Origin of the sequence: Pseudomonas sp. MIL9 (assembly GCF_016887925.1) — a bacterium.
In the GTDB taxonomy this organism is placed as follows: Bacteria; Pseudomonadota; Gammaproteobacteria; order Pseudomonadales; family Pseudomonadaceae; genus Aquipseudomonas; species Aquipseudomonas mohnii.
In genome coordinates this window covers 1-57,671 of sequence record NZ_JAFEHE010000038.1, presented here as the reverse complement: position 1 = coordinate 57,671, position 57,671 = coordinate 1, and the positions used below count along the sequence as shown (strand labels likewise).

Below are 57,671 nucleotides of genomic sequence, written 5' to 3'. Positions count from 1 at the left end.
CCTCTTTCGCCGCCCAGATGCCGGAGCAGTCGGTCGTTCTCTTCGGTGGTTTCGGTGTCGCACCAGAGTTTGGCCGGGCGCAGTACCCGGCCCTGATCGTCGAGGAGTACCAAGCCATGCTGCTGGCCGGAAACACCCATGCCGAGGATGGCCTGGCCATCGACATCGGCTGCCAGCAACGCGCGTCGGGTGGCGAGGGTCAACGCGTCCAGCCACTGCGCCGGGTCCTGTTCACGGCGGCCATTGGCGCCACTGATCAGCTTGTGCGCAGCGGCACCCTGGCCAAGCACCTGACCACTGACGGCGTCCAGGACAATGGCTTTGGTGCCCTGGGTGCCGCAGTCGATGCCGAGGAAGAGTTGTGGGTTTGTCATGGCAGTTCCTGTGTGTCAGGTCGATCTTGGTGAAGTCATTCGCGAGCAAGCTCGCTCCTACACTGGATAGGCATGGAACACAAAATCTGTGTTCTCTGAAGATTTCCTGTGGGAGCGAGCCTGCTCGCGATGACTGCAGTCATTTCACTGCCGCGCTCAAGCCAGAACCCTCTCCAGCGTCCGCGTCACCCCAACATCGCGCAAACTGTTGCAGCACCACTCGAATGCCGCGACAAACTCCGCCGAGCGCGGTATCGCCGTGCCAAAGATCTCCTCGACCCCCAGCATCCGCTGGGTGATCAACGCATCATCGGCCACCAGCGCCTGACAGAACGCCGCCCTTGGGTCCGGGATGGCGTAGGTATCGCCGTTCTCGTCCACACCCTTCAAGTACAAGGCCCAGGCGGCCACGACCAGCGCTGCCCGTTTGGTATCCCGGCCGTCGGCGATCAGGCGATTGACCGTCGGTACGGTGAATTTCGGAAACTTCGACGATCCGTCCGAGCAAACCCGCTCCAGTTGGTCGGCAATCGCCTGATTGGAAAAACGTGCCACCAGCGTGTGTTTGTACTCGGTCAGGTCAATGCCCGGTACCGGTGACAGTTGCGGGGTCACGTCCAGGTCCATGTAGGCACGCATGTAGCGCACGAACAACGGATCGTTCATGGTTTCGTGGACAAAGCGGTAACCCTTCAAAAAACCCAGATAAGTCAGGGCCAGGTGACTGCCATTGAGCAGTTTGATCTTCATTTCTTCATAGGGCGTGACGTCGTCGGTGAACTGCACACCGACCCTTTCCCAGGCCGGGCGACCATTGACGAATTTGTCTTCCAGCACCCACTGCACAAAGGGTTCGCAGACCACCGGCCAGGCGTCGTCCACCCCATGCTTGTCGGCCAGTTGCAGGCGATGCGCGGTGCTGGTCATCGGCGTGATGCGGTCGACCATGGCATTGGGGAAGCTCACGTTGCGCTCGATCCAGTCGCACAAATCGGCGTCGCGCAACGCGGCGAAGGCCAGCAACGCCTTGCGGGTGACGGCCCCGTTGTGCGGCAGGTTATCGCAGGACATCAAGGTGAACGCCGGCGTGCCCGCCGCCCGGCGTTTGGCCAGTGCGGCACAGAGGAAACCGAACACGGTTTTCGGTGTGTCGGGGTTTGCCAGGTCATGCTGGATCTGCGGCAGCCCGGCCATGAACTCGCCATTGCTGTCGTCGATGCAGTAGCCGCCTTCGGTGATGGTCAACGAGACGATGCGGATCTCGGGGCTGGCCAGTTTATCGATCAGCGCCTGGGCACCGTCTTCGGCCAGCAGCATGTCGCGAATGGCGCCGATGACCCGCACCTCGGTGTCGTCGCGATCGCCCAGTTCGAACAGGGTGAACAGGTAATCCTGTTCTTTCAGATCGTCCCGGGCACGACGGTCTTCGGCGCGCAGGCCGACGCCGCAGATCGCCCAGTCCAGGCCTTCGCCGGTATTCATCAGGGCGTCGGTGTAATACGCCTGATGGGCGCGGTGGAAACCACCGACGCCGATGTGGGCGATGCCCTGGCGAGTGTCACTCAAGGCGTAGGCGGGCAGGACCACCTCGGGGGCGAGGCGGTTGAGGTTCTGTCTATTGAGTTTCATCACAGGATCTCTGAAGTCAGGCGGCAACGCGCAGTGGTCGGGTCAGCGCCACGCCGTTGGCATCGAATAAATGGCAGTGCCCGGCGTCCAGGTGCAGGCTCAAGGACTCACCGTAACGGCTGGCCAGATCACCGCGTACACGCATCGTCAGGGCCTCGCCGGAAGCGGTCACGACATGGCAGAAAGTGTCGCTGCCCAGGCGTTCGCTGACGTCGGCAGTGACTTGCAGTGTGCAGTCGCCAGGCTTGGCCAGCTCCAGGTGTTCCGGACGAATGCCCAGGGTCACCGCGCCACCCACGCTCAGGTTGGCACCGCTGAGCGGCAGGGTGATGCGGGTGCCGGCGTCCAGCTGTACTTCGCAACCCTGGCTGTCGATACGGCTGACGTTGCCCTTGAGAAAACCCATTTTTGGCGTGCCGAGAAAACCGGCGACAAACAGGTTGGCCGGTTGGTGATAGAGGTCCAGGGGCGAGCCGACTTGCTCGATCTTGCCGCCGTTGAGCACCACCACCTTGTCGGCCATGGTCATGGCTTCGACCTGGTCGTGGGTTACGTAAATCATCGTGGCTTGCAGGTCTTTGTGCAGGCGCAACAGTTCCAGACGCATCTGCACCCGCAGTGCCGCGTCGAGGTTGGACAGTGGTTCGTCGAACAGGAAAATCTTCGGGTTACGCACGATGGCCCGGCCGATGGCTACACGCTGACGCTGACCACCGGACAACTGCTTCGGCTTGCGCTCCAGCATCGGCCCCAGCTCGAGGATGCGCGCCGCTTCGCCGACTTTCTTCTCCACTTCCGCCTTGGGCACGCCCGCCAGATCGAGGGCGAACGACATGTTCTTGCGCACGCTCATGTGCGGATAAAGGGCGTAGGTCTGGAACACCATCGCCAGGTCGCGCTTGGCCGGGCTGACTTCAGTGATGTCGCGGCCATCGAGCTCGATGGTGCCGCCGCTGACTTCTTCCAGCCCGGCGATCAGGCGCAACAGGGTGGATTTGCCGCAACCCGACGGGCCGACGAACACCACGAATTCCTTGTCGTTCACTTCCAGGTCGATGCCTTTGATGATGGAAAAGCCTTCGAAGCCTTTCTGCAGATTCTTGATTTTCAGGTTGGCCATGGTGGTGGGCCTCCACTGTTGGTTATTTGGTTGAACCCGTAGGAGCGAGCCTGCTCGCGATGAACGTAAACGATAACGCGTTCTTCCAGAAGGAACGCGTCGCATGGTGGTGGGCCTCCACTGTTGGTTATTTGGTTGAACCCGTAGGAGCGAGCCTGCTCGCGATGGGCTCACAGGCGACGCGTTCCTTCTGGAAGAACGCGTTATCGTTTACGTTCATCGCGAGCAGGCTCGCCCCCACAATGGGGCATTCATTTCACGGCGCCGAACGACAGGCCGCGCACCAGTTGTTTCTGGCTGATCCAGCCGAAAATCAGGATCGGCGCGCAGGCCAGGGTCGACACCGCCGACAACTTGGCCCAGAACAACCCTTCGGGGCTGGAGTACGAGGCGATCAATGCGGTCAGTGGCGCGGCTTTCGATGAGGTGAGGTTCAGCGACCAGAACGCTTCGTTCCAGCACAGGATCAGCGAAAGCAGCACGGTAGAGGCCAGCCCGCCCTTGGCGATCGGCAGCAGCACGCGGAGCATCTCCTGCCACAGGGTCGCGCCGTCCAGTCGCGCGGCTTCGAGGATGTCTTTCGGGATGTCCTTGAAATAGGTGTAAATCATCCAGACCACGATCGGCAGGTTGATCAGGGTGTAGATCACGATCAGCGCGATGCGCGTATCCAGCAGGCCGAAGCTCTTGGCCAGCAGGTAGATCGGCATCAAGACCCCCACCGGCGGCAGCATCTTGGTCGAGAGCATCCACAGCAGCGTGCCTTTGGTGCGTTGGGTTTCGTAGAACGCCATCGAGTAGGCCGCCGGCACCGCGATCAGCAGGCACAGTGCGGTGGCACTGAACGAAATCACCACCGAGTTCCAGGCGAAGCTGAAGTAATCACTGCGCTCGTTGATGTGCAGGTAGTTCTCCAGGGTCGGGGTGAAGATGAACTGCGGCGGCGTGGCGAAGGCGTCGATTTCGGTTTTGAAACTGGTCAGCACCATCCAGAAAATCGGGAAGAAGATCAGGATCGCGATGGCCCAGGCCAGGGTGCCGAGCAGCAGGCTTTGCAGGCGGCGGGATTGTTGAAGGGTCATGGCGCGGGCCTCAGGCTTTGTCTGTCAGGTTTTTGCCGATCATCCGCACCAGCACGATGGCCGCGATGTTGGCGATCACCACCGCGATCAGGCCGCCAGCGGAGGCCATGCCGACGTCGAACTGCACCAGCGCCTGGTTGTAGATCAGGTAGGCGAGGTTGGTCGAGGCGTAGCCGGGGCCGCCGTTGGTGGTGGTGAAGATTTCGGCGAACACCGAGAGCAGGAAGATGGTTTCGATCATCACCACCACGGCAATCGGGCGGGCCAGGTGCGGCAGGGTCAGGTGCCAGAAAATCGCGACGGGGCCGGCACCGTCCAGGCGCGCGGCTTCCTTCTGTTCCTGATCGAGGGACTGCATGGCGGTCATCAGGATCAGGATCGCGAAGGGCAGCCATTGCCACGAGACAATGATGATGATCGACAGCAGCGGGTAATGCGCCAGCCAGTCCACCGGTTGCGCGCCGAACAGTTTCCAGACGTAGGCAAGCATCCCGGACACCGGATGGAAGATCAGGTTTTTCCAGATCAGCGCGCCGACCGTGGGCATGATGAAGAACGGCGAGATCAACATGACTCGCACGATGCCGCGACCGAGAAATTCGCTGGCCTCCAGCAAGGCGCTGATCAGCACACCGAACACCACGCTGATCAGCAGCACGCTGCCCACCAATAACAGGGTGTTGGTGGCACCGGGCAGGAAACCCGAGTCCGTCAGGAAGTAGGTGAAGTTTTCCAGCCCGACGAACTCGTTTTCACCCGGGTTGAGCAGGTTGTAGCGAATCATCGAGAAGTACAGCGTCATGCCCAGCGGCACGATCATCCACAGCAGCAACAACGCCACCGAGGGGCTGACCAGAAACCAGCCGGGGTTGCTCAACCGGCTTTTACGCAGCGGTTGAGGGACTTCCATGTGAGCTTTGGCAGTTGAGGTATTCATGGCGGTAACCGATTGACTACAGACAAATGAGATCAACGGTGGGAGCGAGCCTGCTCGCGAAGAGGCCGGGCACCCGACACATCTTCTGCGGCTGGAATACCGCTTTCGCGAGCAGGCTCGCTCCCACAGATGGAATTTGCAGGGGTTACTTGGGATAACCGGCGCGCTTCATCTCTCGCTCTGTGGTTTGCTGCGCCGCCGCCAGCGCCTGGTCGACCGTCATCTGACCGATCAGCGCCGCCGAGAACGACTTGCCGACCTGGGTGCCGATGCCCTGGAACTCAGGGATGGTCACCAACTGAATGCCGATATAGGGCACCGGTTTCAGCGTCGGCTTGCTCGGGTCCGCAGCCTTCAGTGACTCGAGCGTCACCTTGGCAAACGGCGCGGCACTCATGTACGCCTCGCTGTAGGTCGAGGACCGGGTGCCTGGCGGCACGTTGGCGATGCCGTCTTTTTCTGCAACCAGCGCACTGTATTCCCTGGAGGTCGCCCAGGCGCTGAAGGTTTTCGCTGCGTCCTTGGCCTTGGAACTGGTCGGGATCGCCAGTGCCCAGGAGTAGAGCCATGCCGAACCTTTGTCAGTGACCTGATGCGGCGCGTAGGTGAAGCCGACGTGATCGGCCACTTTGCTTTGGGTCTTGTCGGTGACGAACGAGCCGGCGACGCTGGCATCGACCCAGATCGCGCATTTGCCGCTGTTGAACAGTGCCAGGTTTTCGTTGAAACCATTGCTCGAAGCGCCCGGCGGGCCGGACTTCTTCATGGTGTCGACGTAGAAGTTCAGGGCGTTTTTCCATTCGGGGCCGGTGAATTCCGGCTGCCATTTCTCATCGAACCAGCGCGCGCCATAGGCGTTGGCGACGGTGGTGATCAACGCCATGTTCTCGCCCCAACCGGCCTTGCCGCGCAGGCAGATGCCGTACTGCTCTTTATCCTTGTTGGTGAGTTTGCCGGCGAACTCGGCGATCTGTTCCCAGGTCGGGCGCTCGGGCATGGTCAGGCCGGCGTCCTTGAACAGGTCGGTGCGGTAATAGGTGATCGAGCTTTCGGCATAGAACGGCAGCGCATACAACGAACCCTTCACCGACAAGCCTTCACGCACCGACGGGAACACATCGTCCAGGGCGTAGCTTGCAGGCAGGTCCTTCATCGGCTCCAGCCAACCCTTGGCGCCCCACAGTGCCGCTTCGTACATGCCGATGGTCAACACATCGAACTGCCCGCCCTGGGTAGCGATGTCGGTGGTCAGGCGCTGACGCAGGACGTTTTCTTCCAGCACCACCCAATTGAGCTTGATCTCCGGATGCTCGGCCTCGAAGGTTTTCGAGAGCTTCTGCATACGAATCATGTCGCTGTTGTTGACGGTGGCGATGGTCAGGGTCTGGGCGCCAAGGCTGACGCTGCTGAGGGTCATGCAGGTGAGGGCAAGCAGAGCTTTTACAGACGGTTGCATCGTGCACTCCTTTTCTGCACCCGAGGGGGACAGAAGGACGGTTATTGTTTTTGTGTCTTCCGCTTGTAGGAAGAATCTGCACTGATTACAGCCTTCAATTCACGGCGAAACAAATCATCCGTCGCACTTGAATCGATACTTTTTTGCACTCGGGTTTAGAGCGGTAGACGCAGGGAAGGGCTTTTTGGCGGAGAGGTGATGTCGAATCCGTACAGGTTTTCGACACCCGGCAGGTCAAACCCTGTGGGAGCTGGCTTGCCAGCGATGGCGGTGGATCAGTCGATAGAGATGTTGGTTGCGCGGGCCTCATCGCTGGCAAGCCAGCTCCCACAGGGACGGGTGATGTCAGCCGTGGTTTTGCTCGGTCAGACGCTGCACCACCAACCGCCGGTAATGGGACGGCGTCATGCCCTTGAGCTGTTGGAAGCGCCGATTGAAATTGGAAATATTGTTGAAACCCGATTCGAAACAGACGTCGGTCACCGGTTTGTCGCCGTCGGCCAGCAGTTCACAGGATTTACTGATGCGCAGGCGATTGACGAACTCGATGAAATTGCGCCCGGTGGCCTGTTTGAACACTCGACTGAAATAGGTCGGTTTCATGCCCAGGTGCTCGGCGACTTCTTCCAGAGGCAACTCCCGCGCATAGTGGGCGAAGATGTAGTCCACCGCCCGGTTGGTGCGATCGATGTTGTGTTCGTCAGCCAGTTGCGGCGTCGTGGCGCCGGACAACAACTGATAGTCGTCAGTGGCAGCGAGCAACTCCAGCAGGATGAAAAAGTGCCCCAGCCGCGTCACGCCCTGGGTATCGGCAATGCGCTGCATCAGGTCCATCGCCTGGCGGATGGTGTGCTTGCAGCGAAATTCGATGCCGTACTGTGCCCGCTCCAGCAGCGGGGCGAGGGTCTTGAGTTCGGCGAACACCTGATAGCCGCTGTCGAACAACTCATCGGTGAAGTTGACCAGCATGTCGCGCTTGGGCACCACTTCGTCTTCGGCCACCTGGCTGATCCAGTTGTGCGGCAGGTTGGGGCCGGTGAGGAACAGGCTTTCGGGGTAGAAATTGCCGATGTAGTCGCCGATGAATACCTTGCCGGAGCTGGCGACGATCAGGTGCAACTCGTATTCCTTGTGGAAATGCCACCGTACCAGCGGGCAGGGAAAACCGTGCTGGCGGTAGATGATGGACAACCCATTGTGGTCGTCCATCAGTTCGTAGGACGGGTCGGTCACTCTGGCGGTACGAGTCATGGCGGCACACTTTTCTTGTTATCGCGCTGTGATCATGCCCTGTGCACAGTGGGGAATGCCAGTTTCCGGCAGTACGACACTATCGAGAACCGGTCGGCTCATGCAAGGAATGGCCATAGACGGCCTTCATACTGCTGGCGCTCCAGCAATAACGGACGATGTCGGACTCTTCGAAGAAATCGGTGTTGATGATGCTGCAGCGCGTGACCCAGCTTCGTGTGGTGCTGAACCAGTCGTTGATCTGGTGCTTTATGTCCTGAGGTCCGCCCAGCAACGAGTAGCAAGTCGCCGACAGCGCCCACAAAAAACCATCGTAGGGCGCATCTGCCAGCGTGGTGGCGATGTGGAGGTGCAGTTGCGTGGTCGAGGTAAAGGCCTGGCCATGCCACTTGTGCGTTATTCGCCACCAGAAGTATTGACCGTCCATGTCCGGGTGAGCAGGGGCCGCCATCACGATCCGGCGATAGGGGCTGGAGCGCTTGAGTTGCGCAACGGTGTTGTAACCGTCGACAGGGAGGATGGTCCGCGGTCCGAGTCGGCGCACCAAGTGCTCACTCAGTTTTTTGAAATCAAAGCTTTTGTCGCCGTCGGCCAGTTGGTGAAAGTCCAGCACGATGAACTCATCCGGATTCCGCTCAAGGAATGACAGCAGCGCCTCGATCAGTTCATCCAGCACCCGACCTGAACGATAGCCGTTGTGGTGAAAGTAAAACACCGGCTGATCGGCGTCGGTGTCATGGCCCAGGCGAATATCGAAAGCCCGTGCGCCATTGGCAAGCTGGAAGGCAAAGGTATCGTTCTGGCAGTTTGTCCAGTGGCCTACAAGCGCTGAATCATTGGGGGCCTGTTTATCCATGCCCGCGTTATGGGCGCCGGGCCAGACAATGTCGGTCAGTTTAAGTTTGTCGATATCCAGGACATTGCTCATCCATGTTTGCCTGTCGAGCCATCCTGTTGTGTTATCCGTCATGATCATTCCTTCGGCTCAATAAGCCCGCTCCCTGGAAAAAAGTGGCTTCACGTTTATAGGAAGCCAGACATTAGTCCAGGGAAAAAAGGAAGGGTGTTATCTATGTATTGTGTTGTTACGCCCTGGTTATGTTAGAGACCCTTTTTCTGGCGCGCGATTCTTTGCCTCGATCCATTGCGCCATGTACTGAGTGCTCTTGTGATGATGGTGACGCAACATGCTGCCGGTAAAGTTGTCCCGGCGGATCTGCGCCAACTGCCGTTGGCAATGAACCAGTCTTTCAATCAGGGCGGGCCCGTGAATGGATTGCTGGTAACGGCTGGCTAGCAGAGCCTGCGCTTGAACCTGCGCACGCTGCCACAGAGCCTTGTCGGTATACAGCCGCACAGCGTTGTCGGCGAAGTCGCGAGCGGACCGGGTCACGGCGCCGGGCCACGCTTGCTCGCCGTGCATGGCTTCCGCCCCCATCGGGGTGGTGACATTGGGCGTGCCGCAGAGCATCGCATCGATGATTTTGCCTTTGATTCCCGCACCAAAACGCAGCGGCGCCAGGCACACCCGTGCCGCTGACATGACTTGCAATGCGTCTTCCGCCCAGTTCATCACGTGAAAGCCCTGGGCGGCATTGTGCAGCGCGCTCGCCTTGGGCGGCGTGTAAGCGCCATAGATGTGCAACTGCGCGCCAGGTAATTGCTCGCGGATCATTGGCCAGATGACGGTTTTCAGCCAGAGCACCGCATCCCAGTTGGGCGCATGCCGGAAGTTGCCAATGTGCAGGAAATGCGCGCGATCTTCGAACGGTGCCGGCGGTTGGTTTGGCAGATCAACCATCAGCGGACACCAGTGCAGCAGGCTTGGCGGAAGATTGAATTGCTCGACCAGCAACTCGATTTCCATCTCGGAAATCATCAGGTTCAAGTCACAACGATAAATCGCTGCGATTTCCCGTTTGGCCAGATCGGTATCGGCCATGAACTCGAACTCTTCACGCAATGCAGGCGCGAACAGATCACTGAAGTCGTTGCTGTCGTCACTGGCCTTCAAGCGCTCCTTGAGTCGTTGCTGGCGGGCATCACGCAGGCTTTGCAGATCGGACGTTTCAAGTACGCGCACGGCATCGGGGCAGTGTTTTTCCACGCGCCAGCCGAACTGTTCTTCCATCATGAAGCGATCGAACAACACCACATCCGGTGCCAGTTCGTGGATGAACGTGTCAAAACTGCTGTTGTTCAACTCGATCGGCACTTCGCGAATGCCCAGCGCCGTGAGGTCGGCCCGGTGCTCACCGCTGCCGGCCGGGCTGCTGAAAGTGATGTCCCAGCCTTGCTGCAGGAAAGTCTCGAGGATTTGCATCATGTGCCCACCGGCCGCGGAGGAGCGGGGCTCGGGCCAGACGTAACCAATGACCAGGACTTTGGTTGCGCGAGGTTGACTCATGTACGGGGTTTCCTTGAAGCGTGCAGGGGGCAGACAAGTATAAGAGAGGGCGGTATTAGATCATGGCGGGTAGCAGGTTCATTCGAGAATGCTCTTGACCTTGTCCCGCAACTGATCAATGGAGAAGGGTTTGCCAATCACATGCATGCCTTCGGGCACTTCGATGCTTTCGGCATAACCGCTGGCGAACAGCACCGGCAATTCGCGGCGCAGCATTCGCGCTTGAGCGGCCAACTCCCGGCCATCCATCTGCGGCAGGCCGACATCGGTCATCATCAAGTCGATGTGCTGCTCTGCATCCTTGAGAAACGCCAGCGCCTGATCGCAGCCGTCGGCCTCCAGCACCTTGAATTCCAGCTCCTCCAGCACATCGACAATGAGCATGCGCACGATGTCATCGTCTTCGACGACCAGGATGATGGAAATGTTGGCGGACATGGCGGACTTCTCGAAAAGTGATAGGGGGGGGGCGGGCGATCGAATCTCCGGCCTCCTGCATGAGTAAATGGCGACTCCCGACAAGTTCCCGACGGGCTATAAAAAGAGTAGCGGCATGGAGAGAAAGGATAACCGCTCCTTTGGCGCCAAAGCAGCTGTATGCAGGATTTTGCGTAGATATGCATCAGAAAATTGGATCAATGCGCCGGTTTTGGGGCAGACTCCTTGGTTTCACACGTTCGACAAGGCTTGACTATGACCTCTGCGTCTTCGGTTGATGAGCAACGATTCCGTAAACTCCTGAGCCGCAACATCAGCCTGCCGCTGGGTGTCGGCGTCATCAGTGCAGTGTTTTTTGTTTCGTTGATCATGTACCTGCTGTCGACGATCCAGTGGGTCGAGCACACGGACCGGGTGATCAATAACGCCAATGAAGCGCTCAAGCTGACGGTCGATCTGGAAACCGGCATGCGCGGCTTCCTGCTCAGCAGTGACGAAAAATTTCTCGAACCCTATGAAACGGCGAAGCCGAGAATCGAGGTCGTCCTCAAAACCTTGCTCGAATTGACAGGCGACAACCCGGCCCAGACCGACCGTCTGCACCGGCTGCAGGCGTTGCAACAGGAATGGGCCGATTATGCGCAAACCATGATCGATCTGCAGCGATCCAGCGGCGATTATCGCAGCGCGGTGAGGGCTGGAAAAGGCAAACGCTTGACCGATGAGATCCGCAAGCAGTTCGAAGACGTGATCGACATGGAGCAGCAACTGCGCACCACCCGCAACGATGAGGTGCGGCGCACGACGGTCTGGAGCATCGGTCTCTACCTGTTGTTCATCGCTGGCATCAGTGGCTTGCTGGCTTACATCGGCCGTCGCGACCTGCTCAATCTGTCCAACAGTTACAGCGCCAACCTTGCCGCGCAGCAGGCCAGCGCCCATCGCCTGGAGCAGCAAGCCTGGTTACGCAATGGCCAGACCGAACTGGCCGAACAAGTGCTGGGGCAACTGAGCCTCAATCTGCTGGGGCGCAACATCCTGCAGTTCTGTGCGCAGTACCTGGGCAGTGCCGTGGCTGCGCTGTATGTCCGCGAAGAGCACGGCGGCCTCAGGCGCGTGGCGTCCTACGGCTTTTCCCGTGAGCAGGAAGCCATCGATCAGCAGATCTACAGTGACGAAGGCATTGTCGGCCAAGTGGCGCAACAGGCACGCCTGATCCGCCTGGACAACGTGCCGAGCGACTATTTCAAGGTCAGTTCCGGCCTCGGCCAGGGCTTGCCGCACAGTGTGCTGGTGGTGCCGACCAGCGACGACGATCGGGTCAATGGCGTCATCGAACTGGGTTTCCTGCGTCCACTGAACGACCGCGACGTCGAACTGCTTGAGCTGATAGCGGCCAACATCGGCACCTCCATCGAGGCCGCGCGTTATCGTCAGCGCCTGCAGGAAGTGCTGGCCGAAACCCAGCAACTCAACGAAGAGCTGCAGGTGCAGCAAGAAGAGCTCAAGACCGCCAACGAGGAGCTCGAAGAACAGTCGCGAATCCTCAAGGAGTCCCAGGCACACCTGGAAACCCAGCAGGTGGAGCTGGAGCAGACCAACGAGCAACTCGCCGAACAAGCAACGATTCTGGCCGAGCAGCGCGACGCCATGGACCTGAAGAACACCGAGCTCAATCAGGCCCAGCGTCAACTCGAAGAGCGCGCCGAAGAGCTGCAGCGTTCCAGCAAGTACAAGTCGGAATTTCTCGCCAACATGTCCCACGAACTGCGCACGCCACTGAACAGTTCGTTGATCCTGGCCAAGTTGCTGGCGGAAAACCCTCAGGAGAACCTCAGCGCCGAACAGGTCAAGTTTGCCGAATCGATCTATAGCGCCGGTAATGACTTGCTCAACCTGATCAACGACATTCTCGATATTTCCAAGGTTGAGGCCGGCAAACTCGAGATCCGCCCGGAAAACACCAGCGTCGCGCGTCTGGTGGATGGCTTGCGCGGGATGTTCCAGGCATTGGCCACGGACAAGCAGCTGGCATTCCACGCCACGCTGGAAGACAGCGCTCCCGCGTTGATCTTTACCGACCGCCAGCGCCTGGAGCAGGTCATCAAGAACCTGCTGTCCAACGCGGTGAAGTTCACCGAAAAGGGCAGCGTCAGCCTCAGCGTTGCCTCGGCGCCCAACCACGCCATTGCCTTTACTGTGCGCGACACAGGGATCGGCATTGCCGTGGATCAGCAGGAAAGCATTTTCGAAGCCTTTCGCCAGGCCGATGGCACCACCAATCGCCGTTACGGCGGCACCGGGCTGGGCTTGTCGATCTCCCGCGACCTGGCCGCTTTGCTGGGCGGTTCCATCAGCGTCAGTAGCACACCGGGAGAGGGCAGCGTGTTCACCCTGGTGTTGCCGCAACAATACGTCGAACCGGGGGACGACCCTGTCGAACCGATGCGTCCAGTGGCGGTAGCGGCAGCCCCGCCCGTGGCGCCAGCCACCCCGGCTCCGCTGATCGTCGAAGACATTCCGCGCTTCGACGATGACCGCAACCGGGCGCCGTTCGCTACCCGCTGCATTCTGGTGGTGGAGGACGAGCCGAACTTTGCGCACATCCTCTACGATCTCGCCCATGAGCTGGGTTATCAGTGCCTGGTGGCCCACGGTGCCGATGAAGGCTACGACCTGGCCCGCGAGTTCAGCCCCGACGCGATCCTGCTGGACATGCGCCTGCCCGATCATTCCGGGTTGACCGTCCTGCAACGCCTCAAGGAGCACGCGAAAACCCGACACATACCGGTGCACGTGATTTCCGTCGAAGACCGGGTCGAGGCGGCGATGCACATGGGCGCCATCGGTTATGCGTTCAAGCCGACCACTCGCGAAGAGCTCAAGGACGTCTTTGCGCGCCTGGAAGCCAAGCTGACCCAGAAAGTCAAACGCGTGCTGCTGGTGGAAGACGATGACCTGCAGCGCGACAGCATTTCCCGCCTGATCGGTGACGATGACATCGAAATCACCGCCGTCGGCCTGGCCCAGGACGCACTGGAGCTGCTGCGCACCACGATCTTCGATTGCATGATCATCGACCTCAAACTGCCGGACATGCTCGGCAATGACCTGCTCAAGCACATGTCGACCGAGGACATCTGTTCGTTTCCGCCGGTGATCGTCTACACCGGGCGCAATCTGACCCGGGACGAAGAAACCGAACTGCGCAAGTATTCGCGCTCCATCATCATCAAGGGCGCGCGTTCGCCCGAGCGCTTGCTGGATGAGGTCACACTTTTTCTGCACAAAGTCGAATCCCGGCTGTCCCATGAACGACAGACAATGCTCAAGACCGCCCGCAGCCGCGACAAGGTGTTCGAGGGGCGCAAAGTGCTGCTGGTGGACGACGACGTACGCAACATCTTCGCCCTCACCAGCGCACTGGAGCAAAAGGGCGCAGTCGTGATCATCGGGCGTAATGGCCTTGAGGCGATTGATCGATTGAATGAAGTCGAGGACATCGATCTGGTGTTGATGGACGTGATGATGCCGGAAATGGATGGCTTCGAAGCCACCACCGAAATCCGCAAGGACCCGCGCTGGCGCAAACTGCCGATCATTGCGGTAACGGCCAAGGCCATGAAGGACGACCAGGAGCGCTGCCTGCAGGCGGGCGCCAACGATTACCTGGCCAAACCCATCGACCTGGATCGCCTGTTTTCGCTGATCCGGGTGTGGTTGCCGAAGATGGAACGTATCTAGTGGAGCGCCATTATTCAGTGGAGCGAAACAGTGAAATCGAGCTGCGCTTGTTGATCGAGGCGATCTACCTCAAGTACAGCTACGATTTTCGCGATTATTCCGGCGCTTCGATCAAGCGCCGGGTGACACACGCGCTGAGCCAGTTCGAGTGCGGCACCATTTCGGCCCTGCAGGAAAAGGTCCTGCACGATCCGAAGGCATTCATGCAATTGCTGCAGCTGCTGACGATTCCAGTCAGTGAAATGTTCCGTGATCCCTCGCACTTTCTGGCCATACGCAAGGAAGTGGTGCCGCTGCTCAAGACTTACCCGTCGATCAAGATCTGGATCGCCGGCTGCAGCACGGGCGAAGAGGTCTATTCGATGGCGATTTTGCTGCGCGAAGAAGGCCTGCTCGATCGCACCATCATCTATGCCACCGACATCAACCCGCGCTCCCTGGAAAAAGCCAAGCAAGGCATTTTTTCGATGGAGAATGTCCGGGCCTATACGTCTAACTACCAGCACGCGGGAGGCCAGCGCTCCTTCGCCGATTACTACACGGCTGCCTATGGCTACGCGATTTTCGACAAGTCGCTGTGCGAGAACGTGACGTTCGCCGATCACAGCCTGGCGACCGACAGTGTGTTTTCAGAGACTCAGTTAATTTCTTGTCGTAACGTATTGATTTATTTCAATAAAAAATTACAGGATCGCGCGTTCGGTTTGTTTCACGAGTCACTGTGCCACCGTGGATTTCTGGTGCTGGGGAGCAAGGAAACCCCGGATTTTTCGGCCTATGGCAATCAGTTCGAGCCCTTGGCCAAACAGGAACGGATCTACCGTAAATCATGAACGACACCATGGGCTTGCCTTCTATAGAAGCAATCGTGATCGGCGCGTCGGCAGGCGGGGTAGAAGCGCTGCTCAATATCCTCACCCCGCTGCGCGAAGGCTTTGGGTTGCCGATCGTTGTGGTGCTGCACCTGCCGGATGAGCGGCGCAGCCACCTGGCGGAGGTCTTTGCCCGACGGGTGGCCCTGCCGGTACTGGAGGCCAGCGACAAATGCCGCATCGAAGCCGGAACCCTGTATTTCGCCACGCCCGGTTATCACTTGTCCGTGGAGCAGGACCGCAGCTTTTCCTTGAGCCTTGAAGACCGCGTGCATTACTCGCGACCCGCCATCGACTACCTGTTCGAATCGGCGGCCGATGCCTATGGACCGAAACTGGCCGCCGTGCTGCTGACCGGCGCCAACCGCGACGGCGCCCACGGCCTGGCGCAGGTCAAGCGACGTGGCGGGCTGACGGTCGTGCAGGACCCGGACGAGGCGCAGGTCGCGACCATGCCCCTGGCGGCGCTGGATATTCACCAGCCTGACCACATTCTCACTATCCGCGGCATTGGCCGTTTGCTTGTCGAGCTGGAACAAATCGCATGCTAAGTAATATCCAGGCCAAACTGCTGATTGTCGACGATCTGCCGGAAAACCTGCTGGCGCTCGAAGCGCTGATCAAGCGCGAGGATCGCATCGTCTACAAGGCGCTTTGCGCCGACGAAGCCTTGTCGCTGTTGTTGCAGCACGAATTCGCCATGGCCATTCTCGATGTGCAGATGCCCGGCATGAATGGGTTTGAACTGGCCGAGTTGATGCGTGGCACGGAAAAGACCAAAAACATTCCGATCGTGTTCGTCAGTGCCGCCGGTCGCGAGCTGAATTACGCGTTCAAGGGCTATGAAAGCGGGGCCGTGGACTTCCTGCACAAACCGCTGGACATTCATGCGGTCAAGAGCAAGGTCAATGTGTTCGTCGAACTGTTTCGTCAGAGCAAGGCGATGAAGCAGCAGGTCGAAGAGCTGGAGCAGAGTCGGCGCGAGCAGGAAGTGTTGCTCAAGCGCTTGCAGAGTACCCAGCTGGAGTTGGAGCAGGCCGTGCGGATGCGCGATGACTTCATGTCCATCGTCGCCCACGAAGTGCGCACGCCGCTCAATGGCCTGATCCTCGAAACCCAGTTGCGCAAGATGCACCTTGCCCGGGATAACGCTGCGGCGTTTACCCTCGACAAGATGCAGGCCATGGTCGATCGCGATGAGCGGCAGATCAAAAGCCTGATCCGCCTGATCGAAGACATGCTCGATGTGTCGCGTATTCGCACCGGCAAGCTGTCGATTCGACCGACACGCTTCGATCTGTCGGAACGGGTTCGCAGCCTGTTGCAGAACTTCGCCGCACAGATCGAGGCCGCCGAGTCGTCGGTGACCCTGGTGGCCGAGCAACCGGTGGTCGGCAACTGGGATGAGTTTCGTATCGAGCAGGTCATTTCCAATCTGCTGACCAACGCCCTGCGTTACGGGGCCAAGAGCCCGATCACCGTGAAGGTGTACAGTGAGCGTGGTGAAGCACGGGTGGAAGTGCGTGACTTCGGGATCGGCATCAGTGAAGAGAACCAGCACAGGATTTTCCAGCAGTTCGAGCGCGTCACGGCCAAACACGCCGTCGCCGGGCTCGGGTTGGGATTGTTTATTTCTGAACAGATAGTGACCGCCCATGGCGGTACCATTACCGTCGAAAGCCGGATTGGCGAAGGCGCCCTGTTTCGCGTTTGTCTACCGCTGTAGGAAAACAGTCCGATAAACGCAACCTCTGATCGACCCCATGGTCGTATCAGCAGCTATTGACCGAACAAAGGCTTCCCATGAGTGAAGATGCACAAGACGTCGTATTGATCGTCGAAGATGACCCCTCGATTCTGATGGTGCTGACGGCCTATCTGTCGGGGGAGGGCTACCGGGTTCTGCAGGCCGAAAACGGTGAGCAGGCTTTCGAAATCCTTGCCAGCAAGCCGCACCTGGACATGATGATCACCGACTTCCGCCTGCCGGGCGGAATCTCCGGCGTGCAGATCGCCGAGCCCGCGATCAAGCTGCGACCGGAGCTGAAGGTGATATTCATCAGCGGCTATCCGCAGGAAATCCGTGAAACCGACAGCCCGATCACGCGCACGGCGCCTATCCTCGCCAAGCCATTCGACCTGGATGTGCTGCAGGAAATAATGCAGGACATGCTGTCCTGAGGGCTGCAGGCGCTGCCTTGGGCAACGCCTGAGGAGGGTGGGTGCTTCAGACGCTGATCATCTCCCGCACCTTCGCCGTCAACAAGTCGAAGGTGAACGGCTTGGTGATCATCTGCATGCCAGGGTCGAGGAAACCCCCGCGCACCGCCGCGTGCTCGGCATAGCCGGTGATGAACAAGACCTTGAGCCCCGGCCGGTGCTGCCGGCCGATTTCCGCCAGTTGCCGGCCGTTCATGCCGGGCAGGCCGACATCGCTGATCATCAGGTCGATACGCTGCCCCGAATCGAGAACCGGCAACGCAGCGGCCGCATCGCCAGCCTCGACGAAGGCATAGCCCAGCTCGCTCAGCACGGTACTCACCAACACCCGGACCGCCGGGTCATCCTCGACGATCAGTACCGTTTCGCCATTCTGCGCGAAGAGCGGATGCTGGCGATCGACCGGATTGTCCCGGGGCAGGTCGCCACCGAAGCGCGGCAGGAACAGGCTCACCGTCGTGCCTTGGCCCACTTCGCTTTGAATGGCGACATGGCCCCGGGATTGTTTGCTGAAGCCATAGATCATCGACAACCCCAGGCCGGTGCCCTGACCGATAGGCTTGGTGGTGAAGAACGGATCGAAAGCGCGGCTGATGGTGCTTTGCTGCATGCCGCAGCCATTGTCGGTGACACTGAGTACCACGTAGTCACCCGGCTTGAGGTTGCTGTGGGCTTCGGTGAAGCGGGCGTCCAGCTGCTGGTTCGCGGTCCCCACCACCAGTTTGCCGCCATCGGGCATGGCATCGCGGGCGTTGATGACCAGGTTGAGCAGGGCACTTTCCAGTTGATTGGGGTCAGCCTCGGCCACCCACAGGTGCTCGCTCAGCTGCATTTCCAGACAGATGCTTTCGTTGATGCTGCGTTGCAGCAATTCGCCCATGGAGATCACCAGGTTGTTCATCTCCACGGGTTTGGAGTCCAGCGACTGGCGACGGGAGAACGCCAACAGCCGGTGAGTCAGGCCCGCCGCGCGATTGGCCGAGGTCACGCCAAGGTCGATCAGGCTGTCCAGATCCTCGGTGCGGCCACGGGCCAGACGCCGGCGCAGCAATTCCAGGCTACCGATGATGCCGGTCAGCATGTTGTTGAAGTCGTGGGCGATACCGCCGGTGAGTTGGCCGACTGCCTCCATTTTCTGCGACTGGCGCAACACTTCTTCGTTGTGACGAAGCTGTGCGGTGCGTTCTTCGACTTGCTGCTCAAGGGTTTCGAGGGTGTTCTGCAGGCGCAGTTCGCTCTGGCTCAAGTCGATTAGCCGGTCCCGGGCCTCGTACTGTCGTCGACGTCCGCGCAGGGCCGTGGTCACCAGGCTGATCAAAGTCTCCGGATGAAAGGGCCGCTCGAGGAAGGTGACGTTGCCCAGTTGCGGGCCAAAACGTGAGGCGGGGTTTTGTTCCGGGCCGCCATGATGGGTCAACAATACGATCGGCAGGTCCGACCAGGCCGGCTGCTGCTCGATCAGGCCCAGTAACGGGTCCAGATCAATGCCCAACAAGGCCTCGGCGGATATCAGCAGCAACCCCGCACCTTGTTCCAGTTCCCGGCAGAGCTCGATCAGGCCTGCACTGACAACCCCGTCGAAACCCGCTTCACGGAGCAGCATCAAGGCAATCTGGCCGTCGCGCCCCAGCGGCGCGAGGATGATCGCGCGCTCGGAAGTGGCTTCGACCGCCGTCATGGGGTTTCTTCCCCGAGCAGCGGGTTGCTGGCGCCCAGATAAGTGGGAACGCCGCGCAAAACACCCTGGAAGGTTTCCAGCGGCTCACCGATGGTCATGCCCTCGCTGCTGATGCGGTACTCGCGAATGGTGGATTCATGGCTGCCGGTGCGTTTCTTGATCACCGAAATCGCCCGGCGCACCTTGCCCACGGCTTCGAAGTAGCGCAGCAGAATCACCGTGTCCGCCAGATAAGTGATGTCCACCGGGGCCTGCATATCGCCGACCAGTCCATGCTGGGCGACGGTCATGAAGGTCGCGGCGCCCTGACGGTTGAGGTACAGCAACAGCTCGTGCATGTGCAAGACCAGGGCGTTCTCTTCGGGCATGGCCGCCTGGTAGCCGTTGATGCTGTCGATGACCACGGTCTTGATGTTGCGCTCGTCGACGCAGCGACGAACCCGGTGGGAGAACTCGCCGGGGGACAGTTCAGCGGCATCCACCTGTTCGATCAGCAAATTGCCGCCGTGTTGCAATCCCTGCAAATCGATACCGATGTTTTTCATGCGCTCGAACAGCAGGCCCAGTTCCTCGTCGAAAATGAACAAGGCGGCTTTTTCACCCCTGGCCACGGCGGCGGCCGCGAAGATCATGGAAATGAGGGATTTGCCGGTACCGGCCGGACCGAGAATCAAGGTGCTGGAGCCGGTTTCAATACCGCCGCCGAGCAGGGCGTCCATTTGCGCGATGCCGCTGGTCAATTGCTGGCGCAGGTAGCGCCCGCGATGTTCGGCGGCCACCAGGCGTGGAAACACATGCACGCCATCGCCCATGATGGTGAAGTCGTGAAAGCCGCCACGGTATTTCTGGCCCCGGTACTTCACCACCCGGATACGCCGCCGTTCGGCGCCGTAGTTGGGGGTCAGTTCCTCCAGGCGGATCACGCCGTGGGCCACGCTGTGCACGGTTTTGTCGAGGGACTCGGTGGTCAGGTCGTCGAGCAGCAACACGGTCGCGTCGTAACGCACGAAGTAATGCTTGATCGCGAGGATCTGCCGGCGGTAGCGCAATGAGCTTTGTGCCAGCAGACGGATCTCGGACAGGCTGTCGAGCACCACGCGGGTTGGCTTGAAGCGTTCGACCACTTCGAAGATCTGCTTGGTGGCCTCGCCCAATTCCAGGTCAGAGGAGTACAGCAGCGACTGCTGGTGCTCGGCATTGAGCAGGCTTTCCGGCGGCGTCAGTTCGAAAATATGCACGTTTTCGCCCAGTTCCCAACCGTGGGACCGGGCGCCCTGGCGCAGTTCGCGCTCGGTTTCGGACAGGGTGATGTACAACGAGCGTTCGCCGGCCCGGGCGCCAGCCAACAGAAAGTGCAGGGCAACGGTGGTCTTGCCGGTGCCCGGTTCGCCCTCCAGTAGAAACACGTGGCCGCGAGAGAGTCCGCCATCGAGGATGTCATCCAGCCCTTCGATACCGGTGGCGGCTTTTACACTGATCAACTCGTTGGATATAGACAAAAAATGCCCTCTCTTGACTAGGGGAACGAGGCAGTGGGCGCTGAGTGCCACAAGGGTCTGCCTGTTCACTTGACCTTTGGTCGAGACGAGCGTTCAACAAAATTTACGGCGGGATATCAGAGACCTTGCTGCAGGGCCGGGTCGTCCGGATTCATTTGTTCGAGTTGTGCCAGCAGGATCTGCACATTCTGCAGTTGTCCGCTTTCCTTCCAGTAATTGATCAACAGCACTCGCGCCCTGCGATCGTTCGGGTGGCGCTGGACGATCTCCTGCAATTGCTTCTGCGCCGCTTCCAGCTCCTGTTCACCGTGCAGGGTGGTGGCCAGGTCATAGCGATAGTCCTTGTTGTCCGGCTCAAGCTCCACGGCTTTGGACAGGCCCAACAGCGCGAACTCACTCTGGCCATGATTGAGCAGCCACAGCCCCAGGGCATGCTGCAAATAGGCGGAGTCGGGCTGTGCTTTCAATTGCCTGGCCAATAACTGCCGGGCGGCATCGCTTTGTCCCAGCTTATCCAGCACCTCAATCTGCATGACCAGCGCCGGCAGGTTGTCGGGGGCCAGGCGCAGGGTGTTTTCAAGCGCCTGCTGGGCCTCCTTGAATTCGGCGTTGTGCAAATGCAGTCGAGCCAGCTGATAGTGATTCTCGGCGCTCTCCGGCGCGCTTTTGAGTACCTGCTCCCAGGCATCGATGGCTTGTTCCAGTGGCCCGAAATACAAGCCGAGGTCGTCCGGTGACAAGCCCAGCAAGGCGTTGACGGCGGCCAACCGCACATTCTGGTCTTTGTCATCGAGCAACGGCCCGAGCAATAAGCTGCGCTGGCCGTTGGGCACCAGCCCGCTGATGCTCTTGATCGCCGCGATACGCACCTCGGGCGACTCATGTTGCAAGTCGGCGTCCGCCAGTTTCAGGGCCACCGAACTCGGGTAGTTGGGCAGTTCGGCGTGCAGCCAGATGCGCCGTTTGGGCGATAGATCGGGGCGGCCCAATTGCTGGTACAGCACCCGCGCGGCGCCGGGCTGGCCGGCGCGGGCCTGGGCCAGCGCCTCACTGTAGCCGCGCTTGATCGCTTCGGGCACCACTGGCGTCGTGCTGCGCAGGTACACCCAGGCGAGGCCGATGACAAGCAAGGCGCAGAGACTGATAAGCAGATAACGGCGGGACTGGGGCATGCGAATCCGGAAGCTGGCAAGCTTTTGCAAAGTCAGCAGCTTCGGTCAGGCGGAGCGCTGAGTCAAACCCTGACTCATCTGAATGCCCACTGAGGGGGAGGGGATCGACGGCTTTACCTCCATGTTGCGTCGACGCGCTGTCGAGACCCGGAAGCTGTGACTACGCTTGCTGGATAAGCGCCAACGAGCACACCCATGCAAGCACTGTTGCAGTACTTCAAGGCGATTGTCCACCCCGGGCCCGGGGTGTTGCTGTTTGCCTTGAGAACCATTGCGGCCGGGCTGTTGACGCTTTACCTGGCCTTCCTGTTCGACCTCGACCAGCCCAAGTGGTCGATCATGGCCGTGGTCATCATCAGTCAGCCACTGGGCGGCATGGTGCTGGCCCGCAGTTTCGGCCAGGTCATCGGCACCACCATGGGCGCGGTCGTGGCGGTGGCCACCATGGCGATCTTTCCCCAGGCGCCCCTGCCTTTCATTACCACCCTGGCCTTGTGGCTCGCGCTGTGTACGGCCGGTGGCACCTTGTTGCGCTACACCAGTTCCCAGGCGTTCGTCCTCAGTGGCTACACCGCCGTGGTCATTGCGCTACTGGCGATTCCCGACCCGGAGGGCACATTCCTGCTGGCAGTCACCCGAGTCACCGAGACTTTGTTAGCCGTCGCCTGTGTGTGCGTGGTCAGCCTGCTCACCGCGCGCCCCGAAGCCGTAGCCCGGGACTATTTCGCCAAAATCGATCAGATCACCAAACTGCTGGCGACCCATGCCAGTGCCGTCCTGCGCACCGAGGAAAGCGAGGCGGATTTTCAACGCCGGCAAATGCAACTGCTGGGTCAGATCAGCGCCCTGGAGGGCGTACGTCGGCATTTGTACTTCGATGCACCTCGCTTGCGCAGCGCCAACGGGCTGGTGCAACTGTTGGGCAATCAGCTGGTGCTGCTGACCGCGAGGCTCACCGCCCTGCGTCACCAGCGGCTACTGCTGACGGAGCGCTGGGAAGGGGCGTTGCCCGAGGAAATACAGCGTCTGCGCGCCGAAGAGCTGGCCTTTCTCGATGAACTGGCGCAACAGGGCCGTTCGCTGTCGAGCGAAAAGCGCCACCCTTTCACCTCGTTGCGCCAACGCTTCGACGAGCTGGCCTACAGGGCCGAGCAATTGACCGAGGCCATGCCGGCCACCTTGCGCTCGCTGGCCTGGTCGCTGCGCTGGGAACAGGCGCGCCTGCTGCAACAACTCGAGCAGATACTGGAACTGAGCGACGCCATCCAGAGCGGGCGGCCCGCCAGCAGTGTCTTTCGCGGCCAGGAAAACCCGCTGCACCTGGATTTCACCCTGGCGACCATGAACGCCATCCGCGCATTCTCCGCGATATTGGTGGCTGGCCTGATCTGGATCGAAACCGGCTGGGACGGGGCGCGGGGCGGCATGGTGCTGCTGGGGATTCTTTGTTCGCTGATGTCGACGTTTCCACGGCCGCTGCTGGTGGTTCAAAGCTATGCCAGAGGGTTTGGCCTGGCGTTGCTGGCGTCGGCACTGCTGCAGTTCATGTTTGTCCCGATGATCAGTAACTTCGAAATGCTCGCGATGTTGCTGGCACCCTTGCTTTATGCCGTCGCCGTGGGGCTGTCCAGTCCGCCCACCACCGGCACCGGTATGGGGCTGGGGCTGACGACATTTCTGCTGCTGGGCCCGTTGAATGTGGGGCTTGGACAAAATACCGCCATCCAGTGGTTCGAGTTTGCTGGCGCCTACACGTGCGCGACGGTGCTGGGGTTGAGTGTCTACGCGCTGATCTTTCCGTTCCGGCCGGTATTGCGGATGCGCCGGTTGTTCAAGGAGAACTGCGAGCAGGTGTACGCCTTGCTCAAAGTCCCGGCCACCGATGAAAACCAGTTTGCCTTCGAGAGCCGCATGGTCGATCGCCTGACCATGATGCTGGGTTTGCTGCCGGCGACCCAGGACCAGGGATCGCGGGATGTGTTTGAAGTCAGTCTCGGTTGCATGGCCCTGGGTATCGCCTTGAACCAGCTGCGGCAACAGGGGCAGGGCAACGCGTTGTTGACGCCCGCTGTGCAAAGCCAGGTGTTCGCCACGGTCCGTGAAACCGGGCGGCTGGTCGCTGGCCGCCCCGGCATTCAGGCGGATCACGTGATCAACAGCCTGCATGCCTTGGGCGATGAACTGGACACCCTGCATTCCAGTGTTCATGAACATCTGTGGTCGGTGTTTCGCATGCGCGTGGCGCTGTTGATCGTGGTGTCATTCCTGGAGCGCCATCGCCATCACTTTGAACCGCTCGCCCCACAAGGAGTACCTGCGCTTGCCCATTGATCTGGAAATAGGCGGTGTCTACCTCCCGCCCATCGCCCAGGCGCTGCTGCTGGGCCTGCCGATTTTCCTGGCGCTGGACTGGGTGCTGCGGCGCCTGGGCGTGCTGCGCTTCGTCTGGCATGAAGCGTTGTTCGAGGGCGCGTTGTACGCCTGTGTGTGTGCGACCCTGATTCTGCTGATGGGAGCCTGATGCCTTGAAGAAGATCCTTTCACACCTGACGACACTGGCCGTGGTCGTGCTGGCGTTCGTCCTCGGCTGGTTTGCCTGGGAGCATTACACCCGCGCGCCCTGGACCCGGGACGCCCGGGTGCGTGCCGACGTGGTGACCCTGTCCGCCGATGTTTCGGGGCGCATCGTCAGGCTCGGCGTGCAGGACAACCAGCATGTGGATAAGGGCCAGTTGTTGCTGGAGATCGATCCGGCGCGCTATGCCCTGGCGGTTGAACATGCCAGACGCTCCGTCGAGGTGGCGAAAGCGTCGCTGGGGCAGTCTGAAGCGACCATCGTCTCCAGCCAGGCGCTGTTACGCCAGCGCCAGAGCGAAGAGCGGCGCCGTCGAACCCTCAAGGAGCGCTCGGCGATTTCCGGCGAGGAATGGGAAAAGTCCAACACCGAAGTCTCGGTGGCACAGGCTGACTTGTTGCGTAACCAGGCCAACCTGGGGCTGGCGCAGGCCACCGTGCAACTGGCGATTGCGGCATTGACCCAGGCCGAACTGGATCTGCAGCGCACCCGCGTGGAATCGCCAGTCAGTGGCTACGTCACCAACCTGCTGACCCGCCAGGGAGACTATGCAACGGTGGGTGGTCCGTTGTTGGCGCTGGTGGACAGCGACAGCTTTTATGTCAGCGGCTACTTCGAAGAAACCAAGTTGCCGCGAATCGGCGAGGGCGACCGGGTCGACATTGAATTGATGAGCGGTGAAAAATTCGGCGGCACCGTACAAAGCATTGCCTTCGCCATCGCCGACCGGGAAAACCTGCCCGGTGGCCGGCTACTGGCCAACATCAACCCCAGCTACACCTGGGTCAAGCTGGCGCAGAGGGTGCCAGTGCGGATCAGGATTGACGAGGGTTACGCCGGTAAAGACAAACTGCGAGCGGGAACCACGGCCACCGTCACCGTCGAGGAAAACCACAAATCTGAAGATGAGCGCTAACTTCGCGGACACATTCGGACCCTGTGGGAGCGAGCTTGCTCGCGACAGCGGTCGGTCACCGTTGATGTTGGATTTGCTGACGTCATCGCTGCGATGCGGCGACCCGACAAGCGCGCTCCCACATGGGTCGCGTGGCAGGCGCTTGCAGGGGGCTGCCATCCGTGTTTCCCGGGATTGCCTGAAAAGCAAAAAAAAGCCCCGCGACCGAATGAGACGCAGGGCAAAGGAATTGGTTGGTTGCGGCCAACCAAAGGAGCGCTTGAAAAAGGTTACTTGCTGGCGACCGTTTCCGGCTGCCAGCCACCGCCGAGTGCCTTGTAGATCGCGACGATGCCGCGATACAGATCGACTTCGGCCTGGGCCTGGGTGTCTTCCGCCGCCAGACGCTCACGCTGGGCATCGAGCAACACCAGGAAATCGGCGGTGCCTTCGCGGTAGCGGATCTCGGCGAGGTCGGCAGCCGAGCGGCTCGATTCGCTCTGGCGAATCAGCGAAATCAACCGTTGTTGGCGTTTGCCGTAATCGCTGAAGGCGTTCTCCGATTCCTCCAGAGCCAGCAAGACTTGTTGCTCGTAGCTCGCCAGGGCGCCTTCAGCGTCGGCGTCGGCACCGCGCAAGCGGGCCTTGACGCTGCCCAGATCGAATGCCGCCCAGGTGATGCTCGGGCCAAGCGCCCAGGCGTTGGCCGCCGAGGAGCCGATCTGCGAACCCCGCCCGGCGGTGAAGCCAAGGAAGCCGCTGAGGCTGACCCGAGGGAACAAATCAGCCTTGGCCACGCCGATGCGCGCCGTGGCCGAGGCGAGTTTGCGTTCGGCGCTGAGAATGTCCGGGCGACGTTGCAGCAGTTCCCCCGGATCACCAATGGGCAATGCCTTGGCAATGGCCGGCAAATCCTTGGGGCTCAGGTCCACGGTCAACTTGTCCGGGCGTTGACCGAGCAGGGTGGCGATGCGGTTTTTCTGCCGAACCTGTTCGGCCTGCAATTGCGGCACGCTGGCCTCGACCGCCGCAAGACGCGCATCGGCGCGCTCCACGTCGAGCTGATCGCCGACGCCGGCATCACGCAGGCTGATGGTGATCTTGCGCGACTCCTGCTGGTTCTCCAGGTTGGCCAGGGCGATTTTCTCCCGCAGTTGGGCTCCGCGCAGCTGGCCGTAGGAATCCACCAGTTCGGCAATCATGGTGACTTGCAGTTGATACAGATCGGCCTCGACCGCTTGTTGCTCGGCGTTGGCCGATTCCAGGTTGCGCTGGATGCGGCCAAACAGGTCGATCTCCCAGGCCATGTCCAGGCCCAGGTCATAGCGTTCGCTGTTGACCCGGTCGGTGGTCTGGCCGGGAATCTGCCCCTTGGCCAGGTCACTGCTGATCCGGCTGGTGATGGTCGGCATGGCGTCATTGCTGACGTCATCGCGTATCGCCCGCGCCGCTTTCCAGCGGGCGAAGGCGACGCGCAAGTCGCGGTTGCCCTTCAGGGACTCGGTCACCAACTGGTTGAGGGTCGGGTCCTCGAACTGCTGCCACCAGATGCCTTCGAAACGGGAGCGGTCAAAGTTCTTCTGACCGGCCGCGCCATCGGTGGCGGTGGTGATATGGGCCGCCTCGGTGGCCGGGGTCTTGTAGTCCGGGCCCACGGCACAGGCGCTCAGCGCCAGTACCAGGAGACTCGGCAGGAAGGCTTTCAAACTCATGAATGCGACTCCAGCGGCTTTTGCAGTTTCAGCGCCTTGGCGGCTTTTCGTGCCTCACCGCGCTCGACAAAGTTGCGAATCAGTACGTAGAACACCGGTGTCAGCAACAGACCGAAGAAGGTCACCCCGAGCATCCCGGAGAACACCGCCACACCCATGGCATGACGCATTTCAGCACCGGCACCGCTGGAGAACACCAGTGGCACCACACCCATGATGAACGCGAAGGAGGTCATCAGGATCGGCCGCAGACGCAGGCGGCAGGCTTCCAGTACCGCAGCCAGCGGGTTGAGACCTTCGAGCTGTTTATCCTTGGCAAACTCGACGATCAGAATCGCGTTTTTGCACGCCAGGCCCACCAGTACGATCAAGCCGATCTGGGTAAAAATGTTGTTGTCGCCACCGGACACAATCACCCCGGTGATGGCCGACAGCAGGGTCATCGGCACGATCAGGATCACCGCCAGTGGCAGGCTCCAGCTTTCGTATTGCGCCGCGAGCACCAGGAACGCCAGCAGAACGCAGAGCGGGAACACGAACAGCGCGGTGTTGCCGGACAGAATCTGCTGGTAGGTCAGGTCGGTCCATTCGTAGGTCATGCCGTTCGGAAGTTCTTCCTTGAGCAGTTTCTCGATGGCTTTTTCGGCCTGGCCGGAGCTGTAGCCGGGGGCTGCCGCACCGTTGATTTCAGCGGTGATGAAGCCGTTGTAGTGCATCACGCGGTCCGGGCCCGAGGTGTCGCTGACCTTGATGAAGGTCGCCAGCGGGATCATCTCGCCCTTGTTGTTGCGTACTTTCAGCTGGCCGATCTGGTCCGGTTCAAGACGGAACTGCTGCTCGGCCTGAACGTTGACCTGATAGGTACGACCAAAGCGGTTGAAGTCGTTGGCATACAGCGAGCCCAGGTAGATTTGCAGGGTGTCGAAGATGTCGCTGACGGCCACGCCGTGGGTCTTGGCTTTTTCCCGGTCGATGGCAGCATCGACCTGCGGCACGTTCACGGTGTAGCTGGTGAACAGATTGGCCAGTTCCGGCACGCTGTGGCTCTTGGCAATGATGTTCATGGTTTGCTTGTACAGCTCGTCGTAGCCCAGGTTGCCCCGGTCTTCGATTTGCAGGCGGAAACCACCGATCGTGCCCAGGCCCTGTACCGGCGGCGGCGGGAAGATCGCAATGTAGGCACCCTGGATGTCGGCGAACTTGGCGTTCAGCGCGGCCGCAATGGCACCCGCCGATTCGCTTGGGTCCTTGCGCTCGTCAAACGGCTTGAGCGGGGTGAACACGATGCCGGCGTTGGGGCTGTTGGTGAAGCCGTTGATCGACAGGCCAGGGAAGGCCACCGAGTTGGCCACGCCAGGTTGCTTGAGGGCAATCTCGGACATCTGCTGGATTACCGCATCGGTGCGATCCAGGCTGGCGGCGTCCGGCAACTGGGCAAACGCCACCAGGTATTGCTTGTCCTGCGCCGGGACGAAACCGGTCGGGGTGCTGGAGAAACCGAAGAACGTCAGGACCATCAGGCCCGCGTACAGCAGCAGGGCGATGCCGCTGCTGCGGATCACGCGGCCAACGGTGCCGACATAACCATGGCTGGCCTTTTCAAAGAAACGGTTGAAGGGACGGAACAGCCAGCCGCCGAACACCTTGTCCAGGAGTTTGGAGAAGCGGTCTTTCGGCGCGTCATGGCCCTTGAGCAGCACCGCTGCCAGTGCCGGCGAGAGGGTCAGGGAGTTGAACGCCGAGATCACCGTGGAAATCGCAATGGTCAGGGCGAACTGCTTGTAGAACTGGCCAGTCAACCCGGAAATGAAGGCCGCCGGGATAAACACCGCACACAGCACCAGTGCCGTGGCAATGATCGGCCCGGTCACTTCACGCATGGCGCGTTTGGTCGCTTCGACCGGATTGAGTCCCAGTTCGATATTGCGTTCGACGTTCTCCACCACCACGATCGCGTCGTCCACCACGATACCGATCGCCAGTACCAGGCCGAACAATGACAAGGCGTTCAACGAGAAACCGAACAGGTGCATCACGGCAAACGTACCGATCAGCGACACCGGCACCGCCACCAACGGAATGATCGAGGCGCGCCAGGTTTGCAGGAACAGGATCACCACCAGCACCACGAGGATCAGCGCTTCGAACAGGGTGTGAACCACCGCTTCGATGGAGCCGCGCACGAAGATCGTCGGGTCATAGACGATGCTGAAGTCCATGCCTTCCGGGAAGCTCTTCTTCAGCTCCGCCATCTTGTCGCGCACTTCGTTGGAGATCTCGATGGCGTTGGAGCCCGGACGCTGGAAGATCGGGATCGCTACCGCCGGCTGGTTGTTGAGTTGCGAACGCAGGGCGTACTGGCTGGAGCCCAGTTCGACACGAGCAATGTCTTTCAGACGGGTGATTTCACCGTTGTCGCCGGAGCGAATGATGATGTTCTCGAACTCTTCTTCGGACACCAGGCGACCCTGGGTGTTGACCGACAGCTGGAACGCGGTGGCGTTCGGTGCAGGCGGCGCACCCAGTGCACCGGCGGCGACCTGGCGGTTCTGTTCGCGGATCGCGGTGACCACGTCGGTGGCGGTCAGGTTGCGCGAGGCGGTCTTGTTCGGATCGAGCCAGACCCGCAGCGAGTAATCGCCCATGCCGAACAATTGCACATCACCGACACCACCCAGGCGCGCCAGCTCATCCTTGATGTTGAGCAAGGCGTAGTTGGACAGGTACAGCATGTCGTAGCGTTTGTCCGGCGAGGTCAAGTGCACGACCATGGTCAGGTCGGGCGACGCCTTGTCCACGGTGATACCGATGCGCGTCACTTCTTCGGGAAGTTTGGGCTCGGTCCGGGTTACGCGGTTCTGCACCTGCACCTGCGCATTGTCCAGGTCGGTACCCAGGGCGAAGGTGATGGTCAGGGTGATCTTGCCGTCGGCGGTCGACTGCGAGGACATGTACAGCATGTTCTCGACGCCGGTGATGGCTTGCTCCAGCGGAGCGGCCACGGTCTCACCGATGACTTTGGGGTTGGCCCCGGGGAAGTTGGCGCGGACCACAACGGTCGGCGGCACCACTTCCGGGTATTCGCTGATCGGCAGCTGGAACAGCGAGATCGCGCCGGCGATCAGGATCAGCAGCGACAGCACTGCGGCGAAGATCGGCCGTGAAATGAAGAACTGGGAAAAATTCATCGGAGTCGTTATTCCTTAACCGCGTGGAGTCGCAGCAGCCAGTTTCACAGCCGTACCCGGCGCGACCTTGGCAGGCGCGACCTGGGGCAGATTGCTGGCTTCCAGCGCTTGACGTTGTTGTGCCAGGGCCGCGAGGGTTTGCTCGCTGGCCATCGGGATCACTTCAGGGGCGACTGGCGAACCAGGTCGTACCCGCTGCAGGCCCTTGACGATGATGGTGTCGTCCTTGTTCAAGCCGTTGCGCACGATGCGCAAGCCTTCGATTTTCGGACCCAGCTCGACCGCGCGGTAGGCGGTTTTGTTGTCGGCGTCCATCACCAGCACGAACTTCTTGCCCAGGTCGGTGCCGACCGCTTCATCGTTGATCAGCATGGCGTTGTAGGTGCCGCTGCCGACCAGTTTCAGGCGCGCATAGAGGCCCGGGGTGTAGCTGCCGTCGCTGTTGTCGAACACGGCGCGACCACGGATGGTGCCGGTTTTCGGGTTGACCTGGTTGTCGACGAAGTTCATCTGGCCCAGGTGCGGGTTGCCGTCTTCGTTGGACAGGCCCATGTAGACCGGGGTGGCTGCGCCGCGTTTACCCTGGCGGGCGAGCTGGGTGTACTTGAGGAACACACGCTCGTCAGCGTCGAAGTAGGCGTAGACCTTGTCGGTGGAAACCACGCTGGTCAGCGGGGTGGTATCGGCGGTCACCAGGTTGCCGGCCGTGATTTCCGCGCGGCTGACGCGACCGCTGATGGGCGCGGTGACGCGGGTGAAACTCAGGTTCAGTTTGGCCAGGTCCAGTTGCGCCTGAAGTGCGCCGACGGCGGCGCGGGCTTCTTGAGCGGCGCTGGTACGCGAATCGGCCAATTCAGCGGAGATGGCATTGCTGGTGCGCAGGCGTTCACCGCGCTGGGCTTCGTTTTCGCTGCGGGTGGCGTTGGCGCGAGCCTGGGCGACCAGCGCTTCGAGGCGGCGGACCTCAGCCTGGAACGGACGCGGGTCGATCTGGAACAGCAGGTCGCCTTTCTTGACCAGGGCGCCCTCGGTAAAGGCCACGTCATCGATCTGGCCGGAGACCCGTGGACGAATTTCTACGGTTTCCGGGGCTTCAAGGCGCCCGGTGAATTCGTCCCACTCGTTAACCGGTTGCTCTAGCACCTTGGCCACGCTGACCTTGGCCGCCGGCATCGTGGCTGCAGTTTGCGGAGCCTTGCCGCAGGCGCTCATCACCACTACGGCCAACACGGCCAACGGGAAGCGCAAATGTTTGAGTGACTGTTCCATGGATGCATCCGCCAATGTATTGAGATTGGCGAATGATGCGCGGCGGGGTTGAAGCGGACGAATCGAACGGGGCGAAGATAACTATCATTCGGAATGATGGGAGAGGCCCAGCGAGCCCTCTAGCCTGCGCCTTATACCCAGACAGGATCAACCCGGTTGATGGCATTTGTGTGTTGCCGCCTACGCAATGGTCTGGTTGGCAACCGAGTCACGACCATCGCTGGCTTGCAGCGATGGCGCCGGATGCCTTCGCAAGGCACTCAAACCAGACTGTCCGGATCCGCGAAAAACATTTTGACTGGGCTCTAGAACAACATTTTCAGGCAGAAAAATTTCAAATATGCCCCCATTGTTGCCCCCAGGTCGCTCGTGATACATGAGCGAACGAAAATGGCACCCACCTCAGGAATGCTCTATCACCATCACCGCAGTGGTGTCCGCCTCGAGTGCTTCGAACACGTGAGGCACATTCGCGAGGTAGCTGATGTAGTCGCCAGCGTTCAGCAATACAGGTCCAGTCGCCGGGCCGATATGGGCACTGCCGCTGCACAGCACCACATGCTCTACGGTGCCCGGTGGGTGGGGCTGAGACAGCCGAACTTCGCCGGGTTGCACGTTGAGCCGGTAGATATCCCGTTGTACTCCCGTCGGGCAATCGGCAAGCAGTGTCGCTGCATAATGGGCAGTCTCGGCATAGGCCGTCATACCCTCGTTGGCGCGAATCACCCGCAGGGCCTGCCGGGGTTGCTCGAAGAACCGGGTGACTTGCAAACCCATTGCCATCGCCAGCGACCACAAGGTTTCGATGCTGGGGTTACCGATTCCTGACTCCAATTGAGACAAGGTCGACTTCGCCACCCCGGCGCGCTTTGCCAGCTCGGTCAAGGAAAGCCCGGCGGCCAGGCGCTCGCGTTTGATTGAGAGGGCCAGGAGATCGATTCGGCTCGGGTTATTGTTCGGTAGCGTGTTCGTTATATCGGTCATTTGTTTTTCTAATCATCCTGAAATGGGTTGACGCTCTCGGGTGTAATGTTCAGTATATCGGCCAAAAGTTCATTATAAAGTTCGTTTTGCCGAACCAATTCCTATGTATGGTGGCTTAGGTTACGGCAATGCCAGCAGCAAGGAAGCAGTGAGTGATGAAGTCGCAAACCCGTGGGACGCTCGAAATGATTTCTGCCATGGTGATCTCCGGCACGGTGGGCTGGTTCGTCATCATGTCAGGGCAGAGCCCGGAGGCCGTGGTGTTCTGGCGTTGCTTGTTCGGCGCCATGGCCATGCTGGTCGCGTGTCTGGTGCTCGGGGTGCTGCGCCGCTCTCGGATCAACGCCCGGCAGTTCATTCTGGTGTGCCTGGGCGGGGCGGCGCTGATTCTTAACTGGGTGCTGCTGTTCAGTGCCTACAAACATTCCTCTATCGCCATTGCCACGGTGGTCTACCACGTTCAGCCATTCATGCTGGTCGGCTTGGGGGTGCTGTTTTTCGCTGAACGCCTCAGCGCCGCCAAGGTTGGTTGGCTGCTGTTGGCCTTCGCCGGGCTGATGCTGATCGTGTCCGTCAAGGGCAGTGGGCAGGCCACTGGCGCCGACTATGTGCTCGGCGTCTGCCTGGCCCTGGCTTCGGCCTTTTTCTACGCCGTGGCGGCGGCAATCACCAAGCGCCTCAAAGACATACCCGCGCACCTGATCGTGCTGATCCAGATGGTGGCAGGTGTGCTGGTCCTGGCCCCGTTCGTGGACTTCAGCAGGGTCGATACGGTCGAGGGCGCCTGGACTTGCCTGATCATTATCGGCGTGGTCCATACCGGGCTCATGTCGACCCTGCTGTACAGCGCCATCCAGAAAATCCCCACGGCGCTGGTCGGGACACTGTCGTTCATCTATCCGATCGTCGCCATCCTGGTCGACTGGGTTGCCTTCGCCCACCCGCTCGGCATCCTGCAAGTGATTGGCGCGAGCGCCATCCTGCTGGCGGCTGCGGGCATGAACTTCGGTTGGTCGTTGGGCCGCGCCTCGCGTCAGGAAGTGACGTAGGGCCTGGTGCGCCATCGCGTGCGGCTCTATTGAGCGATTAAACGCTGCTGCCGCTCTGTCCGACTTCGACGGTGCGGCAATCGCCAGGAAGGGTAATGCTCTGAGCCTGCGGCATCCGCCACCTGCGCGCGGGCGTATCGAAGGCTTTTTCCGTGGGCTGATTCTTGGCCCGCGGTTAGAAGATGGAGCGCTGCGCAGGAGAAAACGGCAACTGTTCGTCATCACCTTCCAGCATGTACTGGAGGATCTCGAGGCGGATCCGACTCAGGAGCGATATTTACATCGTTGATCCTTGGTGTTCCGGGCGGGGCTGCAGGTGAGCGAAGGGCCTAACGGGACGTGCCCAGTTCGCGTATCTCGTCGTAGCGAGCCTGCAGTTCCTGGCGCTGTTGCTTGCGTAACTGGCCCTGAGCGTAGCGACGGCGCTCGGTGAGCGTGTCGGGCAGCAAGGGGCGCACGGGGCTGGGGCGCCCAGCGCCGTCGACGGCGACCATGGTGAAGTAGCAACTGTTGGTGTGGCGCACGGTACGCTCATGGATATTCTCGGTCATGACCTTCACGCCGATCTCGAGCGAAGTGCGTCCGGTGTAGTTGACCGACGCCAGGAAGGTGACCAGTTCGCCGACGTGGATCGGCTCCTTGAAAATCACTTGGTCAACCGAAAGGGTGACCACGTAACGGCCTGCATAACGCTTGGCGCAGGCGAACGCCACTTCGTCGAGCATTTTCAACAACGCGCCGCCATGCACGTTGCCGGAGAAGTTGGCTTTGTCGGGGGTCATGAGCACGCTCATGCTCAGTTGGTAGCTGCCGGGTTCCATAGTTTCCTCATCACGGTAGGCATTGTCAGGGGTCCTTGTCGCCATGTAGGTCTGGCGCTTGAGACTTTGTCTGGGTCGCAGACGTTAACAGTCAACCGATGGAAGTAGCTATGTAACGAAGTGAAAGAGTGTATCTCGGATAAGTTAATAATTTGCCGCAGTGCGTATGTGCTCTATCGCTAAGTATAATTTAATATTGTAAATCCAGACTTAATGATAAAGTGCGCTGAACAGGGGGCGCCAGTTATTGGGCTTTATTGTTGCAAGACCTGAAATTATTATTTGCGCCGGGTGAGATAATGCGTCGCTATACCACAGTTTTAAGCAGCTTTATGTTGGCATTGATTATTCCACAACTGACCCAGGCCGCCGTTTTCGGTTGGCAGGAAAAGGCGCTGATTCAACCTGAGCAAGGGAGTGTGGAAGTCGAACTTGATCCCACTTCGCCGAAGTCTTCCATTGAAGTTCATGACCTCATCATATTCCAGAAAGATGGCGAGAATTGGGTGCGTTTCGGTGTACCGGTGATGCATGCATTGACGGGCACGACCGATTTGACGCTGGAGAGGAAAGTACTGCGCACCGAAAAATCCAAAGGCGCCTTTGGCAGCAGTCAGCATCAGTTGGTGCGGATGTCACTGTGCCTGGGTGACAAGGTATACGCCGAGGACCTTACGCTGAAAACCCACGGCAAAGGTGGTTCGCCGGTCAAACTGGGGCGTGACGTGCTTGCACACCTGGGCGTGGTGGATGCGTCGCGATTCGACACCCTCAAGCCTGATTGCAAGCCGTGATACCGCGTCAATCAGGCGCCGGGAGAGCCCCGGAGCCTGATTGGCGCTGATTTACTGGTTGAGAATCCCGCGATCCCAGTTCTGCTGATTCCTGCGCGCGTCCTGTATGAACGGTGACCACTGGATCAACTTGAGCACCACCCGGTTCAGCAACCGGCCCGGTAATGTCAAGGGCCGCTGCACATCCAGGAACAGCACTACGCGCCGCTCGTCAGTGTCGTTCCAGACCTGATGCTTGTAAGTGTCGTCGAATACCAGGCAACTGTCCTGCTGCCAATGGCGGACCTCATCACCCACCTCTATACGACACTGTTCGGCCTGTTGCGGGATGATCAGCCCCAGATGCACCCGCAGCAATCCGTTGTAAGGCCCGCGGTGGGGTGGAATGTGCTTGCCGGGGCTGAGAATCGAGAAAAACGCGGTGTACATGCCCGGGATGGCCTCGATGGCCCGTGTCGTTTCTGGGCACTGCGCGCAATTGCCGTCGATCTTGTAGCCATAGCCGTAGAGGAAAAACGTCTTCCAGCGGTCGTCCTGGGTCAGTCTGGACTGGTCCTTGGATATCTGCTGAAAACTGGGAATGGCATCGCTGTTGCGCAGCACGGCATCGAGCTCGGTGCGAATCACCGCCGACCGGGATTCCAGGTCCCGGGCCCAGGCGAAGATGGCGGGATCGAAGAACGGCGTGTTACCCACCGTAGAGCTGCGCCGTATCAGGTTTTCAAGGCGTTTGATGATCCACAGACCGATGGCGACGCTGGGACGATGTTTGCGTTTTTTCTTGGGGGTCAAAGCCGTCTTCCTGGCGGTCATGGAAAATATCCTGTTGGTTTCATGTACGAGGTCGTTGTTTCAACAGCTTCCACAGCAGCGGCCAGCAGAACACCAGCGGATAGCGGCGCAACCGCTCCGGTTGTCTGATCGGCTCGCCCCAATGGCGCTCAAGTTTCCAGATGGCGTAATCCACTCCACCCTTGACGGTAAACAGCGATTTGATCAGGCGCACCACGTTCAATGCCCGGCCTTGCACGCGCCGGATCCGCCAGTGCCGCGCCTGGCGTCGCTGCTGTTGAGCGGTGCTGTGGTTGATATACAGCTCATCGGTCATCGACCCGGTAAAGCCGGCGCCATCGACCTGGGCAGCCGCGACCAGGAGGGCGGCGAGGTAGTCTTGATTCTGCTGGGTGATCAGTGCCGGGCGATCGCTGCTTTCGGGCCGCAGTTCGGTGCCGTAGGTAAAGCTCAAGGCGCGGGTCCAGAACGTGTCGCTGTTGAAGAAGGGGGCTTGCAGGGGGACCGTTTCGCTGATCATGCGCAAGGCCGCGCGGCACACCGCTCGCTCCACGCGCAGCTGGATGGAGGACGTGCGGCTGAACACCAGGCGGCTAGGCTGGGCAAAACGCGCCCACAGGTAGCTTTGAAACCAGCTATGGGTGCCTTGTTCGAAATCGCTCACTGAGAGAATGGCGCACTTGGCGCGCAGGGTTTTGCCGGCGGTATCAGTGGTCGTGAACAGAAACACCGTGGGCGGCAGCAGGGCGTTGGCCCATTGACTGAGCCGGGAGGCGTGGATGTCCTGGTAGTGATCCACCAGGACGTACAGGTCGATCAACCCCTCATCGGTGGTGCGCGTGCGCAGGCAAGAACCGTAGAACAGGATCGCCGAGATGCCTGCGCCGAACCGCGCCATCAGCGCCTCGGTCAGTGCGTGCAGGTCCTGGCTCACCGGACGCGCCAGTTCACGGGTCACCAGCTCGAACAGGGGGCGTGTCGCCGGGTCGCGTTCAATCTCGATCATGGAGCGTCCTTACAAGGTGATGAAGCGCACGGGCAGGCTGGTCTTGATTTCAAGTGTTCCGGTCACCGGGAATATTTCGCCGTCCAGCAGGTATTCGCGCAGGTGGTCAATGCTGGCGTTTTGGGCGTTGTGGCTCAGGTAGCCGGGGTCCCGGCGCATGGCAGCGCTGGGTCGCCCGCGCAGTACGGCGGGCAAGGCCCGGCACAGGCGGGCAGGGGCCTGGGCAATGGCGGTCAGGCGCATGGGCTGGTGCTCGGTGCCCCAAAATGGCGTGCTGCCCAACAGCAATTTGTCCAGGGTGGTGGCCAATACCAGCAGCCATGGCGCCTCGCGCGTCGCGCCGTTCACCGTGATAGGGGCGTTGACGGTCGGCAGCAGATGGCTGGCCGTGCGGGAAAACAACGCCAGCAGCATGCGCACGAAGGCCGTCAATGGCCCAGCCAGCCCCTTGAGACCGGTGGGGCGAACCCGCTCATGAAAATAGCGAACGCCGGTGACGATTGAACCGGCGCCAAAGAACAGGCCGCATTGTGCTCGCCGGTTGTGTGAGTCCGACACTTGCAGCACGGCCGTGGGCCTCTCGAGCGCGGTGTGGTCGTCACGGGTCAGCCAGCGCGTCAGTGCCTTGATTGCCTTGAGTGGGCTGCCACGCAACCCGATGGCATTGGCACTCATGTTGGTGGTGCCCGCGGGGACGATGAACACCTTGGGAACTGTCGCCCCAGGGGTTTGCAGCAGGCTGGTCAGCGCCGCCTGCAGCGTGCCATCCCCGCCCACTACCACCAGCAAGTCGTTTTCCATCAGCGCCCAGCTGGCGATGGCGGTCTCGATCTCGGCAGGGGTGCGCACCTGCGCGAAGTGGGCGCGAGGCAATCTATAGATCAGGCGGCACAAGCGTACCAGCTGGCGACGAACGCGCCCGCTGAGGGGGTTGATCAAAACGCCGATGCGCCGCGGCTGAGCAATTGAAGGTGAGTTGATGTTCATGACGTTGCCTAGGCGTTTCGGTCGAAGCGATAGACCAGCATCAATGCCGCACCCAGAATGAACAGCGGTGGCAACAAGGTGGTCAGCAGCGGATTCAGGGCAAACAGCAGCCCCAGGTTGACGATGATCTGATTACCCACATAGGTCAGCAGACCGACGACAGCGCCCACCGCCAGGCGGCTGCCCATCCCGGGCGCGCGCTGTTGCACGAAGGTGAAGGGCACCGCCAGCAGGATCATCGCCAGCGTCAGGATCGGCCGGCCGAACTTCTGCCACAGGGCGATGCTGTACTGATCGACCGGTTGATCGGTGGCCTTGAGGAAGTGGATGTAGCGGCTCAGTTGTTTGATGGAAAAACTGTCGCTGGGCAGGGTCAGTTCCTTGAGATGAATACTGGAAAAGATTGACGCCCATTGCAGGCTATCCAGCTCGCGGACCGTTTCTTCGCCGTTGCTCCATTGCTTGAGGTTGACCTGGTTGAGCGTCCAGTTACCGTCGCGGGATACGCTGGCGTTGTCGGCGTGAATGTAACTGGCCAGGGTGTTGTCCGGGTTGTAGCGGAATATCTCGATGCCCATGGGCAGGTTGTGCGCTGCCACGCTGTCGATCCTGGCGACTTCGTTGCCGCGCCTGGCCCAAAGCGTGCCCTTGGCATTGACTGCCTCATCGGAGCTGGTGATGGCGGCGTTGCGCATCTGCAGGCCCCGCTGCTGCAGCGGGGAGGCCACCCATTCATCCAGTGCTGCCAGACTGGCGGTCAGCAACACGCCTGCGGCGACCGCCGCCAAGGCAATGCGCACGATGGACACGCCGGCCGCGCGCAGGGCCGTGAGCTCCTGACCTACTGCCAGATGGCCCAGGCCGACGATGCCGCCCAGCAGGGCGATGAAGGGCCCCAGGTCGATCAGACGACGGGGTAGGGTCATCAGCACCACCGCCACCGCCTGGGTCCAGCGGTAGCCGCCAGCGCTGACATTGTCGAGTTCGTTGATCAGATCAAAAGTCGTGAACAGCGGAATCAGCAGCGCAGCGGCAGCAGCGAAACCCACGAACACGTTCCTGACCAGGTAGCGCCCCCAGATGCTCATCGCGAAACCCTCGGCAGCAGCCGCAGGTCACGGGCAATCAAGGCCCCCAGGCCAACCAGCATCAGCAGGGGGACCAGCCACAGGCCCGGGGTCAGGGGCAGGACGGTATTGGCTACCAGCGTGCGGCACAGGTTGCCGCCATAGAAGATCACCGTGAACAGAATCGTGATCGGCATCAAGGTCGAGAACCGGCCTTTGCGCGGTGCGGTCCGGCTCAGCGGCACGGCCAGCAGGGCCATGAGAATGGCATTCAGGCCGCGGCTTTCACGCCATTGCAGTTCGGCCTTTTCCTGGGGCAGGGATGACATGGCCAGCACCGCGCTGGGGGTGGATTTGCGTTTTGACTCATCGGTCGGTTCCATCGGCTTGAGGTGCAGCAGCAACTGTTTGAAATTCAGTGTGCTGTCGTTGCTGCCGCGATGCTCCAGCATATAACTGGTGCCCTGTTGCAGGGTCAGCGCCGGCGTCGTGGGGTCGGGATCAGTGATGGCCGCCACGGTGGCGCGCAGCACGCGGCTTTTGCCTTCGGCCGGGTCGTAGATCAGCGCGTCGGTGAGTTGGTTGGTGTCCGCGTCGATGCGCTGGGCCAGGATCATCCGGCCGTTGTCGTCGTTGAGGTTGAAGCGTTGTGCCTGCAGGTGGCTGACGTCGAGGTCGGATCGCGATTGCTGTACCAGCCGATAGGTTTGCGTATAGGCCCAGGGGCGGCCGTAGAACGACAACGCGGCCACCGCCAGGGCCAGGGGCATGGCGATGATCAGAATGGCCCGGTAGATACGCAACGGGCTGGCACCGGAAGCCATGATGGCGGTGATTTCCGAATCGCTGTATAGCCGGCCCAGTGCGATAGCCACCGAGGCATACAGCCCGACGGGCAGCAGCATCTCCAGCGCGATCAGCACTTTGTAGAAAACGATGTCGAAGACCATCCCCAGCGCCAGGGTGCCGTTGGCGGCCTCGGTCAGGTAGCGTTCAGCCGAGTAACTGGCGAAAACAAAGGTCAGGAAGCCGACCATCGTCGTCATCGGACGGCGTACTTCGGCAATGATGTAGCGCTCGATCGTAAGCATGTACCGCAAGCCTTCAACGCGGCATCAGCCGTGCGTAGTAAAAAGGGGAATGGAACGGGTGAGTTGGTCAGGCCGCAGGGCGCCCGTGGTCCTTGGCCATCTCGCGCAGGGTGCGCTCCACCAGGGCGAAGTCGTTGGCTGAATCCACATCCACCGCCGCTTCCGGGAAGGGCATGACCACGGCGCCCACGCGCGCGCCCAGCACCCGGGAAAGCTGCTTCAGCGCATGGTTGAGGGACAGTTCGCCCAGCAGGTAGCGCACGGTAGCCAGTGGGCCCAGCGCCCGGGCCACCACCTGTCGGGGACGCTTGCGCGCTTCTTCCATGCCACGCCAGTACTGCGCCACCTTGGCGCCCTGTGGGGTGAGGAAGGCGAACAGGTTGCTGCCGCAATACGGGCCACCCTTGAGTCGGATGGCCGTTCTGGCCGTGCCAGGGAATCGTTGCAGCACTGTCTCCAGGGGTGTCACCGCAACCGCCACGTCACAATCCAGGGTGGCTGCCTGGGTGAGGAAGTAGTCGACCATGTCACCGCGCAGCAGGGCATGGTCGGCGGTCGTCACCAACAGTGGCCAGTGTTGTCGCATGGCCAGGCCATGGACGACGCTTGCCGCCGGGGATGCCTGGGGTTGCAGAAAACTCACCTGCTCGCCGAGGATCAGCGACCGCACATGGGCGTCCCGCTCCAGCAGTGCCAGCGAAGGCCCGATCAACGTTACCCGGCCAACCTGGGCGCTGTCGTGCAAGGCGCCCAGCACACGGTGCAGCATTGGCACGCCCGCGATTGGCGTCAGCGCCTTGCAGCCTGCCGAGCCCAGCGCAGCCACCGGGTCATGGCCATGGCGATCCGCGCCAAGCACCAGCGCGTCGAAACGCGGCCGCTCAGATTGCTTTTTCATACAGACGGTACCGTTTGTAGGGGGCGGCACCGATGCGATCCAGAATAGCCCGCATACCGGTGTTGGTTTCCAGGATCCAGGACATTTCCAGTGCTTCGATGTCACGTTTCTCGAACGGCGCCTTCAAGGCTTCGATCAGCAGCAGTGCGATGACCGGCCCCATTCGGCTGAACTGGTACTGCTGTCGCACGCCCATCAGCGGTACCCGCGCGGTGCGTACGCCACTGACTTTCAGACGCCACAATAGTTTGGCCCAGCCCAATGGCAGCAGGCGCCCATCCAGGTCGGCGATGGCTTCGTTGATGTTGGGCAGGGCAACGATGAAGGCACAGGGCTCACCGTCGACCTCGGCGATGTAGATCATGTCTTCGGGCACCAGGAATTTCAGTTGCGCGCCCATCTCATCGAACTCACGTTCGGTGAACGGTACAAACCCCCAGTTTTTCTGCCAGGCATCGTTGAACACGGTGCGTAGTACCTGCATTTCCTGCGCGAAACGCTTGCGATCAAGCTGCCGGATCTTGATTCTGTTGCGCATGGAGCCCATCAGTGATGTCAGCGCTGGGGTGAAGGACAGGTCCGTGCGGCGCATCCAGTAAGCCAGCAGGTCCATGCCCTTGGCGTAGCCTTGCTGTTCCAGGCGTGCGGCGTAGTAGGGCTTGCCATGTTCCATCAGCGCCGACGGCGGTGTATCGAACCCGTCGACCAGCAGGCCGCTTTCCTGATTGATGTTCAAGCCAAACGGGCCGGTGATCCGGTGGGCGCCCTGTTTGCGCAACCAGGTTTCCGCCGTCTGAGTCAGCAGGCTGAACACGGCCTCGTCATCGATGGCGTCGAGCATGCCGAAATGGCCAGTGTCCATGCCGTGCAGATCACGATGCAGCGAATCCACCTGAGCGGTAATACGGCCCACCACTTCATTGCCGCGTCGCGCAATCCAGGCCTGCCAGTGAATGTGGTCCGATGCCGGGTTCTTCGCCGACAGATGTTCGATACGTTCCACATGCAGGGGTTGGACCCAGTGGGGATCGTCTGCGTACAAGTGGGAGGGCAGGGAGATGAAGGCTTTCAAACCAGCCTTGTCGCTGACCTGTTCTATGGAAATCATGACTGACCTAAATCCAACTAACTTCGAGGGGCATTAATTCAATTAACGCAACGCACGGCTGATCACCGCAAATGCGGCGTAAATGAAACCGTTATTAACTAAATTTGTACATAAAATTTTCATCGCTGTTTCAGATGGCGGGTATCTGATAAATGAATAGTTGTTCAGAAAACAACTCCTGTTAATCTTCGCGCCGAATTTCGATTCAATCAGAACTTGAACACTGCGCAGGCAACAATCGCTTGCTGGCTGCGGCGCAGATGCGCTGTTTCCTATCTTATTGTCGCCTGATAAATGCATCGGCCAAATGAAACGTTGCGGGTGGATTTGCCGTCATGCGGTCAGGCCGAAGGTTCACATCTAATGGCTGTGCTGTATATGTCAGAAACAAGCTCAAATCATTCCATACCCATGCGTCACGCGGACTTTGAAAGTCTGGTAGAGGCGTTGGACTATGCTGCCACCGGTCAGACCGGCATGAACTTTTATGACCGACGCAGTCAGTTGGTCAGTTCGTTCGAGTACCGCATGCTGAAACGGCGCGCCCTGATGGGCGCACGTCGCCTGCTCGGCCTGGGGCTGGTGCGGGGCGACCGGGTGGCGCTGATCGCCGACACCAATGTGACGTTCGTCGAAGTGTTCTTCGCCTGCCAATACGCGGGGCTGATCCCCGTGCCGTTGCCCATTCCCATGGGGGTTGGCCAGCATTCATCCTACGTGGACAAGCTGCGTGGGTTGCTGAGCAGTTGCAGCCCGGCCGCGGTGTGCGGTGGCGAGGAATGGCTCCCCCTGGTGCGGGAGGCCGCCGCCGATCTGCCGCCAATGCCTTTGCTCAGTGGCGCCGACATCGACGCGCTGCCAGAGGCCGAGGTCGAACTGCAGGCGCCTGGCGCGGACGATGTCGCGTACCTTCAGTACACCTCGGGGAGCACCCGCTTTCCTCGTGGCGTGGTGATTACCCAGCGCGCGGTCATGGCCAACTTGCAGGTTATCAGTCGTGATGGCATCAAGCTGCGCAAAGGCGACCGCTGCGTTTCATGGCTGCCTTTCTATCACGACATGGGCCTGGTGGGGTTCGTCCTCACACCCGTCGCCACTCAATTGTCGGTCGACTACCTGCGCACCCAGGACTTCGCCATGCGCCCCTTGCAATGGTTGAAGCTGATCAGCCGCAATCGTGGCACCGTGTCCGTGGCGCCACCGTTCGGTTACAACCTGTGCCTGCGGCGTTGCAGCGACAAGGACCTGGCCGAGCTTGACCTGAGAAGTTGGCGGGTCGCTGGCGTGGGCGCCGAGCCGGTACCGTTCGAGGCCCTGACGCAATTTGCCGAACGTTTTGCGGCAACGGGTTTCGCGACAGGGACGTTCATGCCGTGCTTCGGTCTGGCGGAAAGCACCCTGGCGGTCAGCTTTGCCGACGCCACCAAAGGCCTGCGGGCCGATGTGATCGATCGCGATGTACTGGAGCACGACGGCAAGGCCGTACCGCCCACGCCACACACACGTGCCGTCAGCACGTTCGTGAACTGCGGGGCGGCCCTGCCCGGGCACCGGCTGGAAATTCGCAACGCCCAGGGTGAGGTGCTCGGCGAGCGCGAGGTAGGGCAGATCTTCATTGCCGGCCCCAGCCTGATGAGTGGCTATTTCCGCGACCCTGACTCGCAACTGCAGGCCTCCCAATGGCTGGACACCGGCGACCTGGGTTACTTGTTCGAGGGCGATCTGCATGTCACCGGCCGCAAGAAAGACCTCATCATCATTCGCGGGCGCAACATCTGGCCCCAGGATATCGAGCATGTGGCCGAGGGCGAGCCTGACGTGCGTCCGGGCGATGCGATCGCCTTCGTGACGGCGCGCGGTGATGAGCCAGTGGTGGTGATGCAGATCCAGTGCCGGGTGGCCTCGCCCGCATCGCGCGAGCACATGGTCCGCTCGCTGTCGGGGCGCATCCAGAGTGAATTCGGCGTCAGCGTCGACATTCAACTGGTGCCGCCGCAAAGCATCCCGCGTACCTCATCCGGCAAACCGGCACGTGCTGAGGCCAAACGTCGCTACCTGAGCATGCTCGACGACCTCGCGTTGCCTGCCGTGGCCATCGCCTGATGAGTCAGACCGTGGCAATCACAGGGGCCACCGGCTTTATCGGCCGGCGCATTCTGCACGCCCTGTTGGCGCGCGGTATCGCCGTGCGTGCGTTGACCCGCCGATCGGTGGCGAACCTGGACGCCGTGACGTGGGTGCGCGGGTCGCTGGAAGATGAAGCATCGCTGGCCAGGCTGGTCAGCGGCGCCAGTGCTGTCATCCATTGCGCTGGCCAGGTGCGTGGTCGCAGCCGCGTAGTGTTTCAGCGCTGTAACGTCGAGGGCACCCAGCGCCTGGTGCAGGCAGCCAAGGCTGCCGGTTGCGAGCGTTTCCTGTTGTTTTCTTCGCTGGCTGCCAGGTACCCGCACCTGTCGTGGTACGCCGAGTCCAAGTTCGACGCCGAAGTCGCCGCCCTCGAGGCAGCCGCCGACATGCCCCTCAGCGTTTTCCGGCCCACGGCCGTCTATGGGCCAGGCGACAGCGAATTGCAGCCGGTGCTGTCGGCACTGCTGCGTGGCTGGCTGCCCCGGCTTGGCCATGCCGATGCACGGCTGTCTTTTCTGCATGTGGAAGACCTGGTCCAGGCGACCCTGCGCTGGCTCGACGCGGAGGCCATTCATGCCGTGCGCTACGAAATCAATGACGGTGCCAAGGATGGTTACGGTTGGAAGCAACTGGCCGCCATGGGGGCGCTGATACGCGGAGGGCCGGTACGCCTGATCGGTGTTCCCACAGCCTTACTCTTGCAGCTGTCACGCCTGAACCTGGCCTGGCATCGCCTGGCCGGCGGCGAGCCCATGCTGACGCCGAGCAAGGTCAACGAGCTTATCCATCCCGACTGGTCATCCAGCAACCGCCATATCTCGAAGGACCTGGGCTGGTACCCGGCCATCGAGCTTGAACACGCGTTGCGTGAACGGTTGTTTTGATCCCACTTTCATACAGATATCAGACTCTTTTTATGTTGAATCGCGAAGTCGTCACCGACTACATCCTGGAATGCCTGAGCGGCTTGACCGCCGACAAGCAACGGCCGGTAGGCCTGCACAGCAACCTGATCGACGACCTGGGCCTTGAGTCCATCAAGATCATGGACTTGCTGATGATGCTGGAGGACCAGTTCGACCTGTCCATCCCAATCAATATCCTGATCGATGTCAGCACGCCCGCCGACCTCACCGATGCACTGATGATTTACCTGGAGGAGCATCATGGGGTTGTATGACGGTTTCTCCCGCCTGGCACAGGAGCGCGAAGCGTTCCAGGACGACGGCCTCAACCCTTTTGGCACCTGCATCGATGAGGTCCATTGCGCCACTCAGGGGCGCATCGGCAATCGTCGCGTCATTCTGGCCGGTACCAACAACTACCTGGGCCTGACGTTTGACCCCAAGGCCATTGCCGCCGCCCAGGCTGCCCTGGTCGAGCAGGGCACTGGCACCACCGGTTCGCGCATGGCCAACGGCAGTTACGGCGGGCACGTGGCACTGGAGCAGGAGTTGGCGGCGTTCTTCGAGCGGCCGTCCGCCATTGTCTTCTCCACCGGTTACGTCGCTAACCTGGGCATCATCAGCGCCCTGGCGACCCCCAAGGCCGTGGTGCTGCTCGATGCCGATTGCCACGCCAGTATCTACGATGCGTGCACCCTGGGCGGGGCGCAGATCATCCGCTTTCGTCACAACGACGCCGCGGACCTTGAGCGACGCATGGTGCGCCTCGGCGAACAGGCCAAGGATGCGCTGATCATCGTCGAAGGCATCTACAGCATGCTCGGTGACGTGGCTCCGCTAAAGGAAATCGTCGAGATCAAGCGCCGCCTGGGCGGCTACCTGCTGCTGGACGAGGCGCACTCCTTCGGTGTGATGGGCGCGACTGGCCGTGGCCTGGCCCAGGCGCTGGACGTGGAGCAGGACGTCGACATCATCCTCGGGACGTTCAGCAAGAGCCTGGCGGCCATCGGCGGTTTCGCGGTGGGCAATGACCGCGCCATGGAAGTGCTGCGCTATGCCAGTCGCCCTTATATTTTCACCGCCTCGCCGTCGCCATCGGCCATTGCCTCCGTGCGTTCGGCGTTGCAGACCATTGCACAAGCCCCTCAGTTGCGCGAAAAGCTCTGGCAAAACGCCCATCGCCTGTATGACGGCCTGGCAGCATTGGGTTACCAGGTGGGCCCGCATGCCAGTCCGGTGGTGCCGGTGATGATCGGCACCAAGGAGCAGGGCGTGCGCTTCTGGCGAGCGTTGATCGAGCACGGGATGTACGTGAACCTGGTGCTGCCGCCGGCCGCGCCGGCGGGCATCACGCTGGTGCGGTGCAGTGTCAGCGCAGCCCATTCGGAACAGGAAATCGACGCCATGGTGGGGGCATTCGCCGCCCTGCGCGACAGCGATATCCTGGAGTCGGTGGCATGAGAATCATCCTGGCGTTCGGTAAATCCTACCCCCTTCGCACCCTCTTGATGCTGCTCAGCCTGGTGGTCGCCGGCGTGGTGGAGGGCGTGAGCCTGACCACCATGCTGCCCCTGGTATCGGTCATGCTGGGTGACAGCGGCCACTCGAGCATGGTCGCCGGCCATGTTGCCAGCGTGCTGCACAGCGTGGGGCTGGAGCCCTCCATCACCGTACTGCTGATTATCATCGTGGTCGGCATGTCCTTGACCAGCCTGCTGATTCTGCTGGCCAACCGTCAGGTGGGCTACACCGTGGCACACGTCGCCACGGACCTGCGTGTCGACCTGATCAATGCCACGCTGGGCAGCCGATGGGAGCATTACCTGCGTCAGCCGGGCGGGGCCCTGGCCAACGCCGTGGCCACCGAGGCGTTCCGTGCCTCGACGGCCTACGAGCACGCCGCCAACATGGTGGCCCTGACGATTCAGGCCATTGCCTACGCCATCATTGCCTTAGTGGTGTCCTGGCAGGCCGCCCTGGTGTGCATTGCCCTGGGCCTGGCCATTTTACTGGCCTTGCGGGGCCTGGTGAAAACCTCGCGCAAGGCCGGCAAAAGCCAGACCGGGCTGATGCGCGAACTGCTGATCAACCTGAGCGACACCCTGGGTTCGGTCAAACCGCTGAAGGCCATGGCCCGCGAGGACATCGCCGATTCGCTGCTGCGCAGCCAGGCGACTGAGCTCAACATCGCCATGGAAAAGGAAGTCACCAGCCGCGAGACCCTGCGCGCCCTGCAGGAGCCGCTGCTGGCGCTGCTGGCCGCAGGCGGTCTGTACGCCGGCCTGGTGATCTGGAAGCTGCCGATGTCCTCGGTGATGGTGCTGATCTTCATGGTCGTGCGCGTGCTTGGGCTGATGCACAAGGCCCAGCAGCGCTACCACCGCATGGTCGGGCAGGAGAGTGCGTTCTGGGCCCTGCGCGAGGCGGTGGACGAAGCCGAGGCCCAGCGTGAACCCGCCGGCGGTAGCCTCCAGCCAACGTTGGTCCGGAACATTGCGTTCGATCAGGTTTCGTTTACCTACGGCGGTCGACGCATCCTCGACGAGGCCAGCGTGAGTTTCGAGGTGGGGACCATGACAACCCTGATCGGCCCGTCGGGCACCGGCAAAACCACGGTGCTTGACCTGCTGTGCGCTTTGCTGGTGGCTCAGGACGGCCGCATCAGCGTGGATGGCCAGTCGCTGGCCGATCTGCAACGGCGCAGCTGGCGCCGGATGATTGGCTACGTGACCCAGGAAACCCTGCTGCTGCACGACAGTGTGCTGGCCAACGTCACCCTGGGTGAACCGTCACTGACCGAAGCCGATGCCGAGCATGCGTTGCGTCAGGCTGGCGCCTGGGAATTCGTGCAGGGCCTGGATCAAGGTCTGTACACGCGGGTAGGGGAGCGAGGCGGCCAACTGTCCGGTGGTCAGCGCCAGCGGATCATTATCGCCCGCGCGCTGGCGCACCGGCCCAGCCTGCTGATTCTGGACGAGGCCACCAGTGCACTGGACGCCGAATCCGAAGCCGACATCTGCGCCACGCTCAAGGCGTTGACGCCGAGCATCACCATTATTGCCGTATCGCACCGGCCGCGCCTGATCGAGGTGGCGGACAAGGTTGTCGAGCTGGTCGAGGGTAAATTCAAGGTCGTGACAGGTGGGCATGCGCCGCTGCCGCGTCCCGCTCTGATCCATGGCACGGGAGGCCGCTGAAATGTCGATGAACCATGAGAACGAACTGGCACCGGTGATTGCCTTTGTCGGCTGCGATGGTGCGGGCAAGACCACCGTTTCCGACGCTATCCTGGCGTGGATGCGCGAGTCCGGACAGGTTGAAAGCTGCCATCTGGGCATTCAGTCCAAGGCCTTGGGCGAGAAACTGGTGGGCTTGCCGCTGGTGGGAGGCGCACTCAAGCGTCTGATTGCCAAAAACTCGCCGAAAACAATGTCGCAAGGCAACGCGTCGCGAACCTCGATCGAGGCGCCGAGTACCCTGGCGGCGGCGGCGATTTTTCTGCTGTCCGTGCGGCGTTGGCGGCGCTATCAGAAGATGATGTCGCTGCGACGCCAGGGTGTTGCGGTGATCGCCGATCGCTTTCCGCAAATTGCCGTGGCCAAAATGAAGATCGATGGCCCGGGCCTCGTTGGCGTACCGCATCGCAATGCGCTGGTGCGCTGCCTGGCACGTTGCGAACGCTTGCTGTACTGCTACATGGTGAGCTATCGCCCTGACGTGGTGATTCGGCTCAATGTCGATCTGGAAACGGCCTACAAGCGCAAACCGGACCACCGCTACGCATCGTTGGCCACCAAGATCGCGTTGGTACCGCAGCTGGAATACCAGGGCAGTCCGATCATTGATCTGGACAGTACCCAGCCGCTGGACACCGTCATCGACCAGGCCAAGCATGCCATCAGTGCATGCCTGTCCCGCCAGCGAGCCGTGTAATGGCTAGCCGTAGCGCCTTCCGGCGCCTGGCGCCCTTGGTCGCCATCATCGGCCCGGACGGTGCCGGCAAGACCACCGCGGCGCACTACCTGTGCTCGGTCATTGCCAATAGCCAATATGCCTATCTGGGGCTGGGCTCCGGGGCGCTGGGGCTGAAGATTCGCCAGCTGCCGTGGATAGGCGCGATGCTGGAGCGGCATCTGTCCGCCAAAGCCAGTCGGGCTCGAACGCCCGGCGAGCGTATTCCCGGGCCTGTCACGGCTGCGGTCATCTACCTGTTCGGCAGGCTGCGCTGGCGCCGTTTCCTGCACATGCTGCAGGTGCGCGAGAGCGGGCGGTTGGTGATCTGTGATCGCTACCCCCAGGTGCAGATCGCCGGGCTCAACGATGGTCCGGGGTTGTCGGCAGCCCACGCCACGGGCTGGTTCACCGCGTTGCTGGCCCGGCGTGAGCGCGACCTCTACATCGAGATGGCCCAGATACCGCCCACGCTGGTCATCCGGCTCAATGTGGACGCCCGCACGGCCTGGGAGCGCAAGCCCGACCATGACCTGGCCCTGATCGAACGCAAGGTGGCCGCCACCGCGGCCTTGAAGTTTCCCGGGGCGCGAGTGGTCGAGGTGGATGCGCGCTTGCCGCAGGCCCAGGTGCACGCCATTTGCCGTCAGATCATCGAAATACTGGTCAGTGAGACCCCGGGCTTTTCCTCATTACTTGAACCGCAGGTTACACGCGTTGAATAAGCCTATGCCCCATCAGGGCGCCCAGCCCCTTGCGAATGCCTCTGGCACGCCGCTCCTGCGCCGTTCCAGTGCCAGCTCACTGGCCGTCATGTACCTGTTTTTCTGGTATTTTTCCGGTCCCCTGCAATGGTTGATCTACCATGCCGGTGTCGCCGGCCTTGACGGCTTCTGGCAAGCCAGCGCGGCAAGCCTGCTGTGGCTGATCCCGCCGTTGCTGTTTCCGCGCTGGACACGGCCAATCGTCGGGTTGACAGGGCTGGTGTTGTGGATGTGCTCGCTGACCGCGCTGGCTTACTTCCTGATCTATGGCCAGGAGTTTTCGCAAAGCGCGATCTTCATCATGTTCGAGTCCAACATGAGTGAGTCCAGTGAGTATATTTCCCAGTATTTCTCCTGGTCCAAATTGGCCGCGCTGGTTGCCTACACCGTCATCGCGCTGGGGTTATGGCTCAGGGTTCGCCCCGTTGCGTTCTCGGGGCGTGCCAAGGTGGTGTTGTGCCTGCTGATTGCCTTTGCATCGGTGGGCTACTCAGCCCTTCATGAGTACCGCAAGCGTGGCGACCTGGAGATGCGCATCGGTAAGTTTCAGCAGAATATGCAGTCGGCATCGCCTTGGCAGATGGTCATTGGCTACACGCAGTACCGTCAGCAATTGGCCGATATGGCAAATATGTTCGAGGGCTGGAAAGCCATTGCGCCCTTGCAGCATCTGGTGGATGCCCATGCCGGGCAGCCAGCGACAATGGTGTTGGTTATCGGCGAGTCGACTGACCGCCAGCGCATGAGTCTGTACGGCTACACTCGCCAGACCACGCCACAACTGGATGCCTTGCGGTCCGAGCTCGACGTGTTTGATCAGGTAGTGGCGCCGCGACCGTATACCATCGAAGTGCTGCAGCAGGTGTTGACCTTTGCCGACCAGGAACATCCGGACCTGTACCTGACGACGCCTTCGTTGATCAGCGTGATGAAACAGGCCGGTTACAAAACGTTCTGGATCACCAATCAGCAGACCATGACCCAGCGCAATACCATGCTCACCACCTTCTCCAAGCAGGCGGACGAGCAGGTCTATCTGAATAACAACCGGGATCAGAACTCCACCAGCCAATACGACGAAGACGTGCTGGAACCGTTTAGCCAGGTCCTCAAGGACAAGGCACCGCGCAAGCTGATTGTCGTGCACTTGCTGGGCACCCACATGAACTACCGCTACCGGTTCCCCAAGAGCTTCGCGCGCTTCCAGGACAGCGCCGAGGTACCGCGCTATATCACGGACAAGACGCTGCGCAAATACAACGACTATGACAATGCCGTGTTCTACAACGATCATGTGGTCAGTTCGTTGATTGGTCGCTTCAAGCGCACCAACCCCCATGGCTTCCTGGTGTATTTGTCAGATCATGGTGAGTCGGTGTACGACCCGGTGGCGCCGCATATGTTGGGGCGTAATGAGGAGGCGCCGACGTGGCCCATGTACACCGTACCTTTCCTGGTATGGCGCTCGCCGAGCTGGAAGGAGGACAGCCCGCTCGATCTGCACGATGCGCTGCACCGTGAGTGGACCACATCGCACTTCATCCACACTTGGGCGGATCTGGCCGGGCTGCGCTTCGACACGTTCGAACCGTGGAAAAGTATCGTCAACCCGGCCTATCGCCGAGGCCGGCTGCTGATTGGTGATCCCCACCAGCCGGCCAAGCTGCGTGACTTCAACACGCTGGGCAACGCGCCTTGAATGGCCGGTTAAGCCGCAGCGGCCGCTAGGTTGCCCAGGTTGCCCATGTGCTGCTCCAGCCGGGTGCGCAACCAGCGCTCGGCCGGGTCGTTGTCAGTCAGGCTCAGCCAGACCATGGACAACTCCAGCGGCGGCACCTCGAACGGGCAGGGGTCGTCGCGCAAGTTGCCCCACCCCAGCAACGCCTTCGCCGCGTAGTCGGGGCAGCTCGCCAGCAGATCGGTACCGTTGAGGGCCGCCGGCAGCGAGCTGAACTGCGGGATCGACAGTACCACCTTGCGGTCGCGGCCGATTTTAGCCAGGCATTCGTCGACGATACCGTGGATATTGGCCGTGTAAGAGACTTGAACATGGGGGCGGGTACAGAACTCGTCCAGGGTCAGAGGCGTGTCAGTGTTATTGGCGCGCAGGATGCGTGGTTCGATGCGTCTGAGCAATTTGCGCTTGGCGTTGGCGGGCAGTTCGCGGGTCTCGGTAATGCCGACGGTGATGTCGCCAGACGCCAACAGGTCGGGAATGCGCCAATAGTCGGCATGCTGGATGATCACGACCACGTTGGGGGCTTCATCGCGCAGCGCCGCCAGAAAGGGCGGCAGCAGGGCGAATTCGACGTCGTCGGAAAGGCCAATCTTGAAAGTCAGGCGGCTTTCCAGCGGATCGAACTGGTGTGCGAGGCTGAGCGCCGTGGCCATGGCGTCAAGGGCGGGCGATAGATGCCGGATGATTTCTTCGGCGCGGCGAGTCGGTTCCATGCGGTGACCGACTCGAACAAACAGGGGGTCATTGAACAGCGTTCGCAGCCGGCCCAGGGCTGTGCTGACGGTTGGCTGGCCCAAATACATTTTTTCGGCGACGCGGGTGACGTTTTGTTCCTGCATGAGCGCTTCGAAAATGACCATCAGGTTGATGTCGGATTTTCGCAGTTCATTTCGATTCATGGGCGCCTTTCAACTGCCTTGCAAGTCAGCGCATGGCAGTGCCTGGGAAGTTGAGCGAAGGAGTCTCTGATGGTTGAGCTAGACGCACTCAGGCCATAGAAAAGTATTTCGAGTTGTTACGGGGCGCGAAACTTAGCATGTGCTTTTCAGCGGCACCATGGCGCTTTCTGGAATGCCTAGTTACCGTTTTTGTAACAATAGTGAGCGATCGTTATCAGGGACAAAGACGCACGGTGTTTTTCGCTTGGCGCAATCAAAGCAGTCGGCAGACGCCGTAGAGTGCCCGTGCTTGACAGGGGGTATCGATGATTGAAAGTGTTTGCCGGCGGTGCTGGTGCCCTTTCGCTGGAGGCCAATGCGGCGCCTGATGTCGACTTGCTGTCAGGGACTTATACCGGCGCGGGCAGCAAAGGCATTCACCGCTACGCCTTCGAGAGTGAAACGGGCCAGATCACCAAAACACGCCAGCAGGTTGTCAATAGCGAAAATACTGATGGCGAGGAACCGACGTTTGCCGGCTTGGCCAGGGATGAACATTATTTGTTCATCGCCAACTACGCGGTGCAAGCAGTGCCCGGTGGCAGCCTGGCGGTAGTGAGTGTCGGCAAGGACGGTGTGCTCAGCCTGGTCGTGGAGCAGCAAACCCATCCCGCGTCCAGGGTCAAGCCCCAGCGCCAGGCCAGCAGCCACATGCATTCGGTGGTTTCCAGCCCGGACGGTCGGTTCGTCTATGTGCGGGACCTGGACAACGATAACGGCTTCAAGCTCAACGGTTCGGGCACCACCGGTACGCGGGTGCCCGTGGAGCTGGTGTGGGCGCCTCAGGTCAACAAGCTGCCAGGCGAATACCGCCTCGGCGACAGTTCGAAGTCGGAATTTTGCCCCCCATTTTGCCCCCAACGTTTACTGGGCTCGGGCGGGAAGGCAAGCCTTCACCCCGAACACGATTCTGAACGGCCCCCAATCGTTCTCCCTGTCCTTTGGCTTGATGGTAGATAAATCCATTAAGTTGTGGCTAAAGCTGGAAATCAAGCGATAAGTCACAGATTTAGGGGATTAAGTTGCTTGATAGGACTGGACGTTAATTCTATAATTTTGGGGACTAACTGGCGCAGAATGGGCTGGGTACACACTATGTTGGATTTAAGCTTCAGCAAGCCGAGCGAGGTCGTCAAGCGCCTCTGCGATCGCTTGCGCACAGAGCGCTTGGCGCAGGACATGACACAAGCCGACTTGGCCGGGCGTGCCGGCATCGGCACAAATACAGTGTCCAACCTTGAAGCCGGGCGCAATGTCGGATTCGAGAACGTCGTTCGGGTGGCGATGGCTCTTGGCCGAACCAAGGAGCTTGAAGGCCTGTTCCTGCCAAAGCTGGACAGCATCGAGGATATTCGGCGCTACGAAAACAGCGCCAATCGTCTCCGTACAAAGAGGAAGTCCGGCAATGCTTGAGCAGGTGAACGTCTTCTACGAGGGCTGGGGTGAGCGATGGCAATGGGGCACGCTGGTCTCCACGACTGCCCTGACCGGTCGGCCGCTGATCGTGTTCGAGTACAGCAATGAAGCCAGGCAAAGGGGCTTGGAACTGTCCTCCTACACGCTGCCGTTGGAGGGGACTCAGTTGCGCCGAGACTTTCCAGATCACCAACTGCACTTGCCAGGGCCTGTTTACGACTCGTTGCCGGATGGGTGGGGCATGTTGCTGATGGACCGTATGTTCAGGCGCCGCGGGCTCACTACGGCGCGCATCGGCTCACTGGAACGGCTGGCTTACATCGGTAGCAATGCAATGGGGGCCATGACGTTTGAGCCCGTGGCACCCGAAGGGCAGGAATCTGAAGTCCACATCCCGCTGGAGCAGCTTGCCGCCGAAGTGCGGGAAGTGCTCCATGGAGACGGTGGCGAGTTCCTGCAGACGTTGCTGCTGGTGGGCGGCTCGCCTCAAGGTGCAAGGCCCAAGGCCCTCGTCTATCGCGATCCCGATACTGGCCAGTTTACCACTGCCGTCACGGCGGGCTTTGATGCATGGTTGATTAAGTTCCCGGCCAAAGAAGAACACGCCGAGGTGTGCGCTATTGAAATGGTCTATGCCGAATGCCTGCGCATGTGTGGCATCGAGACCCCCGAGACGCAGTACTTCAGTCTGCCTGATGGGTTGGCAGCGTTTGCCAGTAAGCGATTTGACCGTCGGGATGGGCTGCGCGTACCCATGCAAAGCCTCGCGGCGTTTACGGGGGCAAATTACCGGTCTCCGGGGGTGTTGGACTACGTCAACTTCTTGCGGGCAACACAGATGTGTACCAACGACGTGCGAGAGATGGCGGTGGCCTTCGAACGTGCCGTCTTCAATGTGGCGTTCAACAACAGAGACGATCATCCCAAGAACTTTGCCTACATCATGTCGCAAGACGGTCAGTGGAGACTGTCGCCGGCTTACGACGTGACCTTCTGCGAGGGGCCAAGTGGATATCACCAGATGGATGTGATGGGCGAAGCCCTGTCGATTTCCCGCACACAAATGCTTCGGCTTGCCGAGGAAGCCGAGGTGCCCCCGGACGTTGCCGGCAGAATGATTGACGGCATTTGTGATGTGGCGAGCCGGTTTGCAAGCATCGCCGAGAACCTATACCCACAGGTCATTACTCGAGACACCTTGCGCACGATCCAAGACCGCATCGATCAGAACGTAGCTCGGTTACACCGCGGTCATGCGGGCAGCGGTCGCCGTTGAAGATCGGGAGGCGCGGGCGACGCTCATAATCGATGCTGTCGTGTGCTTCGAGCACGTAGGTCCTGTGCTGTCGAAGACCTGGGTGTTTGGTCTATCAAATGGCAGAAATGATCAGATCAACAGCCTGCCCGACGACGCCTAGAGACTGTCCGGATCCCCGAAAAACATCTGAATCCGCGACCGCAACCAGCGCTCGCCCGGATCGTTGTCCTGTGACCCGCGCCAGGCCATGTGCAATTCGAAGCTGCGCACCGGCAGCGGCGGATCTTCGGCCCGCACACCGCCTGCGGCGGTCAGCGCGTCGGCGGTATAGTCCGGCACGGTCGCCACAATGTCGGTGCCGGAGAGGAGGGTGCTCAAGCCGTTGAACTGCGGTACGGCAAGTACCACGTGACGTTTGCGCCCAAGCTTTTCCAGTTCTTCATCAATGAAGCCGCTGAGATCGCCCGCGAACGACACCAGCGCATGGGGCCGCGCACAGTAATCATCCAGGCTCAAAGGCCCCGGCACGGTGTCGGCCCGCAACAGCTTGGGCTGGCTGCGGCGCAGTACTTTGCGCTTGGCGTTCGCCGGCAAATCGGTGGTGTAGCTGACACCGATGGAAATTTCACCGGATGCCAACAGTCCTGGCATCAGGATGTAGTTGACCCGCCGCACCACCAGGACGATCCCCGGGGATTCGGCGCGCAGCCGCTTGAGCAACATGGGCAGCAAGGCAAATTCAACGTCGTCCGACAACCCGATGCGAAACACCGCAGTACTGGTGGCCGGATCGAACTCGGCCGCACGGCTGACCGCGGTGGAAATCGAATCCAGCGCCGGTGAGAGCAGGGCGAAGATCTCCACGGCCCGGGCGGACGGCTCCATGCTGCGGCCGGTGCGCACAAACAGCGGATCATCAAACAGCCCGCGCAGGCGTGAAAGCGCCGCACTGATGGCCGGTTGGCCGAGGAACAGTTTCTCGGCAGCGCGAGTCACACTGCGCTCGTGCATCAATGTTTCGAATACGATTAACAGGTTCAGGTCGACACGACGCAGGTCATTACGATTCATCTGGAGTCCTGGCAGAGTCAGCAAACTTGACGTGTGCAGCCATATGAGAACAATGGCCAGCGAGAATATTACGGGGAAAGGCTGGTACTCTGCACCGAGTAATTCAGTTTTCCTACAAGGACGGCTTCGGTTTCCTACGACATTTGAGAATGTTGGCGCTGCGGCGGAATCAATGACAGGCATGTCGACTATTAATAGCCACTGATAGTCTTGGGCTAAAAGCCCAGCTAGAGTTCAGGGCATTAGAGGTTTAATTGGCGAGGTTTGCGATGTCCCGCACGATCCGTTTTCACAAGTTTGGTCCAGCCGAGGTGCTCAAATGCGAAGAGCATGCGGCGTCTCTGCCTGCACCGGGTGAAGTGCAGGTGCGCGTCGAAGCCATTGGGATCAGTTGGTACGACACTCTGTGGCGCCAGAACCTGGCGCCGTCCCACGCCCGTCTGCCGTCCGGCCTTGGCCAGGAAATGGCGGGTATCGTCACCGCTGTCGGTGAAGGTGTCGATGACCTGGCAGTCGGTGACAAGGTCGCCAGTTTTCCGGCCGAAAGCCCCAACGACTATCCGGTCTACGGCGAGCTGATCGTGCTGCCGCGCACATCACTGACCCGCTATCCCGATGTACTCAGCCCGATTGAAGCGAGCGTGCACTACACACCGCTGCTGATCGCCTATTTCGCTTATGTCGATCTGGCGCGGGTCAAACCCGGGCAATTTGCGCTGGTCACCGACGCCAGTCACTGCGCCGGTCCATCGTTTGTGCAACTGGGCAAAGCCCTGGGTGTACGGGTGATCGCAGCGACCAAAACCGCAGATGAACGTGAATACCTGCTGTCGCTGGGTGCCGAGAAAGTGATCGTCACCGAGGAAGAAGATCTGCTGATGCGGATCAACAAAATCACCGACAACCGTGGTGTGGATGTGGTGTTCGATGGCCTGGGTGGGCCGCAGATGTCGCTGCTTGGCGATGTACTGGCGCCTCGGGGCAGCCTGGTCCTGTATGGCCTGCAAGGGGGCAACCAGACGCCATTCCCGGCCTGCGCAGCGTTCCAGAAGAACATTCAGTTCTTTGTGCACTGCATCGGCAACTTCACCGGCAAGCCGGAACTGGGCATCATCCAGGATCAGGTGGCATTGCACCGTGCCTTGCGCGACATCAACCAGCTGACCGCTGACCGCGTGGTATTGCCACTCAAGACTCGGGTCTTCCCGTTTTCCGAGTTTGTCGAAGCACACCGCTACATGGACGAATGCCCATGCCGCGAGCGGGTTGCGCTTCAGGTCGAACCGGCCTGATTCCCCCCCCCAAAAAAAAGGTTCTTCACGGATTACCGGGAAAGACGCTCTTGATCTTCATGAAAAAGAATTCGCTATCCCGGTAACCGTACGCCA

The 57,671-nt window shown here is 60.7% G+C and carries 49 protein-coding genes (1 of these 49 running past the window's edge); 22 read left to right on the top strand and 27 right to left on the bottom strand.

The annotated features are described in order from the left end of the window. The 10 genes from xylB to JQF37_RS30215 all read right to left on the bottom strand — a co-directional run. Positions 1-374, bottom strand: partial view of a xylulokinase gene (gene xylB / locus JQF37_RS30260; protein ID WP_130209395.1) — the start only. 1,123 nt of this gene lie to the left of the window's left edge; only the first 374 of its 1,497 coding nucleotides appear in the window; its start codon is at positions 372-374; the stop codon falls past the left edge of the window. Between the two features lie 156 nt (positions 375-530). Continuing rightward, a complete protein-coding gene (locus JQF37_RS30255) occupies positions 531-2,003 on the bottom strand; it encodes a mannitol dehydrogenase family protein (protein WP_130209393.1) in 1,473 nt (490 codons plus the stop codon). Positions 2,004-2,019: 16 nt separating this feature from the next. After that, a complete protein-coding gene (ugpC, locus tag JQF37_RS30250; RefSeq protein ID WP_130209391.1) occupies positions 2,020-3,123 on the bottom strand; it encodes a sn-glycerol-3-phosphate ABC transporter ATP-binding protein UgpC in 1,104 nt (367 codons plus the stop codon). A gap of 251 nt (positions 3,124-3,374) precedes the next feature. Continuing rightward, the gene (locus JQF37_RS30245) at positions 3,375-4,205 is read right to left on the bottom strand and encodes a carbohydrate ABC transporter permease (protein ID WP_095194202.1); all 831 of its coding nucleotides are present in this window, start codon (positions 4,203-4,205) and stop codon (positions 3,375-3,377) included. A gap of 10 nt (positions 4,206-4,215) precedes the next feature. Next, entirely contained in the window at positions 4,216-5,115 is a 900-nt protein-coding gene (locus tag JQF37_RS30240) for a sugar ABC transporter permease (protein ID WP_223272711.1), read from the bottom strand. A 172-nt stretch (positions 5,116-5,287) separates the two neighbouring features. Continuing rightward, on the bottom strand, positions 5,288-6,598 hold the full coding sequence (locus JQF37_RS30235; protein ID WP_130209387.1) for a sugar ABC transporter substrate-binding protein: 1,311 nt from the start codon (positions 6,596-6,598) through the stop codon (positions 5,288-5,290). Positions 6,599-6,943: 345 nt separating this feature from the next. Then, entirely contained in the window at positions 6,944-7,849 is a 906-nt protein-coding gene (locus tag JQF37_RS30230; RefSeq protein ID WP_130209385.1) for an AraC family transcriptional regulator, read from the bottom strand. 79 nt (positions 7,850-7,928) lie between these two features. After that, positions 7,929-8,819, bottom strand: coding sequence for a phospholipase (locus tag JQF37_RS30225; RefSeq protein WP_130209383.1), 891 nt, complete (start codon positions 8,817-8,819; stop codon positions 7,929-7,931). 126 nt (positions 8,820-8,945) lie between these two features. Continuing rightward, the gene (locus JQF37_RS30220; protein WP_130209381.1) at positions 8,946-10,256 is read right to left on the bottom strand and encodes a glycosyltransferase; all 1,311 of its coding nucleotides are present in this window, start codon (positions 10,254-10,256) and stop codon (positions 8,946-8,948) included. A 78-nt stretch (positions 10,257-10,334) separates the two neighbouring features. Further along, the gene (locus JQF37_RS30215) at positions 10,335-10,694 is read right to left on the bottom strand and encodes a response regulator (RefSeq protein ID WP_130209379.1); all 360 of its coding nucleotides are present in this window, start codon (positions 10,692-10,694) and stop codon (positions 10,335-10,337) included. 255 nt (positions 10,695-10,949) lie between these two features. On the opposite strand from JQF37_RS30215, the gene JQF37_RS30210 reads away from it, so the two are divergent. From JQF37_RS30210 to JQF37_RS30190, 5 genes are all read left to right on the top strand, one after another. Continuing rightward, entirely contained in the window at positions 10,950-14,438 is a 3,489-nt protein-coding gene (locus JQF37_RS30210) for a response regulator (protein ID WP_130209377.1), read from the top strand. Then, complete coding sequence (locus tag JQF37_RS30205; protein ID WP_130209375.1) at positions 14,438-15,271, top strand: protein-glutamate O-methyltransferase CheR; 834 nt, start codon at positions 14,438-14,440, stop codon at positions 15,269-15,271. The genes JQF37_RS30210 and JQF37_RS30205 overlap by 1 nt, the downstream gene beginning before the upstream one ends. Next, positions 15,268-15,861, top strand: coding sequence for a chemotaxis protein CheB (locus tag JQF37_RS30200; RefSeq protein WP_130209373.1), 594 nt, complete (start codon positions 15,268-15,270; stop codon positions 15,859-15,861). The genes JQF37_RS30205 and JQF37_RS30200 overlap by 4 nt, the downstream gene beginning before the upstream one ends. Next, positions 15,855-17,036 (top strand): hybrid sensor histidine kinase/response regulator, encoded by a 1,182-nt coding sequence (locus tag JQF37_RS30195; RefSeq protein ID WP_130209371.1) that lies wholly within the window; start codon positions 15,855-15,857, stop codon positions 17,034-17,036. The genes JQF37_RS30200 and JQF37_RS30195 overlap by 7 nt, the downstream gene beginning before the upstream one ends. A gap of 77 nt (positions 17,037-17,113) precedes the next feature. Beyond that, positions 17,114-17,491: a response regulator gene (locus JQF37_RS30190; RefSeq protein ID WP_130209369.1), complete on the top strand. Its 378-nt coding sequence runs from the start codon at positions 17,114-17,116 to the stop codon at positions 17,489-17,491. Between the two features lie 46 nt (positions 17,492-17,537). Here JQF37_RS30190 and JQF37_RS30185 read toward each other — a convergent pair whose 3' ends face one another. The 3 genes from JQF37_RS30185 to JQF37_RS30175 all read right to left on the bottom strand — a co-directional run bounded on the left by JQF37_RS30185 (position 17,538) and on the right by JQF37_RS30175 (position 21,879). After that, a complete protein-coding gene (locus JQF37_RS30185) occupies positions 17,538-19,208 on the bottom strand; it encodes a response regulator (protein WP_130209368.1) in 1,671 nt (556 codons plus the stop codon). After that, on the bottom strand, positions 19,205-20,707 hold the full coding sequence (locus tag JQF37_RS30180) for an ATPase domain-containing protein (protein WP_130209366.1): 1,503 nt from the start codon (positions 20,705-20,707) through the stop codon (positions 19,205-19,207). The genes JQF37_RS30185 and JQF37_RS30180 overlap by 4 nt, the downstream gene beginning before the upstream one ends. Before the next feature lie 116 nt (positions 20,708-20,823). Continuing rightward, positions 20,824-21,879, bottom strand: a complete 1,056-nt coding sequence (locus tag JQF37_RS30175) for a tetratricopeptide repeat protein (RefSeq protein WP_130209364.1) — start codon at positions 21,877-21,879, stop codon at positions 20,824-20,826. 195 nt (positions 21,880-22,074) lie between these two features. Here JQF37_RS30175 and JQF37_RS30170 point away from each other — a divergent pair, with 195 nt between their 5' ends. Genes JQF37_RS30170 through JQF37_RS30160 form a run of 3 tightly spaced genes read left to right on the top strand, consistent with a single transcriptional unit; the run spans position 22,075 to position 25,370 of the window. Further along, positions 22,075-24,210: an FUSC family protein gene (locus JQF37_RS30170; RefSeq protein ID WP_130209362.1), complete on the top strand. Its 2,136-nt coding sequence runs from the start codon at positions 22,075-22,077 to the stop codon at positions 24,208-24,210. Continuing rightward, positions 24,200-24,400, top strand: coding sequence for a DUF1656 domain-containing protein (locus JQF37_RS30165; protein WP_047528674.1), 201 nt, complete (start codon positions 24,200-24,202; stop codon positions 24,398-24,400). The genes JQF37_RS30170 and JQF37_RS30165 overlap by 11 nt, the downstream gene beginning before the upstream one ends. 4 nt (positions 24,401-24,404) lie before the next feature. After that, on the top strand, positions 24,405-25,370 hold the full coding sequence (locus tag JQF37_RS30160) for an HlyD family secretion protein (RefSeq protein WP_130209360.1): 966 nt from the start codon (positions 24,405-24,407) through the stop codon (positions 25,368-25,370). 269 nt (positions 25,371-25,639) lie between these two features. On the opposite strand, the gene JQF37_RS30155 is transcribed toward JQF37_RS30160, so the two are convergent. The 4 genes from JQF37_RS30155 to JQF37_RS30140 form a co-directional block, all read right to left on the bottom strand. Next, positions 25,640-27,061: a TolC family protein gene (locus tag JQF37_RS30155; protein WP_130209358.1), complete on the bottom strand. Its 1,422-nt coding sequence runs from the start codon at positions 27,059-27,061 to the stop codon at positions 25,640-25,642. After that, a complete protein-coding gene (locus tag JQF37_RS30150) occupies positions 27,058-30,249 on the bottom strand; it encodes an efflux RND transporter permease subunit (protein WP_130209356.1) in 3,192 nt (1,063 codons plus the stop codon). The genes JQF37_RS30155 and JQF37_RS30150 overlap by 4 nt, the downstream gene beginning before the upstream one ends. A gap of 15 nt (positions 30,250-30,264) precedes the next feature. Next, on the bottom strand, positions 30,265-31,518 hold the full coding sequence (mexE, locus tag JQF37_RS30145) for a multidrug efflux RND transporter periplasmic adaptor subunit MexE (protein WP_130209354.1): 1,254 nt from the start codon (positions 31,516-31,518) through the stop codon (positions 30,265-30,267). A gap of 402 nt (positions 31,519-31,920) precedes the next feature. Beyond that, positions 31,921-32,502 carry an XRE family transcriptional regulator gene (locus JQF37_RS30140; RefSeq protein ID WP_130209352.1) on the bottom strand — a complete coding sequence of 194 codons (582 nt, stop codon included), beginning with the start codon at positions 32,500-32,502 and terminating at the stop codon, positions 31,921-31,923. Positions 32,503-32,657: 155 nt separating this feature from the next. Here JQF37_RS30140 and JQF37_RS30135 point away from each other — a divergent pair, with 155 nt between their 5' ends. After that, a complete protein-coding gene (locus JQF37_RS30135; RefSeq protein ID WP_130209431.1) occupies positions 32,658-33,551 on the top strand; it encodes a DMT family transporter in 894 nt (297 codons plus the stop codon). Between the two features lie 329 nt (positions 33,552-33,880). Here JQF37_RS30135 and JQF37_RS30130 read toward each other — a convergent pair whose 3' ends face one another. Further along, on the bottom strand, positions 33,881-34,372 hold the full coding sequence (locus JQF37_RS30130) for an acyl-CoA thioesterase (RefSeq protein WP_130209350.1): 492 nt from the start codon (positions 34,370-34,372) through the stop codon (positions 33,881-33,883). Between the two features lie 260 nt (positions 34,373-34,632). On the opposite strand from JQF37_RS30130, the gene JQF37_RS30125 reads away from it, so the two are divergent. Next, positions 34,633-35,166, top strand: a complete 534-nt coding sequence (locus JQF37_RS30125; RefSeq protein ID WP_204149913.1) for a RimK/LysX family protein — start codon at positions 34,633-34,635, stop codon at positions 35,164-35,166. 51 nt (positions 35,167-35,217) lie between these two features. Here the strand turns inward: JQF37_RS30125 and JQF37_RS30120 are convergent, their stop codons facing one another. The 7 genes from JQF37_RS30120 to JQF37_RS30090 form a co-directional block, all read right to left on the bottom strand. Further along, entirely contained in the window at positions 35,218-35,979 is a 762-nt protein-coding gene (locus tag JQF37_RS30120) for an aspartyl/asparaginyl beta-hydroxylase domain-containing protein (RefSeq protein WP_130209346.1), read from the bottom strand. Between the two features lie 19 nt (positions 35,980-35,998). Continuing rightward, positions 35,999-36,964, bottom strand: a complete 966-nt coding sequence (locus JQF37_RS30115) for a hypothetical protein (protein WP_130209344.1) — start codon at positions 36,962-36,964, stop codon at positions 35,999-36,001. A gap of 9 nt (positions 36,965-36,973) precedes the next feature. Continuing rightward, on the bottom strand, positions 36,974-37,951 hold the full coding sequence (locus JQF37_RS30110; protein WP_130209342.1) for a diacylglycerol kinase family protein: 978 nt from the start codon (positions 37,949-37,951) through the stop codon (positions 36,974-36,976). A gap of 8 nt (positions 37,952-37,959) precedes the next feature. After that, positions 37,960-39,039 (bottom strand): LPS export ABC transporter permease LptG, encoded by a 1,080-nt coding sequence (gene lptG / locus JQF37_RS30105; RefSeq protein WP_130209340.1) that lies wholly within the window; start codon positions 39,037-39,039, stop codon positions 37,960-37,962. After that, the gene (gene lptF / locus JQF37_RS30100; RefSeq protein WP_130209338.1) at positions 39,036-40,109 is read right to left on the bottom strand and encodes an LPS export ABC transporter permease LptF; all 1,074 of its coding nucleotides are present in this window, start codon (positions 40,107-40,109) and stop codon (positions 39,036-39,038) included. The genes lptG and lptF overlap by 4 nt, the downstream gene beginning before the upstream one ends. A 67-nt stretch (positions 40,110-40,176) precedes the next feature. Then, entirely contained in the window at positions 40,177-41,007 is an 831-nt protein-coding gene (locus tag JQF37_RS30095; RefSeq protein WP_130209336.1) for a nucleotidyltransferase family protein, read from the bottom strand. Continuing rightward, positions 40,991-42,115, bottom strand: coding sequence for an N-acetyltransferase (locus tag JQF37_RS30090; protein ID WP_130209334.1), 1,125 nt, complete (start codon positions 42,113-42,115; stop codon positions 40,991-40,993). Before JQF37_RS30090 ends, JQF37_RS30095 begins: the two co-directional genes overlap by 17 nt. Before the next feature lie 363 nt (positions 42,116-42,478). Here JQF37_RS30090 and JQF37_RS30085 point away from each other — a divergent pair, with 363 nt between their 5' ends. The 8 genes from JQF37_RS30085 to cptA are packed head-to-tail and all read left to right on the top strand — an operon-like array spanning position 42,479 to position 51,561. Continuing rightward, positions 42,479-44,218 carry a fatty acyl-AMP ligase gene (locus tag JQF37_RS30085; protein WP_130209332.1) on the top strand — a complete coding sequence of 580 codons (1,740 nt, stop codon included), beginning with the start codon at positions 42,479-42,481 and terminating at the stop codon, positions 44,216-44,218. After that, the gene (locus tag JQF37_RS30080) at positions 44,218-45,126 is read left to right on the top strand and encodes an NAD-dependent epimerase/dehydratase family protein (protein WP_130209330.1); all 909 of its coding nucleotides are present in this window, start codon (positions 44,218-44,220) and stop codon (positions 45,124-45,126) included. Before JQF37_RS30085 ends, JQF37_RS30080 begins: the two co-directional genes overlap by 1 nt. A 32-nt stretch (positions 45,127-45,158) precedes the next feature. After that, positions 45,159-45,422 carry an acyl carrier protein gene (locus JQF37_RS30075; protein ID WP_130209328.1) on the top strand — a complete coding sequence of 88 codons (264 nt, stop codon included), beginning with the start codon at positions 45,159-45,161 and terminating at the stop codon, positions 45,420-45,422. Continuing rightward, on the top strand, positions 45,409-46,608 hold the full coding sequence (locus JQF37_RS30070; RefSeq protein WP_130209326.1) for an aminotransferase class I/II-fold pyridoxal phosphate-dependent enzyme: 1,200 nt from the start codon (positions 45,409-45,411) through the stop codon (positions 46,606-46,608). The genes JQF37_RS30075 and JQF37_RS30070 overlap by 14 nt, the downstream gene beginning before the upstream one ends. Then, positions 46,605-48,344, top strand: a complete 1,740-nt coding sequence (locus tag JQF37_RS30065; protein ID WP_130209324.1) for an ABC transporter ATP-binding protein — start codon at positions 46,605-46,607, stop codon at positions 48,342-48,344. The genes JQF37_RS30070 and JQF37_RS30065 overlap by 4 nt, the downstream gene beginning before the upstream one ends. Position 48,345: 1 nt before the next feature. Further along, entirely contained in the window at positions 48,346-49,080 is a 735-nt protein-coding gene (locus JQF37_RS31600; protein ID WP_223272709.1) for a nucleoside triphosphate hydrolase, read from the top strand. Beyond that, positions 49,080-49,823 (top strand): hypothetical protein, encoded by a 744-nt coding sequence (locus JQF37_RS30055; RefSeq protein ID WP_130209322.1) that lies wholly within the window; start codon positions 49,080-49,082, stop codon positions 49,821-49,823. The genes JQF37_RS31600 and JQF37_RS30055 overlap by 1 nt, the downstream gene beginning before the upstream one ends. Continuing rightward, positions 49,816-51,561 (top strand): phosphoethanolamine transferase CptA, encoded by a 1,746-nt coding sequence (gene cptA, locus JQF37_RS30050; protein WP_223272708.1) that lies wholly within the window; start codon positions 49,816-49,818, stop codon positions 51,559-51,561. Before JQF37_RS30055 ends, cptA begins: the two co-directional genes overlap by 8 nt. An 8-nt stretch (positions 51,562-51,569) precedes the next feature. Here cptA and JQF37_RS30045 read toward each other — a convergent pair whose 3' ends face one another. Then, a complete protein-coding gene (locus tag JQF37_RS30045) occupies positions 51,570-52,499 on the bottom strand; it encodes a LysR family transcriptional regulator (protein ID WP_130209320.1) in 930 nt (309 codons plus the stop codon). Positions 52,500-52,814: 315 nt separating this feature from the next. On the opposite strand from JQF37_RS30045, the gene JQF37_RS30040 reads away from it, so the two are divergent. From JQF37_RS30040 to JQF37_RS30030, 3 genes are all read left to right on the top strand, one after another. Then, complete coding sequence (locus tag JQF37_RS30040; RefSeq protein ID WP_223272710.1) at positions 52,815-53,498, top strand: beta-propeller fold lactonase family protein; 684 nt, start codon at positions 52,815-52,817, stop codon at positions 53,496-53,498. 135 nt (positions 53,499-53,633) lie between these two features. Then, the gene (locus JQF37_RS30035) at positions 53,634-53,951 is read left to right on the top strand and encodes a helix-turn-helix transcriptional regulator (RefSeq protein ID WP_130209316.1); all 318 of its coding nucleotides are present in this window, start codon (positions 53,634-53,636) and stop codon (positions 53,949-53,951) included. Continuing rightward, positions 53,944-55,230 carry a type II toxin-antitoxin system HipA family toxin gene (locus JQF37_RS30030; RefSeq protein WP_130209314.1) on the top strand — a complete coding sequence of 429 codons (1,287 nt, stop codon included), beginning with the start codon at positions 53,944-53,946 and terminating at the stop codon, positions 55,228-55,230. The genes JQF37_RS30035 and JQF37_RS30030 overlap by 8 nt, the downstream gene beginning before the upstream one ends. Before the next feature lie 138 nt (positions 55,231-55,368). On the opposite strand, the gene JQF37_RS30025 is transcribed toward JQF37_RS30030, so the two are convergent. Then, positions 55,369-56,283 carry a LysR family transcriptional regulator gene (locus JQF37_RS30025; protein WP_047528682.1) on the bottom strand — a complete coding sequence of 305 codons (915 nt, stop codon included), beginning with the start codon at positions 56,281-56,283 and terminating at the stop codon, positions 55,369-55,371. Between the two features lie 269 nt (positions 56,284-56,552). On the opposite strand from JQF37_RS30025, the gene JQF37_RS30020 reads away from it, so the two are divergent. Beyond that, positions 56,553-57,575, top strand: coding sequence for a zinc-dependent alcohol dehydrogenase family protein (locus JQF37_RS30020; protein ID WP_047528683.1), 1,023 nt, complete (start codon positions 56,553-56,555; stop codon positions 57,573-57,575). Positions 57,576-57,671: the final 96 nt, after the last annotated feature.

What these genes read in the sequence shown, in the direction of transcription:
- JQF37_RS30255 (WP_130209393.1), bottom strand. Translation starts at nt 2,003, where the DNA reads ATGAAACTCAATAGACAGAACCTCAACCGCCTCGCCCCCGAGGTGGTC.
- ugpC (WP_130209391.1), bottom strand. Translation starts at nt 3,123, where the DNA reads ATGGCCAACCTGAAAATCAAGAATCTGCAGAAAGGCTTCGAAGGCTTT.
- JQF37_RS30245 (WP_095194202.1), bottom strand. Translation starts at nt 4,205, where the DNA reads ATGACCCTTCAACAATCCCGCCGCCTGCAAAGCCTGCTGCTCGGCACC.
- JQF37_RS30240 (WP_223272711.1), bottom strand. Translation starts at nt 5,115, where the DNA reads ATGGAAGTCCCTCAACCGCTGCGTAAAAGCCGGTTGAGCAACCCCGGC.
- JQF37_RS30235 (WP_130209387.1), bottom strand. Translation starts at nt 6,598, where the DNA reads ATGCAACCGTCTGTAAAAGCTCTGCTTGCCCTCACCTGCATGACCCTC.
- JQF37_RS30230 (WP_130209385.1), bottom strand. Translation starts at nt 7,849, where the DNA reads ATGACTCGTACCGCCAGAGTGACCGACCCGTCCTACGAACTGATGGAC.
- JQF37_RS30225 (WP_130209383.1), bottom strand. Translation starts at nt 8,819, where the DNA reads ATGACGGATAACACAACAGGATGGCTCGACAGGCAAACATGGATGAGC.
- JQF37_RS30220 (WP_130209381.1), bottom strand. Translation starts at nt 10,256, where the DNA reads ATGAGTCAACCTCGCGCAACCAAAGTCCTGGTCATTGGTTACGTCTGG.
- JQF37_RS30215 (WP_130209379.1), bottom strand. Translation starts at nt 10,694, where the DNA reads ATGTCCGCCAACATTTCCATCATCCTGGTCGTCGAAGACGATGACATC.
- JQF37_RS30210 (WP_130209377.1), top strand. Translation starts at nt 10,950, where the DNA reads ATGACCTCTGCGTCTTCGGTTGATGAGCAACGATTCCGTAAACTCCTG.
- JQF37_RS30200 (WP_130209373.1), top strand. Translation starts at nt 15,268, where the DNA reads ATGAACGACACCATGGGCTTGCCTTCTATAGAAGCAATCGTGATCGGC.
- JQF37_RS30195 (WP_130209371.1), top strand. Translation starts at nt 15,855, where the DNA reads ATGCTAAGTAATATCCAGGCCAAACTGCTGATTGTCGACGATCTGCCG.
- JQF37_RS30190 (WP_130209369.1), top strand. Translation starts at nt 17,114, where the DNA reads ATGAGTGAAGATGCACAAGACGTCGTATTGATCGTCGAAGATGACCCC.
- JQF37_RS30185 (WP_130209368.1), bottom strand. Translation starts at nt 19,208, where the DNA reads ATGACGGCGGTCGAAGCCACTTCCGAGCGCGCGATCATCCTCGCGCCG.
- JQF37_RS30175 (WP_130209364.1), bottom strand. Translation starts at nt 21,879, where the DNA reads ATGCCCCAGTCCCGCCGTTATCTGCTTATCAGTCTCTGCGCCTTGCTT.
- JQF37_RS30170 (WP_130209362.1), top strand. Translation starts at nt 22,075, where the DNA reads ATGCAAGCACTGTTGCAGTACTTCAAGGCGATTGTCCACCCCGGGCCC.
- JQF37_RS30155 (WP_130209358.1), bottom strand. Translation starts at nt 27,061, where the DNA reads ATGAGTTTGAAAGCCTTCCTGCCGAGTCTCCTGGTACTGGCGCTGAGC.
- JQF37_RS30150 (WP_130209356.1), bottom strand. Translation starts at nt 30,249, where the DNA reads ATGAATTTTTCCCAGTTCTTCATTTCACGGCCGATCTTCGCCGCAGTG.
- mexE (WP_130209354.1), bottom strand. Translation starts at nt 31,518, where the DNA reads ATGGAACAGTCACTCAAACATTTGCGCTTCCCGTTGGCCGTGTTGGCC.
- JQF37_RS30140 (WP_130209352.1), bottom strand. Translation starts at nt 32,502, where the DNA reads ATGACCGATATAACGAACACGCTACCGAACAATAACCCGAGCCGAATC.
- JQF37_RS30135 (WP_130209431.1), top strand. Translation starts at nt 32,658, where the DNA reads ATGAAGTCGCAAACCCGTGGGACGCTCGAAATGATTTCTGCCATGGTG.
- JQF37_RS30130 (WP_130209350.1), bottom strand. Translation starts at nt 34,372, where the DNA reads ATGGAACCCGGCAGCTACCAACTGAGCATGAGCGTGCTCATGACCCCC.
- JQF37_RS30120 (WP_130209346.1), bottom strand. Translation starts at nt 35,979, where the DNA reads ATGACCGCCAGGAAGACGGCTTTGACCCCCAAGAAAAAACGCAAACAT.
- JQF37_RS30115 (WP_130209344.1), bottom strand. Translation starts at nt 36,964, where the DNA reads ATGATCGAGATTGAACGCGACCCGGCGACACGCCCCCTGTTCGAGCTG.
- JQF37_RS30110 (WP_130209342.1), bottom strand. Translation starts at nt 37,951, where the DNA reads ATGAACATCAACTCACCTTCAATTGCTCAGCCGCGGCGCATCGGCGTT.
- lptG (WP_130209340.1), bottom strand. Translation starts at nt 39,039, where the DNA reads ATGAGCATCTGGGGGCGCTACCTGGTCAGGAACGTGTTCGTGGGTTTC.
- lptF (WP_130209338.1), bottom strand. Translation starts at nt 40,109, where the DNA reads ATGCTTACGATCGAGCGCTACATCATTGCCGAAGTACGCCGTCCGATG.
- JQF37_RS30095 (WP_130209336.1), bottom strand. Translation starts at nt 41,007, where the DNA reads ATGAAAAAGCAATCTGAGCGGCCGCGTTTCGACGCGCTGGTGCTTGGC.
- JQF37_RS30090 (WP_130209334.1), bottom strand. Translation starts at nt 42,115, where the DNA reads ATGATTTCCATAGAACAGGTCAGCGACAAGGCTGGTTTGAAAGCCTTC.
- JQF37_RS30085 (WP_130209332.1), top strand. Translation starts at nt 42,479, where the DNA reads ATGGCTGTGCTGTATATGTCAGAAACAAGCTCAAATCATTCCATACCC.
- JQF37_RS30080 (WP_130209330.1), top strand. Translation starts at nt 44,218, where the DNA reads ATGAGTCAGACCGTGGCAATCACAGGGGCCACCGGCTTTATCGGCCGG.
- JQF37_RS30075 (WP_130209328.1), top strand. Translation starts at nt 45,159, where the DNA reads ATGTTGAATCGCGAAGTCGTCACCGACTACATCCTGGAATGCCTGAGC.
- JQF37_RS30070 (WP_130209326.1), top strand. Translation starts at nt 45,409, where the DNA reads ATGGGGTTGTATGACGGTTTCTCCCGCCTGGCACAGGAGCGCGAAGCG.
- JQF37_RS30065 (WP_130209324.1), top strand. Translation starts at nt 46,605, where the DNA reads ATGAGAATCATCCTGGCGTTCGGTAAATCCTACCCCCTTCGCACCCTC.
- JQF37_RS31600 (WP_223272709.1), top strand. Translation starts at nt 48,346, where the DNA reads ATGTCGATGAACCATGAGAACGAACTGGCACCGGTGATTGCCTTTGTC.
- JQF37_RS30055 (WP_130209322.1), top strand. Translation starts at nt 49,080, where the DNA reads ATGGCTAGCCGTAGCGCCTTCCGGCGCCTGGCGCCCTTGGTCGCCATC.
- JQF37_RS30045 (WP_130209320.1), bottom strand. Translation starts at nt 52,499, where the DNA reads ATGAATCGAAATGAACTGCGAAAATCCGACATCAACCTGATGGTCATT.
- JQF37_RS30035 (WP_130209316.1), top strand. Translation starts at nt 53,634, where the DNA reads ATGTTGGATTTAAGCTTCAGCAAGCCGAGCGAGGTCGTCAAGCGCCTC.
- JQF37_RS30030 (WP_130209314.1), top strand. Translation starts at nt 53,944, where the DNA reads ATGCTTGAGCAGGTGAACGTCTTCTACGAGGGCTGGGGTGAGCGATGG.
- JQF37_RS30025 (WP_047528682.1), bottom strand. Translation starts at nt 56,283, where the DNA reads ATGAATCGTAATGACCTGCGTCGTGTCGACCTGAACCTGTTAATCGTA.
- JQF37_RS30020 (WP_047528683.1), top strand. Translation starts at nt 56,553, where the DNA reads ATGTCCCGCACGATCCGTTTTCACAAGTTTGGTCCAGCCGAGGTGCTC.